Source organism: Shewanella sairae, assembly GCF_023283535.1.
Lineage (GTDB): Bacteria > Pseudomonadota > Gammaproteobacteria > Enterobacterales > Shewanellaceae > Shewanella > Shewanella sairae.
In genome coordinates this window covers 1-44,183 of the sequence record NZ_JAKILT010000047.1, presented here as the reverse complement: position 1 = coordinate 44,183, position 44,183 = coordinate 1, and the positions used below count along the sequence as shown (strand labels likewise).

General features: G+C 43.8%; 29 protein-coding genes. 10 read left to right on the top strand and 19 right to left on the bottom strand.

Going from position 1 to position 44,183, the window contains the following annotated elements:
- The first annotated feature begins 78 nt into the window (after window positions 1–78).
- A complete protein-coding gene (locus L2748_RS17415) occupies window positions 79–618 on the top strand; it encodes a TetR/AcrR family transcriptional regulator (RefSeq protein ID WP_220782227.1) in 540 nt (179 codons plus the stop codon).
- Between the two features lie 141 nt (window positions 619–759).
- On the opposite strand, the gene L2748_RS17410 is transcribed toward L2748_RS17415, so the two are convergent.
- Window positions 760–1,743, bottom strand: a complete 984-nt coding sequence (locus L2748_RS17410) for a zinc-binding dehydrogenase (RefSeq protein ID WP_220782226.1) — start codon at window positions 1,741–1,743, stop codon at window positions 760–762.
- A gap of 207 nt (window positions 1,744–1,950) precedes the next feature.
- Between L2748_RS17410 and L2748_RS17405 the strand changes: the two genes are divergently transcribed.
- Window positions 1,951–2,853: a LysR family transcriptional regulator gene (locus L2748_RS17405; protein WP_220782225.1), complete on the top strand. Its 903-nt coding sequence runs from the start codon at window positions 1,951–1,953 to the stop codon at window positions 2,851–2,853.
- A gap of 84 nt (window positions 2,854–2,937) precedes the next feature.
- On the opposite strand, the gene L2748_RS17400 is transcribed toward L2748_RS17405, so the two are convergent.
- From L2748_RS17400 to L2748_RS17350, 11 genes are all read right to left on the bottom strand, one after another.
- Entirely contained in the window at window positions 2,938–3,396 is a 459-nt protein-coding gene (locus L2748_RS17400; RefSeq protein ID WP_220782224.1) for a YybH family protein, read from the bottom strand.
- A gap of 77 nt (window positions 3,397–3,473) precedes the next feature.
- Window positions 3,474–3,881 carry a DoxX family protein gene (locus tag L2748_RS17395; RefSeq protein ID WP_220782223.1) on the bottom strand — a complete coding sequence of 136 codons (408 nt, stop codon included), beginning with the start codon at window positions 3,879–3,881 and terminating at the stop codon, window positions 3,474–3,476.
- Between the two features lie 93 nt (window positions 3,882–3,974).
- Window positions 3,975–4,355: a YybH family protein gene (locus L2748_RS17390; RefSeq protein WP_220782222.1), complete on the bottom strand. Its 381-nt coding sequence runs from the start codon at window positions 4,353–4,355 to the stop codon at window positions 3,975–3,977.
- Between the two features lie 768 nt (window positions 4,356–5,123).
- The gene (locus L2748_RS17385) at window positions 5,124–5,375 is read right to left on the bottom strand and encodes a hypothetical protein (RefSeq protein ID WP_220782221.1); all 252 of its coding nucleotides are present in this window, start codon (window positions 5,373–5,375) and stop codon (window positions 5,124–5,126) included.
- Window positions 5,376–5,469: 94 nt separating this feature from the next.
- Window positions 5,470–7,047 carry a sensor domain-containing diguanylate cyclase gene (locus L2748_RS17380; protein WP_246616207.1) on the bottom strand — a complete coding sequence of 526 codons (1,578 nt, stop codon included), beginning with the start codon at window positions 7,045–7,047 and terminating at the stop codon, window positions 5,470–5,472.
- 525 nt (window positions 7,048–7,572) lie between these two features.
- Window positions 7,573–9,201 (bottom strand): eicosapentaenoate synthase subunit PfaD, encoded by a 1,629-nt coding sequence (gene pfaD, locus L2748_RS17375; protein WP_220782220.1) that lies wholly within the window; start codon window positions 9,199–9,201, stop codon window positions 7,573–7,575.
- 197 nt (window positions 9,202–9,398) lie between these two features.
- Entirely contained in the window at window positions 9,399–15,308 is a 5,910-nt protein-coding gene (gene pfaC, locus L2748_RS17370; RefSeq protein ID WP_220782219.1) for a hotdog fold thioesterase, read from the bottom strand.
- Window positions 15,308–17,656 (bottom strand): PfaB family protein, encoded by a 2,349-nt coding sequence (locus L2748_RS17365; RefSeq protein WP_220782218.1) that lies wholly within the window; start codon window positions 17,654–17,656, stop codon window positions 15,308–15,310. Before L2748_RS17365 ends, pfaC begins: the two co-directional genes overlap by 1 nt.
- Window positions 17,656–25,944: an eicosapentaenoate synthase subunit PfaA gene (pfaA, locus tag L2748_RS17360; RefSeq protein ID WP_220782217.1), complete on the bottom strand. Its 8,289-nt coding sequence runs from the start codon at window positions 25,942–25,944 to the stop codon at window positions 17,656–17,658. The genes L2748_RS17365 and pfaA overlap by 1 nt, the downstream gene beginning before the upstream one ends.
- Window positions 25,944–26,810, bottom strand: a complete 867-nt coding sequence (locus L2748_RS17355; protein WP_220782216.1) for a helix-turn-helix domain-containing protein — start codon at window positions 26,808–26,810, stop codon at window positions 25,944–25,946. Before L2748_RS17355 ends, pfaA begins: the two co-directional genes overlap by 1 nt.
- A 458-nt stretch (window positions 26,811–27,268) precedes the next feature.
- Window positions 27,269–30,169, bottom strand: a complete 2,901-nt coding sequence (locus L2748_RS17350) for a TonB-dependent receptor domain-containing protein (protein ID WP_220782215.1) — start codon at window positions 30,167–30,169, stop codon at window positions 27,269–27,271.
- A gap of 511 nt (window positions 30,170–30,680) precedes the next feature.
- Between L2748_RS17350 and L2748_RS17345 the strand changes: the two genes are divergently transcribed.
- Entirely contained in the window at window positions 30,681–31,655 is a 975-nt protein-coding gene (locus L2748_RS17345) for a 4'-phosphopantetheinyl transferase family protein (protein ID WP_276516351.1), read from the top strand.
- 62 nt (window positions 31,656–31,717) lie between these two features.
- On the opposite strand, the gene L2748_RS17340 is transcribed toward L2748_RS17345, so the two are convergent.
- Window positions 31,718–33,703 carry an alkyl/aryl-sulfatase gene (locus L2748_RS17340; RefSeq protein WP_220783077.1) on the bottom strand — a complete coding sequence of 662 codons (1,986 nt, stop codon included), beginning with the start codon at window positions 33,701–33,703 and terminating at the stop codon, window positions 31,718–31,720.
- Window positions 33,704–33,953: 250 nt separating this feature from the next.
- Between L2748_RS17340 and L2748_RS17335 the strand changes: the two genes are divergently transcribed.
- The gene (locus tag L2748_RS17335; RefSeq protein ID WP_220783076.1) at window positions 33,954–34,871 is read left to right on the top strand and encodes a LysR family transcriptional regulator; all 918 of its coding nucleotides are present in this window, start codon (window positions 33,954–33,956) and stop codon (window positions 34,869–34,871) included.
- A gap of 104 nt (window positions 34,872–34,975) precedes the next feature.
- On the opposite strand, the gene queF is transcribed toward L2748_RS17335, so the two are convergent.
- On the bottom strand, window positions 34,976–35,833 hold the full coding sequence (queF, locus tag L2748_RS17330; RefSeq protein ID WP_220783078.1) for an NADPH-dependent 7-cyano-7-deazaguanine reductase QueF: 858 nt from the start codon (window positions 35,831–35,833) through the stop codon (window positions 34,976–34,978).
- A gap of 59 nt (window positions 35,834–35,892) precedes the next feature.
- On the opposite strand from queF, the gene syd reads away from it, so the two are divergent.
- Window positions 35,893–36,534, top strand: a complete 642-nt coding sequence (gene syd, locus L2748_RS17325) for a SecY-interacting protein (RefSeq protein WP_220783075.1) — start codon at window positions 35,893–35,895, stop codon at window positions 36,532–36,534.
- Window positions 36,535–36,900: 366 nt separating this feature from the next.
- On the opposite strand, the gene L2748_RS17320 is transcribed toward syd, so the two are convergent.
- Together L2748_RS17320 and L2748_RS17315 are read right to left on the bottom strand one after the other, a co-directional pair.
- Window positions 36,901–37,674, bottom strand: a complete 774-nt coding sequence (locus L2748_RS17320; RefSeq protein ID WP_220783074.1) for a Zn-ribbon-containing protein — start codon at window positions 37,672–37,674, stop codon at window positions 36,901–36,903.
- Window positions 37,674–38,027 carry a DNA-binding protein gene (locus L2748_RS17315; RefSeq protein WP_220783073.1) on the bottom strand — a complete coding sequence of 118 codons (354 nt, stop codon included), beginning with the start codon at window positions 38,025–38,027 and terminating at the stop codon, window positions 37,674–37,676. The genes L2748_RS17320 and L2748_RS17315 overlap by 1 nt, the downstream gene beginning before the upstream one ends.
- Before the next feature lie 158 nt (window positions 38,028–38,185).
- On the opposite strand from L2748_RS17315, the gene L2748_RS17310 reads away from it, so the two are divergent.
- Window positions 38,186–38,557: a DUF3192 domain-containing protein gene (locus L2748_RS17310; RefSeq protein WP_220783072.1), complete on the top strand. Its 372-nt coding sequence runs from the start codon at window positions 38,186–38,188 to the stop codon at window positions 38,555–38,557.
- A 24-nt stretch (window positions 38,558–38,581) separates the two neighbouring features.
- Here L2748_RS17310 and L2748_RS17305 read toward each other — a convergent pair whose 3' ends face one another.
- On the bottom strand, window positions 38,582–38,815 hold the full coding sequence (locus L2748_RS17305; protein ID WP_220783071.1) for a DUF2789 domain-containing protein: 234 nt from the start codon (window positions 38,813–38,815) through the stop codon (window positions 38,582–38,584).
- A gap of 209 nt (window positions 38,816–39,024) precedes the next feature.
- Here L2748_RS17305 and L2748_RS17300 point away from each other — a divergent pair, with 209 nt between their 5' ends.
- Window positions 39,025–39,663, top strand: coding sequence for an N-acetyltransferase (locus L2748_RS17300; protein ID WP_220783070.1), 639 nt, complete (start codon window positions 39,025–39,027; stop codon window positions 39,661–39,663).
- Entirely contained in the window at window positions 39,656–39,955 is a 300-nt protein-coding gene (locus L2748_RS17295; RefSeq protein WP_220783069.1) for an Mpo1-like protein, read from the top strand. The genes L2748_RS17300 and L2748_RS17295 overlap by 8 nt, the downstream gene beginning before the upstream one ends.
- A gap of 1,253 nt (window positions 39,956–41,208) precedes the next feature.
- Here the strand turns inward: L2748_RS17295 and L2748_RS17290 are convergent.
- Complete coding sequence (locus L2748_RS17290) at window positions 41,209–41,604, bottom strand: DUF3301 domain-containing protein (RefSeq protein WP_220783068.1); 396 nt, start codon at window positions 41,602–41,604, stop codon at window positions 41,209–41,211.
- Window positions 41,601–42,614 carry a DUF3549 family protein gene (locus L2748_RS17285; protein ID WP_220783067.1) on the bottom strand — a complete coding sequence of 338 codons (1,014 nt, stop codon included), beginning with the start codon at window positions 42,612–42,614 and terminating at the stop codon, window positions 41,601–41,603. Before L2748_RS17285 ends, L2748_RS17290 begins: the two co-directional genes overlap by 4 nt.
- Window positions 42,615–42,738: 124 nt before the next feature.
- On the opposite strand from L2748_RS17285, the gene L2748_RS17280 reads away from it, so the two are divergent.
- Entirely contained in the window at window positions 42,739–43,056 is a 318-nt protein-coding gene (locus L2748_RS17280) for a YqcC family protein (RefSeq protein WP_220783066.1), read from the top strand.
- Window positions 43,057–43,081: 25 nt separating this feature from the next.
- Window positions 43,082–43,942, top strand: coding sequence for a tRNA pseudouridine(65) synthase TruC (gene truC / locus L2748_RS17275; protein WP_220783065.1), 861 nt, complete (start codon window positions 43,082–43,084; stop codon window positions 43,940–43,942).
- Window positions 43,943–44,183 lie beyond the last annotated feature (241 nt).

Sequence of the window (44,183 nt, the reverse complement as noted above, 5' to 3'; positions counted from 1 at the left end):
TTTTGATTTACGGGTCATTTGTTCACCTTGTGTTTAGATGGGGATTATACCCCTTACATCTTGGTGTCCAAATTCACTATGCCACTACAAAAGTTTGGACCAAAGAAAACGACGGTTATTGATGTTGCACGTGCCCTTAACGTAAGTCACGGAACGGTTTATCGACATTTTTCGACTAAAGCTGAGCTACATGAAGCAATTACTCTTAGGTGGTTAGCGCAGGTAACAGCACCGTTAACCACTATTATAAGTAAACAAGAGAGTGCAGATTTAAAACTGCGTGAATGGTTTCAAATGTTGACGAAAATAAAACGAAGTATTTTCAATGGTGACCCAGAACTTTTTGAATCATATTTACACCTGGCAAGAGAAACTCCTGAGCATGTTAAATCGAAGCATGTTCTTTTTTTATTAAGTCAGATTGAAGGTATTTTGAAGGATGGAGTAGACGAAGGTTGCTTTGAAATTAATGATTGTACAGTCATCGCTCGTTGTCTATTTTTTGGTACAGTTCGTTACCACCATCCTCTTCATGCATTAGATTGGAAGTCTGAATCTATAGAAGAAGAGTTTACTCAGCTTTTTTCTCTATTAGAGAAGTCGATCCGTAAAAAGTAATATAAGTTAATACCGAATGATAAAAGAAGCTGACCTCACTGATTAGAAAATAGCTATTTTTCTTTTGATAGGTAAATTGCTCCTGCAATAAATACAGGAGCTGTAGAGGCTGCATGAACGTCCTCGCATAAGCGAGTGGAGTTATACTTTTACCACAATTTTACCTAATGCAGTATTGCTATCAAGTAAACGATGAGCAGCTTGGATTTCATCGAAGTTAAACACCTTACTAACGATGCTTGGCATTGTGCCACTTTCAACTTGTTCGGCAATCCAATTAATTGGCGATTCATGCAACGGTAGAGCATCACTTCCTAGTAAACCGCTGGCAAAAAAACTAAGTTTAACCGTATTGGGGAGGTCACCCATTAAATTGAAGCTGCTTAATACTGGCGCGCCGCCTAACAAGCCAACAACAACCACTTGGCCCCATAAACGAATGGCTTGCATCGTGTCTGTCACTGTCGCCGCACCGACAATTTCTAGTGCGTTATCGACTCCATCAGGATAAAGTTCACGTACCTGCTTTGCGACCTCACCATCGTCAATAAATACATGTTCGGCCCCCAGTGCTTTAAGCCTATCAACACTGCTAGTTTGCCTCGTTGTTGCTAACACCGTCAGCCCTCTAGCTTTGGCGTAAGTCAATGCTGCCATACCTAGCGCTGATGTTGCACCTCGTATCAATAGGGTTTGTCCTGCTTCGATTTTTAAGTTGCCATCAAGTGCCCCCCAAGCAGTTAAATATAACTCTGGTAATGCGGCTAATGCTTCAAATGAAAGTTGACTTTCTATAGCGACAACATTATCTCGTTGTACCGTCACATATTCAGCGTAACTACCGTGACGTGTAAACATCATGCCGCCCATTGCTGTCACCACTTTTTGGCCGAATTTAAATTCACCACTTGGGTCTTCAACTATCTCGCCCGCGGCTTCAATACCTAACGCTTGATTGGCAACAAAAGTGCCGTAGTTTCCGCTGCGGTAATAACTTTCGGCTTTATTGAGACCAAATGCTTTCACTCTAATTTTTACTTCTCCCTCTTGAACTTGATGTTCCTCAATATCGCGAAGTTCTAATGCATCTGCATTGCCAGGTTGTAACGCTACGATTGCTTTCATGATTATATTCCTAATCGTTAATTGGTAATTGTTGAGAACGGGAAGAATAATAATCGAGTATTAGTGGGCTGATTAGTCCATGAATATGAGAACCATCTTTCCATATTTGGAATAGTGAGTGTAATACTACGAAAACTAACCTATATTCAAAGGATAATATCAATCGCTTATCACCAAATTCTGCGGCTAAATTAGCAGGGGTAACATATGGATTTAAACTCACTACAATTATTTGTTCATGTCGTTCAGCAAGGTAGTTTCTCTGCCGCTTCGAGAAAGGTACACACACCCGTATCAACCATTAGCCGTCGTATCAGTGAGTTAGAGTCGCAATTAGATCAGCGATTACTGGAGCGCTCAACACGCAGTTTAGATCTCACCGATGCAGGTAAAACTCTCTACCTTTTTGCATCTCGTGGTTTTGAGGAGATAGCCGCTGGGCACGTTGCAATGCAAGAGAGCCAAGACAATCTATCAGGAACACTGCGGATCTCCATTCCCCCGAATGTGAATGCTTGGGAGCAGCTCATTGATGAGTTCTATCAAAGGTACCCTAAAGTAAAGTTAGAGGTTATTTGCACCACGCGTAGGATTGATTTTGTAGAAGATGGAATTGATGTGGTATTAAGAGTTGGCGAGCTAAAGCATCAACTCGCAGTAGCCCGTAAATTAGGTAGTTATCGACATGTGCTTGTGGCTAGCCCTGAATTTTTACAGCAGCATTCAACACCAAAGACACCTGATGATCTAACTGATTTACCATTGGCCGCATTCGTAAATCGTCTTGGTGACGATTATTGGCATTTGGGAGATAAAAAAATAACTATTACACCACAGTTTGCCTGTAATGATTATGCTCCTATTTTAGCGATGGTTCGTAAAGGGCGCATGATCAGTGAGTTACCACCGACAATGGTCAATAAATTTATCAAGAGTGGTGAGTTAGTGGAGTTGCTAGCTGAATACCCTTTGCCACCGTTTGATCTGCACCTACTTTATCCGTCTCGTAAATACTTATCGAACATTGCCAAAACTTATATCGATTTCTGTATCGAATTTTGTGCGAAACACAGTCAAGACGATTCGCTTTTCAATCTATTGGATAAGTGAAGCTTAGAAAAAGGCGAGTGACCCTATAGTCAAAATAGCCTCTAAGGGATTACCTTAGAGGCTATTTTGACAGATTGATTAGATTCACTTTACCTCGGCATTAAAGATGTAATAGTAGAACTTCCAATGACCAGCAACCTTCTTGAGTAAAAAGACTTCACGATTACCCTCTTGCTTCGAAGGTGTTACTCCCTTAGGAACGATAGTGCCATGAGATGCAGTGCGTAAAAATCCGTACTCTTCTCCCAATTTCAGCTCTTTTATATCGAACTGAATATTAAAATCTAGTTTTGACAAAAAGTCTGTATATAAAGCGACAATCTCATCACTACCTTGCGCGGTAGGAAAGCCTTGCCCCACAAACGAACCATCGGAAGTATACAACTCTCTTACTACTGCGCCGTTACCATCATTGAGTGCTTGTTGGTACTCTTTAACCAACTGAGTTATCTGTATATAGTCTCCACCAGCCTCATTATTGGCAGTTGCAGCACTCGCACTGCTGATAAAGATCGAGACAAATAACAGCAGTATAAATTTCATAAATGGACTAAACATGGGGAACATAATTTTACCTTTATTTTTAGTAACGTGAACTTAGCTAACAGCGCGATGTATATTTACTTTCTATCGGCTAACCAAGCCTCAAGGCTGTAACGTCCAGGTCCACTCACCCAAAGGAAAATGAATCCTGCAGCGATAGAGATATTTTTCCAAAAGTTAATGGCTTGCATTTGATCATCAAAATTAGCGTGAAATACCAATGCTGATATCACTGAGTAAATCGCAAATAGCAAGGCTAATGGGCGAGTAAAAAATCCCAACAACACGGCAAGTGAGCCTCCAACCTCTAGTGTAATAGCGGGCCATATTAAGCTGGTTGGCATTCCCATTGCAGCCATGTAGCCTTGAGTCGCTTCAACGCCACTAATTTTGCCTAATCCAGAGATCATAAATAGCGCGACTATCCATACTCTGCCAATGAGCAAAGCGGTATTTTGTGGTGTAGTGAATGTTGTCGTTTTCATGTTATTTTCCGATTTGTGAACATCTAGGCTAAGGCTTTGCTTTACGCACCTAGCCAAGATGCTCTCTATAGATTGTTTACAGCGGTAAGCTGTTTATGCGTTGATTTCGGCGTTAAAAATATAACGATGTAGTTTCCAGTTACCGTCTATTTTTTTTACAATGAACATCTCACGATTGCCTTCTTCACCATCAGCTTGCTGCCCTTTGGGCACAATCGAACCATAAGAGCGAGTTTGTAAGTAACCAATGCTTTCCCCTAGTTCTACTTCCGTCACTTCAAACTGCACTTTAAAATTGAGTTGTGAAAGAAAGGCTTTATAGGTAGCCTCTATCGCTTCAATACCTGTCGCTGTAGGAAAGGGCTGGCCAATAAAGACAGCGTCAGTAGTGAAAACCTCGCTCAAAATACTCGTGTCGGCATTATTTAATACTTGTGCGTAACGATTGATAAGTTGTTCAATTTCAGTGTTCATGTTTTTTTCCTAATAAATATTTTCATTAGCTAAAGGCTAGGTTATAAAAATGAGTGTTTAATAAACTTAATCCCGACTGGCAATAAAGATGTTTGCCATGTCGCTCTCAAGTAAGTGAGGCTACTTTAACCAAGAAAGGAGAGCTTGATTAGACCGGCATTTCGAAAATGGTTATTCCATATTTGGAAAGGTGACTTACGTGCTTGTCGTTATTGTGGCGATATTTAAAAGGAGGTAGGTAAGAACGATTTACTAGAAGAATGCCCAACTGCACATTAGTTTAACTATGGAGAAATATTATTTAGCCCGCTTATCATATAGTTTGTATGACTGATTTTGGGGCATTTTCGAGTTAGAAACCAAACTCTACAACCTAATGGTTACTCCTATTATCAAGTGTAGATACGGCCGTGACCGTTCATGACATGGTGAGAGATAACGAAGTTATCAAGCTCTCGAACGAGAGGCATTGATGCCGAACAGGCGTTTAAATAGGGATGTTGTTTGTTTTCGTTGAGCCTACATATACGTACTTGAGGCGTGCTTTAGCAGTGTTTGCACCTAAGGTCGTTCCTTCACATCTGACCCATAGGGATATGGGGAATGTCATTATTATGTAGGGAACATCATTGACCATGTGATCACGACATTCGGATATCCTGTCCAGCACCGGCGGTAGGCGATTAACCACTCTAAAGTGACAATTTAGAATGAGCACTCCTGTAGCAACGATCCAAAAAAATGTAATCAGCCTTCATTGCAAGGCGACTACTTCATTGTTACTTTACCACCAACCATCTTGAACGCAGGCGCACCGCGAATAAGCGTATCACGTGCAAAAATTTGCGCGCAGCTTGGGCATTGGCAGGGTGTTTGCGTGTAATCTTCGACAATACGTTCTTTAAAGCACTTTACCAGTACCCCTTTGCCGCCTTTTCGATATTTAAACAGTTGGGTTTTGCATTTTGCGCAGAAGATCTCAACCGTTTGTGTTGGACCTTTTTTGTTAGGCTTAGCCATAATACTCCTCAAGTGATGCGCAGTTATTTTGACATAACTTTGTCGGTATTACTGTAGAGGATTGAACTAATGAAAGAGGTAAATCAGCTGTAAGCTAAGGTAAGTTGGTTGGGGTATCTTGTTCAAGGTTCTCTATTTGAGTAACAGATACTTCTACCTTGGTATATTGGTTACGTCCCATCGATTTTGCTTTGTATAAGGCTTTATCAGCTAACAAAGCTGCTTGACGGCCAATAATATTGGCATCACTTCGAAACTGAAAATCTTCTACCGCAATGACTTTGCAAACCCCTAGGCTAACGGTAACAACGTCGGCAGTTGCAGAGCTTGGGTGCGGCAGTGCAAGTTCAGTAAAAGAGTGCAGCATAGCATCGAGTTTTCTCTGCAATGGCTCATCAGGGATGTCTCGAAATAACATAATAAACTCTTCACCACCAAAACGGGCACAAATATCTTCTGCGCGGTAAAACTGCTGCGATAGGGTTTGTGCTACTTTGATTAATGCTTCATCTCCTGCGAAGTGGCCAAGGGTATCGTTGTATTCTTTAAAATGGTCAACGTCAGCAATGATTAAAGTGAAGCCGATTTGTTGACGAGCAAGCAGTTGGCAATAGGTTTCGAGTCGTTGCTCAAAGCCTCGTCTATTTGGAATATTGGTCAATTTATCAATAAAGACCTGCTCATTCAGTTGTTTCGTTTGCTCTTTAATCGTGCCCATAAGGGCGTTGAAATGGGTAGCGACTTTGACAAGTTCAGTAATAGGGTAGTGATACTTTAGCTTTTTAATATCACGGCTTTTATCCATTTCTTTAATATCCGCTGCGAGTTTTCTCACTGGATTGATTAATAAATAGGAATATAAGAAGTAAGCAAGAATAAGCAGCAATGACATTTCGGCCAATAGAATAAATACACTGTAATCTAGCATTGGCGGTGGCTGGTTATTGGTATGGTAAAGCACCAACTTTAACAAAGGTTTTCCATCTACATTGGTGATTAGTCGCTCTGATGTGGCGGTCAGTTTATTGAGCTTAGTATTTGCGCCTAAGCGGGTTAGGTTAGCATCGGTTGCATCAGCCATTGCCATTTCAACACCAGCTGCGGTGTATTGTGATAACTCAGTTATAAAGCCCTCATCAATTAGCCTAATAAAGACTAGATAACCAAGTTGGGCGCCGCTTCGATCAGATTTTAAAATACTGGTTGAGCTATAAATTGCCGGACCATATCGAGTGGCAATAACGCCGTGAATCGAAGGCACATCATTGGGCGAGTCTAAAGGGCTACTAATCGGTGGGAAAGCTTGCTTGGTTTGTGGAGACAGAGCAATGTTTTGCGGATGGCGTTTAAAATCCATTAACTCAAAGGTAAGCGGTATATCATTTCTATGATTAAAACCTTTGCTAAACACAGGCAGATTTTGAGTATCAAAGATAAACACACCATCGACTTTTAAACTTTTGAATGTATCGTCAGAGTACTCGTGTTTTTCATAGTACTTTTTGGCGCTGGCGGAGTTTGACTTCATATAGCTGTAGGTTCTGTCCCATACTGCATAGTCGTAATTAATGGTTTGCAGCGGCTTTCTCATTTGCTGAAATGCGTAACTTAATGAGGTGAGTTCTTGCTCTGATAACTTAACTAATGAGTTCTCTATTAATGGCAGTTGCACCCAAAACCGAAAGGCGAATACTGCGCTAGCAAATAAGATAAAAATGGCAGCAGAGAGCCTAAGTTGTAATTGATTAAAGGTTCGAGAGTGTATTTTTACGATAATGAGAAACCTCGGTAAAACAGACCCATATTATGAGTAAAGCTCATTAACTAATCTCTAGCCAATTTTTAGACCTAGATAAAGCAGATACCTTATTGTTTTACTGAGGAACTTGCTCATTTTTAGTTAATACAAATGAGTTGTATTTCCAATAAGTTTGTAGGCAGTGTTAATTACCTTTCGGCAATATAAAAACACACTTGCAAGGCTGGTAGCTGTTCAAGTGGTCTTCGCTTAAATGTGATTAAGCTGCTTTTAGCCTAGATCTTTATTGAAGTTGCTGTTCGGGTACTTTCTATATGTGCTGGAAAACAAAAAGCCACTAATAACATTAGTGGCTTTTAGATAGATTTGCCTTTTTATAAAAGCAGTTCAAGGCTGACTTTCTACTCTCTGCTCCCTACGAGCCGCTCAAGGCTGACTTTAAGCCATTCTTTGAGTTGGCTTCCAGCGCAGTAACTGTGCTGGTACTTTAACGCCCTGAGCTGTGAGCGAGTTAATACGGCTTAGGTACGCAGCACCGTACATTAAGTGCTTAGCTAAATCGACAGCATTGCGGTCTTGATAGTTATCTAAGTAACTGCCTTTTGCCCATTGGTTAAAGGCGCCAAGTGCTGGACCTGCCCAGATTTGATAATCCATTTCACGACCCACTTCGCCAGAATTTGACCAGCGGCTTGAAAGCCCTAGGTACCAACGGAAAATCAGTGCCATTTTACGCTTAGGGTTGCCCTCTGCACGTTCAATTTGCTTAGGGTCACGCTCATTAAAGTGCGCCACAGTGCCTGTCCAAATCTCATCTAGGCTTGAGCGAAATACTTGTTTCTCAAGCTTTTCACGCTCGTCTAATGGAATGGCTTCAATTGAGTCGTAACGGGTGTAGATCTCATACAATTTGTTAGCGCGCATTGGGAATAGGGTGCCACGCTTAACCACTTGCAGTTTTACGCCCATTTCGAACATATCTGCTGCTGGCGCCATAGTCACATCGGCCATCTCAGTTGTAGCAAGTAGCTTACGGGTGTGGTCACTTGCACCGGCTTCAACACAAGCTTGGTTGATAGAGCCGGTAACAATATAGGCCGCGCCCATGTTAAATGTTGCCAGCGCTGCATCAGGTGTACCAACGCCGCCGCCACAACCGACACGAATTGGAGTGTCGTACTGGTACTTGGCTTGAATTTCTTCTTTCAGCGCTAAAATCGTTGGTAGTAGTGTCACTAGCGGGCGGTTATCCGTGTGTCCACCCGAGTCGGCTTCTGCGGTGATGTCGTCCGCCATTGGCACAAGTTGCGCCAGCTCCATCTGCTCTGCGGTTATAGAACCATCATCTACTAGTTTTTGTAGCATTTTAGCAGGCGCTGGCATCATGAACTTTTCAGCCACTTCGGTGCGGCTGACTTTAGCGATAACTTTGTTGGCAACGACGATTTTACCCTGTGCATCGCGGCTTAAGCCTGCTGCGCGGTAATAAACGATTTGCGGCGTTAGGCCTAAGAAAGCTGAGGCTTCAACGGTGCGCACCTTATGTTTTAAAAATAGCTCAACGCTGCCACGCTCTAGTGCCGGCTCGCTTGGGCTATGGATAAGGTTGAACATGTACGGACCATTGGGTAACGCCGCTTGAATACGATTAATCGCCGCTTCAACGCGACTTGGAATAAGACCTGCTGCGCCAAATGAACACAAAATGCCTGCTTGGCCTAATGCGATAACTAGCTCTTCTGATGAAATGCCGTTCGCCATTGCGCCAGCATAGTAAGCGTATTTCACACCGTGAACGCGGCGGAAGTTACTGTCGCCTAGGCTTTCTGTACCTAATGCAGGAGTAAACGCACTCACTGGTAAATCTGTGCTGTTAGCCGCTTGTTCGGTCACGATATCGGCAGTTTGCGCAATACCAAAGCCTTGCTCTGTGTGGTTTACCACGTAGCAGGCACGGCTAAAATCTTTAAGTTGTTGCTCCATCACTTGCACGTCGAAACTGATATTCGACTCTGTCACAGCCCATGGCCACGGAGAAAGCATTTCGTTAGTTGCTGTAGGATTCATTATTTGTAAGACCCTTAATTATTTATATCGAGCTTGCGGCTCTTAGCTGTTGTTCTTTTCTATAAAACCATTGTTATAAATCGAGTTAGGACGCAGATACTTTTGCTCAATTTCCAGAAAAAAGCGCGCAGCCTATGAATATAGGTGAGCACTTTTGACACAGAAATTGAGTAAAATAGCCAGTCACTCACTCCGGTTTATAAAGCCTCTTCGATGCAGATGGCTATATCAAATACTTCATATATGCGCAGACCATCTTTACTTAGGCTGGCATTACCTGTGATGACTTTCTTACCAGCTTCATCTTTAACTGAAGTAATGCTCACATCCATCGACATCTGCTTGTTCAGCGGATTAATTTGACCGCGGTACTTCCACTTAATGTTCGATAAAATCTGACCAAATTTAGGATTTTTGAATCCTGCGCCCAAGTCTTTACTGATAGCGTAAGCTTGCATGGTTTCAATAATCGCTTCAACACCAAGTGAACCTGGCATAACTGGATCTTGGTGGAAGTGGAATTGGAAGAACCAATCACTTGGGTCAATGGTGCGCTCAGCGTATAAGTAACCTAGACCTTCTGTGCCGCCATTATCAACAATTTCAACGCTGTCGATAAAGTTCAGCTGACCACCGGCTAGGCGGTAATACGGCTGATTAGCTGGCGCGTTAAAGTGACGACCGCTCTTATCAAGCAAGTTCACTTTAGTGGTTGCCGCTACGCCATTAGCTACATGCCATGGTTGAGTGACTTTACCGTTATCTAGACCTAGCTGATCTTTAAGCGCGTCACCTTTAAAGTAACCAAATACCGCAGTACCGCGATAGAAAGGCTCGCCGTCAGTGCTTAGCTCGAAGCTAAAGCTTTGGATGATGTTAGTACCCGCCATAACGGTTGATAATAAACGTGAGTCGTTACGGATAGTTTTACCGCGCAGATCAACATCACGTAGCAGCTCACCACTACCGTCTAAGTTACGGAAGAACAGCTCAAGGCCTGGGAAGCCAAGGGTTGTACCCATGTAACCTGAGATAAAGCCGTTAGGCTGTAGTGAGATCTCCATTAGAATCGAGTACGGCATCACCGCGCCATGGCTGTTTTTATCGAAATACCATGCATCAGTAGGTACTTCATATTCAGCGATACACGATGATGGCTTTTTAAAGTCGCCGCGCTTACCGTTGACTTCGATAACACGAGTGGTCACCTGTAAGTCACCACACGGGGTACGTGGCGGGATCATGCCGCGATAGATAGCGAACTCTGGGCCGAAACAGTTTTCGATATTACCCGTGGCAAACTCAAACATGTGATACGGCGTAAACGGTACTGTGTCAGGTACTCGGTTCGGGTAGTCTGGCGTAATTGGCGCTTCAACGTGGGAAATCGGAATAACGCCCTTGTTTGGCTCTTTGGTCAGATCGGGTATTTGCGCCATTAATGGTGCGTTTACTGATGCTGGCTTATATACCTTTTTCGCACTTGCTTGAGCGTTTACTTGTGTAGAGCTAGCCGTTGTTGATTCGGTCAAAAGTGGATAACGAGTACACTCATCTTCCTCTTTAATCATCACCCCTAGGTTTTGGAAATCCACCACAGCTTTGCCGTTGAGCAAAATATCAATGTTAGCTTTAGCATATGGGCGCGGGCTGAAACCGATTTCAGTCACTTCCATACGGTAAGTTAGCATGCCAGATTGTGGTAGCACTTGGCCGCGACAGCGTACTTGCTGTGAGGCGTTCTCAAGTGGTTGGAAACGGCCATTTTGAGTTTGGGTGTGCATGCCTAGGTGGAGCATATAGAACTGCAGCAACTGACCACAACCTTCTGCCATCAAAGAGCCAGCCATCACTTGGTCGCCCTTAAAGTGACAAGGGAAATACCAGTGGTCTGCTTCAAGCTGCTTATGACCTTCGATTAAACCTAGACCCCAAGTACCGCCAGTGCGATCAACCTTGCTGACTTGTTCAATCATTAAGAATTTTTCAGATGCAAAACATAGTGACGGCTGGTGAGCGCCACTGTGGCTTGGGCCAAAACATCCCGCAATGTCGGCCGTTAATAGCTTATGAATATCGCCATAGCTAAACTGAGTTTTAGGGCAATCAAGTAGTGGGTTAAAGCGCTGCTTTTGCACTAAGCTGCGAGCTTTAATCTCTTCTTCAGTGCGAATTACGCCTTTACCGTCGGCAAGTTCTTCATCAGTGAAGAAGCCGGCACAACCGCCATCCATCTTGAGGATCATCTTGTCGCCAACAAAACATTCATACGAGAAGAAGAACAACAAGGTGTCGCCATTGCGGGCATAGTTGTTGATCTTAATGTCATAGCGCAGTGTGTCGCCGCCACGTGGTAAGTCGCCTAAGAAGGTGAGGGTACAATCAAGTAGTCGATAAACGCGATCGCCTTTGTTCTCAAAGTCGATGCCTAAGTAGCTGATAAGCATTAAATCACACTGACCAGACTCAACTGCTACTGCCCAAGGAATTTGCCCATCTACAAGATACGGCGCATCAACAGGGATGTCGTATTCAGTCGTCATTGAGCATGGCTTAAACTGATTCATGGTTGCATCAAGCTTAGTCACGCGCGATACCAACAGATAGTCGGTGGTCGGCAGGCGTACGCGGCGTGAGTAGCTGTCGATAATGGCATAGTCACTGCCAAATACTTTAGCGATATCGCCCTCAGCGTACTCAACTAAATCGGCATAGTTCCAGATACACGGCTTTAACGCTGGTACTGGTGGCGTGTAAAGCGGCACGTTAGCGTGATCAGGCTTTAACTCTACAACACTGCTTTGCACTGGTGCAGCTTGCGTTGGAGTATGAGTTGCAGCAAGTGTTACAGCTTGAGCATCGATGGCTTGAATATCGACGGTCTGATTATCGATAGTTTGCCCTGTTACTTGGGCTAGCTGCTGCTTTAACAGAGCGTCAGCGACCTTCATACCGGCATTGCGGCTTTCTAAAAAGGCTAAATGAGCTTGCTGAGTGAGCTGTTGATTGTGTTGGAAACTAGCGAGATCGCCAGTAGCAGTATCAAGAGTCTTGTCTAAATTATTTGCTGTATTAGCAATGGTATTTGTTGTCATTGGTGGGGTACCTAATTCACGTTTGGGTGCCTGAGCGGTGACGCCAATGTTTGCAGTCTGTTGTGCTGCAATTGTTATTTGTGGTTCTACTGATTCAGCAGTTTTGAATGAGCCAGCTGCCTTAATCGGTTTAACTTGGTTGACCACAGTTGATGCTGTCGCTTGCGCCATCTTTTGCGTAATAGCATCAAGGCTTGCAAGCGGCGTATCAACAATATGTTGGTAGATATCGCGGCCACCTAAGGTGACCTGCTTAACCAACTGGTGCTTAGCATCCGATTTAAGCTCGCTACTTAAACGCGCAGTTAATGCTTGTTGTTCGCTAGCGGTTTGGCTAATCAATAGCTGTGATAATTGGTTTTCACTGATATTGTTGATTAGCGCGCAATTGGCTTTATTGGTTTGGGCTACGGCATTTAAGTTAAGTAAGCCATGTAATAGGCTTGCCATACCTGCTGCGGCAAAGCAGTGACCAATGCGCTGTTCAGCAGCGGTATGAGTAACTTGAGTGCCAGCCATTGGCGCCAATTGAATCTGGCTCGCTGGTGCTGCCATGGTTTCAATCACTTTAACCGTATTAAAGTCGGTGGCAGTTTGGCTCAGTAACTTGTCGGTTGCTAAAGCTGTTTCGGCAGTTTTAGCAAATCCAAGCGCATCAATTTGGCCGTATGAGCAGCCAGATGTCGCTTCATCTTTAACAAGCACTACAGCGCCAGCACCTTCACCTACATTCCATTTATTAGCTTCGAGGTTAGGCTCGATTGCTACCGGTGCGATGGCGTTTTTGAGTATGATCTGCTCAAAGCTACCTGAGAGATCAACCGCTGCAATAACGACTGCATCTAGGTTGTCTTCCATGATGAGGTTTTGCGCCACATCAATACAGCGGCTCACAGATTGCTCTGCAGCAGAAATCGTGAAGGCTGGGCCGTTAAAGTCCCATAATGACGCCACGCGAGACGCCATAATATTGCCAATAAAGCTGGTGTACTGATTCAGTTTGGCAGCATCAAGCACGCTGTCCATGGCGATGGCTTCAAGGGCTTGGTATTCATCAGTTGATAAACTCACGCCGATAGCTGCAAGGCTTTGCGCTAACTGAGTATGCAAGTTGACCCGGCCGCGGAACTGATGCAGTTCAAGCTCGGTTTCCATTGCGACTAATACGGCAACTTTTTGCCCTGGTTCTAGCTTGGCATCACGAATCGCTTCGTCTGTTACTCGCATTAGCATTAACTGCTGAGAGATCAAACGATCATCTTCGTTAGGTGGCAGTTTAAAGCGTAAAAAGTCTAGCTCAAAGTTATCGACATAGGCACCTTTTGGTGCAGATGCTAAGCCAAATTCAGCTAACAGCTCATTGTGCTTTTCAAGGCCTTTCCAGCGCTTTTTCGGCAGTTCGATAAAACCGTTACCGTTTTTAGTCACAGCATTGTTAAGTGCATTGATACTGCTAAGCGGACCAAAGTGTGAGGCAAGGCCAACCACTTTTAGCGGCTCAGCTTGACGCGTGGCTTGAGTGGGTTTTGTCTTTACAGTGCCTTTGCCATTGTATGATTCAAGTAATAGGTGAGCATTACAACCACCAAAGCCAAAAACCGATACGCCAGCGTGACGACTTCTCACACCAAAATGATTATTCGATGGTTTATCTGGCCAGCCTTGAACCATGCTAGGCAGGGTTGGTTTACCAAACAGTTTTTTCGGTGAAGCGATGGCATCACTAATGTTGATACTTGGCGGCAGGTAACCTTCTTTCATGGCGAAGATCATTTTCATGATCCCCGGCATGCCCGCTGCAGTTAATAGGTGGCCTAAGTTCGACTTGGCTGAACCAATTAGCGGTGCATCAGTGCCTTGCAGCTTGTCTTCAAAGAAGGTTTCCATTGAAGTGAGCTCTATCTTATCACCCAGCGGCGTGCCTGTTGCGTGGCACTCAATCACTTCAATGTCTTTTGGCTCAATGTCACTGGCGGCATAAGCACGTTCAAAGGCTTTTACCTGACCTTTAGGGTTCGGGCTTAGTACAAACTGGCCTTTTCCGTCGTTTGATAGCCCAACACCACTGACAACCGCATAGATTTTGTCATTGTCGCGCTCAGCATCTTCAAGACGTTTAAGCACTAATACGCCAGCGCCTTCGCCGGCAAACAAACCTTTACTGCTGGCATCAAACGGCACTGAAATGCCGTGATCTGGGTAGGCGTGAAAAATCGAGAATCCCATATTGATAAAGAAAGGATCCGCGCCAGACACAGCGCCAGCCAACATGATGTCGGCTTTACCAGTGCTTAAGTAATCACAAGCAAGCTTTAGTGAATACACTGAACTTGCACAGGCGGCATCTAGGCTTAGCTGTGCGCCGCCAAGGCCAAGTGCATCGGCAACCACTTTTGAGCTGTTATGGGCAATGGCGCCATTGGCTGCGTTTAGGCTGCTTTCATTTATCGCTCGCGCGGTATGGGCATTAGTTGGGTTTAACTTAAATGCTTTTGCGCCCAGTTTATCCTGCAGCGCTTTTTCAACCGCGCGGTGATAAATCGGCAAAAATAGATCGTTAGAGCGGGTAGTTGGGAACGATAAAGCGCCCATTACTACCCCTGTGCGGCTTAAGTCTGCGCCGTTGATATCAATTCCGGCATCCGTTAACGCATTGCGACTGGTGTCTAGCGCCCAAAGAAAGCTGTCATCTAAACCAGTTAAGCTTTGCTCTGACAGCTTGTAGCCAGCAGGGTTAAATTGAAAGTTTTCAATATAGCCGCCTTTATTACAATAAAAGCGGTCAGATTGGCCTTGTACACCTTGATAATCGCTGCTGTTAGCACCGAGTTTTTCATCGGTTAAGGTGCTGCGAGAATCGCGTTTATCCAGTAAGTTCTGCCAAAACTCTTGCGGGCTTTTTGCATCGGGATAAAGCGTTGCTAAGCCAACAATGGCAATTTTACTTTGCTTGCTGGGATGTGAAGCCTGCTTACTTGAAGTATGCGTAGAAGTGTTGTCTGGTAACGACATTAGACTTCCTCTCTCAGTAAATGATGTTCGTTTGACGATGCGACAGTGTCATGGGCTAGCGCTAATTGGCAGCGAGCCTGTTCGCGCTTGAGTCCATCGATAAATGGTTGCAGTGACATAGGCACGTTATGGCTGATAAGTTGCCCCAGTGCTTTGAGTAAGCTGGTGACATCTGAGCTGCCTTTGGCATTAACGGGCACGGTGCAGCAAGCCTGATGCGCACTCTTGCTATCTTGCTTGGCGATTTTATCGATTAAGGTGCAGTTTTGTCTGTCTGCGCCAACCTCGACAAATAGCTTGGCACCTTGGTTTTGTGCGTGATGTACTAGCGCGGTAAAGTCCAAGGTTTGGCAAAAGGTGTTGGCAATAGACTGAGCAACGACTTGGCTGCTAAGTGCTTGCTCACTCACCGTTTGCTTAGCGGTTAAGTCTGCAGCGCTAATAAAGGTGATATCACTTGGCAGTGCAGATTTAAGTGGCTGCTGGTAAAAGTCTTGCACATTGCAATGCTCTTGCATGGCAGGCTGGGTATGCATAGCTGTGACACGATTAGCGGCGATACCACGTTTACCTAAGGCTGCTAATAGGGCTTTACATTGCTGCTCACAACCGGCAATCACACAAGTATCACCTTGAATAATCGCAAGGTAAGCACGTGGGTAATCATTTAACAGCGCTTGAATCGGCGCGGCTTCGCTTCTCACAACAAAGCTGTTCCATACAATATCGGCATCTTGCTCTGTTAGCTGCCAAGCTTGCCTAACTGCGGTTAACTTGCCGGATATTGCTGAGGTAAATAATGGGTCAGTTTGGGTTTTATTAATGAGCGCATGAGGATTTTCCCACACACCTAAACTTGCCCACATTGACGCTTCGCCCATTGAATAGCCCAGTGCAAAGTCAGGCTGGATATTAAATTCGTTAACTAACAACTGAGTTAATAGATAACTGCTACCCACGCCGGCAATGGCTAAGTCACCTAAACTCATCTTGGCAGCATGTTTAGGGTCAAGATGATAGATATCTTCTGCTTGTAGCATCGACTTTAAATCGCCTTCACGCTCAAGACGTGCATACAGGGCAGGGAAGTACTGGTGTAGTTCGCTGAGCATATCGGCGTAAACCGTGCCGACGCCTGGGTAGACAAAAGCCAAGCCTGCCTGCTTGCTAGCGCTTGCTGCAAGCGGTGTGCTGCTAAAGTAGCTGCCAGCAGGGGTTTTATATTGTATAAGCCCTGCATTACTCGCGTCCGCAAACAGATTAGCTAGGGCATCATTAAACGCATCTAGCTCTTGTTGTAAGTTCTCAATCGAACTTGCCTGCAACACAGCTTGGTAGGCTTGCTGGCTTTGCCCTTGAGGCGCTTGTTGGTTCTGCTGAAAATTATCACTGGCTTGCTGCAAATTATTTTGCATCAAATCTAGTAGCGCAAGTTGGCGAGCATGGCTATTTGGCTCGCTTGCCTCAAGGCTACTAATTTGAGTTAGCGCATTGCTTAGCTTATCTAATGCCGCTTTTAACTCAGCCTGTGTTTGCCCAGCTAAGATAAACATCAGTCTATTGGTATTAAGCAAAGATTTTGGCGCAATAAAGCCAGTACCTTGTGTTAACACATAGCTGGTGGTGACTGCATTCATCGCTGAATCGTTTGCTGACTTTGCTGCGGCGTTGTCAGTAAAGCTGATGGCAGCTACTCGCGCTTGATGAAAGTTGCTAAACCAAAAATGACTCTTTGCTTGCTTAGGGCCTAACGCCACGCCTTGGTTGATTGGGTTACGATGATGGGTGCGAGTGGCCAACTTTTCAATTAGTTGATACACCGCAGAAAATTGCTCAGCGCTACTGAGATCTTGGTAAGACTCAATATGACAGTCGCTATTAAGCTCGCGCTTTGCTTGGGCAAATGCGGCGCTTAATACGTTTTCATGGTTATTGCTGTTTTTTGCTGTTGCACTGTGTTCTACGGAATTGGTTTCTACTGCACTGGTCTGCATAGCGCTGAGAACCGCATGTGGGTGCAAGCGTAATTGCGCCGCTTTAAGAGCGGGTAGCATTAATAAAGCCTGCTGATTATTGGAGAACAATACCAGCTTGCCGTCATTAATGGCGTTAACCGTGGTTTGTAATTGCTGCTCGAAACGATTGTTTGCCTGCTCACTCGCACCATTAGCGTCATCAACAATGATATTAATCAGCTGTTGGTTGCTAGATGGCTCAAAAGAGAGCAAGCCTGACGTGGCAAGCTCAGGCAAGAGTGCTGATAAACTATCAGCACTCATTTGTGGCGCAGGCAGCAAAATCAGTGCGATGCGCAGCGGCATCACACTTGCTTTAGGCGTTTGTTCCACTATTTCGCCTCACTGTTAGTTGCTAACGTTTTTTTTGTTAGCGCAGCAGGTAAAAACGCCGGGTTTAAGCTTTTGCTAATGGTGATTTTAGCGGACTTAAACATGGCACTTAACTCGCCATTGTCACGGTATAGCGCAACGTTTGCTTCAAGTGAGCGTTTGTTATGCTTAATGACTTCAAGCTCAATGGTACCGGTTTCACCAAAGGCCATTGGCTGGTTTGAGATAAACTCACCAATGCTTGATGGCAAACTTGCCGCGCCAGTTTTAAGGCGAGCCCATACGAGCATGGCTTGCAGCAATAGATCTTCTGCAAATGGCTGACTACCACCGACATGAGCTTGCGGTAAAAACTCACCACAATCGCTAAGTTCAACTTTAGGCAAGGCAACCTTGGCGATTAGACCTTGGTCGTCGAAACGCGTTACCGACTCGATGCCTTGTAAGCGCGGCCCGTGGAACAAGGTGCCGTTACTATAAAGTTCCTTCGCTGTGGTGATCACCTTAGCTTTGTTTAAGTTAAACTGCTTGCTAGCGTGCCCAGTGGTTATGTTACCTACAAGTGTTGCTTGATATTGTGGGCGGCCATTACTGCTGATCAACGCATTCAGTGTTGCATCTTCACCTGTTGGCGTTAGCTCAAGCGTTAGCTCTTGTGGCGCATCAGTCTCAAACACAATGCCTTTTAATAGCTTGTAATCAAGTACCTTAACTTGAGCACCAAGCATGTGGCTTGCCGCTTCACGCATCCAGTCGATAGCACATACCGTTGGCAGCACGCTGTTACCGCCAATGCGGTGATCTTCAATGAAGACCATAGCACTAGGGGTTAACAGACGCGTTGTAGTGACAGCTTGTAGTGGTGTTTTTTGTGCACCAGCACGCGGATGCGATGTTGTTAGCACCTCACCCGCATTAAGCTTTTTTACAGAAGCAGTCTCAGTTGCTTTTGTATCGCTTCCACCTTGCATCGAAGTACCAATTAGCAATTGCACGCCGGTTTCAGCTAGTAGCTGAGTGGCAAATAGCTCTGCGCCCGCTTTAAGTGGAATGACGTATACGCCACGGTCAGTAAACATCTTTTTAAGTGCAGGGTTAACCATGCCGCCATCCCAAGGACCCCAGTTAAAGCTCATGACTTTAGCTTGTGGGTTACGTGCAGTGAACTGCAGTGCTGCCTTGTTAAGAATGTCGTTTGACATCGCATAATCGCTTTGACCTGTGTTGCCGTAAAAACCTGCAGCCGATGAGAACATGGCTAGCAGTTTGATGTTACTTGGCTCAAGTGCCGCGAGTAGCGCTTTTAGGCCGTTAACTTTAGTGCTATAAACCCGTGCAAGTTCAGCAAGCGTCTTGTCTTGAATATGCTTGTCGGCTAGTACGCCCGCACCGTGAATAAGGCCGGTGATTTCATTTGAGCGACCATTAAGTGCTGCTGTGATTGCTGCGCTGTCGGTAACATCCATGCTGACGTATTCAGCTGAAGCACCAACTTCGCTAAAGGCGGCTAGGGCTGCATTAATCTCAATGCTGCTTTGTACTGGCCACACAGCGGCTTCAACTTGCTTTGGCGTTGGCTTTTGACCTGTCGAGATAATATAAGCGATTGCCGCTGACTTTAGCTCGCTGGTTTGCTTACCTGCAGCCCAGCTTGGCAAAGCTTGTAATTCACTACGGCCTGCTAAGATAAAGTGCGACTGAGTACGTTTAGCCAGTGCTAGTGCACATTCGAAGGTTACGCCTTTTGCGCCCCCGGTCACCAGTATTTTATCTGTACTGTTAAGCTCAGCTTTTGCTGTTTTGTCTGCAGCTTCTCCGGCAACTAAGGTCGCTCGAGTTAGCTCATCTTTTTTACCGAAAGAGATACCCACTTCAGGAAGTTGAGCATTGCTATCAAATAGTTCGCTAGTGATCGCATCGGCTAAATGAGTTGCATCAACATCTGTTGCAATATCTAGCGCACGACAGAAAACCTGTGGCCATTCATGGCTTAAGGTTTTAGTTAAGCCAGCTAATGCAGCTTGGTTAAGTTCGGCATCTTTTAGTGCATCAGTATTTAAGTAACCAAAGCCACCGTCGATGCGGCTTACTGTCACAAAACAGCGGCGAGCGTCTGCTGCAACGAGCTTTGGTTGTAAAAGCTTCGCCCACAAGAACGCATTGCTCACGTGAGTAAAGCTTTGTACATCTAGGTTGACTGCTGTTTGCTTGGCAGTATTCGCTTCTGGTTGCAGGTGGATAAAGCCAGCAATTTTGCCAACCTGAGTTTCAATCTGCGCGATAACAGCATTGATACTGGCTTCAAGCTCAGACTCTTGGCTTGAGGCAAGCTCAAAGCTAGCAACGTCACTTGAAAGTGGCGATTGTGGCTGACCAGCAGCAAGACGCACAACAGCAACTTTTAGACCTTGTTTAGTCAGTTTCTCGGCAAGCACGCCAGCGTTGTGACCATCATCGTTGATCACAAGCGTACTATCTGCGGCGAAACATTCTGATAGTTTGTCCGCCGCATTAAGCTTTTTTAGCGCTACCTCGCTATGAGGAGGAAGCTCTACTCTTGCTTCTGCCGAGATAGCTGCTGGTTTAGCTGAAAGAGTTGAGCCCTCAGCGGCACTTGTAGAAAGCTTAGAGCCGTCAGCCAGTTTAGAGTTCATATAGGCCACGATTTCGCCAAGGGTGCGACACTCAGCTAGATCTTCAGGGTTAAGCTCAGGTAAGCCCGGTAGCTCATCTTGTACTGTGCCAAGAATTTCTACGCGCTTGATAGAGTCGATACCAAGGTCCGCTTCCATATCCATGCTTAGCTCAAGCATTTCAGTTGGGTAACCGGTCTTTTCAGCAACCACAGACATCATGGTGCTTTGCACTTTTGCAGCGCTCAGACCGTTTGCAGGCGTCTCTGTTGTAGAAACAACAGTCGAAGAGTTCATAGAGCCTTCAGCTGGCAGTTTACTGCCCATATAAGCCACGATTTCACCAAGGGTACGACACTCAGCCAAATCTTCAGGATTAAGCTCAGGTAAACCTGGTAGCTCATCTTGTACTGTGCCAAGAATCTCAACGCGTTTAATTGAGTCGATACCTAAATCGGCTTCCATATCCATGCTAAGTTCTAGCATTTCAGTTGGGTAACCGGTCTTTTCAGCAACCACTGACATCATAGTGCTTTGCACTTTTGCAGCGCTCAAGGCTGTTTCAGCGCTCAGACCGTTTGCAGCTGGTGCAACAGTCGCAGAAACTGTAACAGTAACAGATGAAAGTTTAGAGCCATCAGCCAGTTTAGAGTTCATATAAGCCACGATTTCACCAAGGGTACGACACTCCGCTAAATCTTCTGGATTAAGCTCAGGTAGACCCGGTAACTCATCTTGTACTGTGCCAAGAATTTCAACACGCTTGATAGAGTCGATGCCTAAGTCGGCTTCCATATCCATGCCAAGTTCAAGCATTTCAGTTGGGTAGCCAGTTTTTTCGGCAACCACTGACATCATGGTGCTTTGGACTTTTTGTGCGCTCAGGGCTGTCTCTGCAGAAAGAGTTGAGCCTTCAGCGGCACTAACATTAAGAGCCGCTGCGGCACTTGTATTAGTCAGCTTAGAGTTCATGTACGCCACGATTTCGCCTAGTGTGCGACACTCGGCTAAATCTTCAGGGTTAAGCTCAGGTAGACCCGGTAGCTCATCTTGTACTGTGCCAAGAATTTCAACACGCTTGATTGAATCGATGCCTAAGTCGGCTTCCATATCCATTTCAAGTTCTAGCATTTCAGTTGGGTAGCCAGTCTTTTCGGCAACTACGGACATCATGGTGCTTTGCACTTTTGCAGCGCTCAAGGCTGTTTCAGCGCTCAGACCGTTTGCAGCTGGGGCAACAGTCGCAGATGAAACAGTAGAGCCTTCAGCGGTACCAACATTAAGAGACGCAGCTGTAGTTGTAGACAGCTTAGAGTTCATATAGCTAACGATTTCACCAAGCGTACGACACTCAGCTAGATCTTCAGGGCTAAGCTCAGGTAAACCCGGTAGCTCATCTTGTACTGTGCCAAGAATTTCTACACGCTTGATAGAGTCGATGCCTAAGTCGGCTTCCATATCCATTTCAAGCTCTAGCATTTCAGTTGGGTAGCCAGTCTTTTCAGCAACCACTGACATCATAGTGCTTTGCACTTTTGCTGCGCTCAGGGCTGTTTCAGCGCTCAAACCGTTTACAGCTGGTGCAATAGTCGCAGAAGCAGTAACTGGAACAGATGAAAGTTTGCTGTTCATGTACGCTACGATTTCACCGAGAGTGCGGCACTCAGCTAAATCTTCAGGGCTAAGTTCTGGTAAACCCGGCAGCTCATCTTGTACTGTGCCAAGAATTTCAACGCGCTTGATAGAATCGATGCCTAAGTCAGCTTCCATATCCATTTCAAGCTCTAGCATTTCAGTTGGGTAACCGGTCTTTTCGGCAACCACTTCAAGCATAGTGGCTTGAACCTTTGCAGCGCTCAAGGCTGTTTGCGCGCTCAAGGCTGAAGGCGTTGTAGCTGCAACACTTGTATGGGTCGGAACGATAGACGCTTGAGCAGGCGCAGCTTGACGAGCAACTTGTACTGGAGCCGTTTGAACAGGAGCTGATTGTACTGGAGCTGTTACCGGTGCAGGCTGTGCTTGTGGAGCTTGAGTAGGCTGCACTGGCGTAGTGTTAACCGGAGCTGCAATCGCAGGTTGAGCAACAACTTGGCTTTGAACCACTTGACTCTGAATTACTTCATTGTGAATGACTGGAGCGTAAGTTGCTTGGCTGCCATTTAGCAGGTTCAATGCGGCAATATTGCTGCCCGCTTGCATCTCAAGGAATTGCGTGTGGCTTTGTAGTGTTTGCGCTTGTAGCTGGTGGAACTGCTCCATTGAGCGTTGTAAGCTCTCAGGGATCGCAATTCCAGAACCTGCCAGCTTAGCTTGCTCTGTCATCAATGTGGTGAACGTCTCACCATATTGCTGTGGAATAGCTAAGAATTGCTGATGTAGCTGGGCTGTTTGCTGCTGGGCGGCAAAAAAGTTGCTGAGTGCATCGCTGCTAATATTATGCGCTGCTGGCTTACTATTTTTAGACACTACTTGATTCTCTTGAGCTGAATGGGCTTCAACTGGGGTTGCATTGGTTGAATGATAAGTGGCTTGCTCGTTACCTGATGTAACTGCTGCAACTTCAACAATCTTTTCGACTTCTACGATTTTTTCTACGAGCTTCTCTACTTCAACCAACTTCTCAACTTCAACGATTTTTTCTTCGATCACATGTTCGATTTGTGAAGTGACGATGCCAGTCTCTAAAGACTTAGCCATCTTAGCGCGAGTCGCTTTGCTGATATGGTTAGCAGCGTTTAGCGAAATACTCATAGGTGACTTCTTAGCAGGCTCAGCTATATCGGCTTGGTATGGGTCAATTTCACTTAGCACAACACCGGTAACGGCTAGCTGCATTGCAGCTTGCTTAAGCTGCAGATCACTATCACCTTTAGGATTAGGGTTTATAGAGATTGTGCAAACTTCATTTTCAGTATTGGCCAGCGTGCCTTGAACAAGCTTTTGTAAGATGTTCTTCGGACCAAACTCAACAAATACGCGTGCACCGGCGTCATACATAGCTTCAAGTTGGCTAGTAAAGCGCACTGATTGAAGCATATGTTTCTTAAACGAGGCTTTAATCTTTGCTGCGGTAACATCGTACAGCGCGCCAGTGGCATTTGAATAAAGTGCACGGCTAGCTTTATTGAATTTAGCTGCGTCAATCGCTTTAGCAAATGGTGCTTGAGCATGACCAACCAATTCTGTGTGGAATGCACCCGATACTGGTAGGTTTATTGCTTTGTAACCAAGCTCACTTAGTGCTTTAGCCGCATCAGCGGTAGTTGCTGTTGGGCCTGCAATCACAGATTGAGTTGGCGCGTTATAGTTAGCGATTTTCACCCCATCAAATTTAGCGATAGTGGCTTCAACGGTTTCAAGATCAGCTGCACTCTTGGTGATGATTGCATACATGCTACCATTATCCTGTGAAGAGTCAGCTTCAACGCCGTCTTTAGCCGGTGCTTTAGTCGCCATGGCATCGCCACGGGCAAAGGCCAGCTTGTAGTAATCATCAGAGCTGATAACACCTGCAGCGCACAGTGCGCTTAATTCACCAAAACTATGACCGGCTACCATATCGGCATTAAAGCCTGCTGCGCTGAATAAGGCGTATTGACCCATTGAAATTGCGCCGATAGCACTTTGGGCATTGGCGGTATTGGTCAGAATGGCTTCTTGGGCCTTTAAGTCATCTTTATTAAATACAGGCTTTGGATACAGAGTTTGAGAAAGCGGTGTCTTCTTATTGGCGGCAAAGACTTTATCAGCGGTTACAAATTGCTGACGCATCTCTGGGTAATAACAAGTAAGGTCACGACCCATATTCAGATATTGTGAACCTTGGCCTGTAAACAGTGCGGCAACTTTACCTTCAATCGCAGCGGCGCGATAACTTGTGCCACCTGGTAGCTGCCATGATGCATCATCAGTTGCTGTTAGCTTTGCAATAGCCTGCTTGAGTAGACCTGCTAATTCATCAGCTGTGCTAGCGACTAAACCGATACGTGGCGCTGTTTTATCAAGCTCACGCACGCCATAGCTTGCGGCTGCATCTTTAAGAATAAATTCTGCTTGGCTGGCTGATGCTGCTAGTGTGTTTAGCTCATTTATAAGTGCCGCTTTATCGCTAGCGCTAACAAGGAAGCTTTGCGCGACTTGGCGTTGACGATATTTGGCTTTTTCGCTGTCGTCGCGGCTATGCTCTTGCTTGTACTCTTCAAGTACAAAGTGGAAGTTAGTGCCACCAAAACCAAATGAGCTAATACCCGCGCGGCGCGGCGTACCATCAACACGCGGTAACCACGGACGAGTTTCAGTGTTTAAGTAAAACGGTGAGTTTTCAATATCAAGCTTAGGACTTGGCTGGCTGACGTTAATCGTTGCTGGTAGCACTTTGTGATGCAGTGCAAGGGCCGCTTTGATTAAACCTGCGGTACCTGCCGTTGACTTAGTATGACCAATTTGTGATTTCACTGAACCTAGCGCGATGTGCTGTTTGCTATCGTTGCCTTCAGCAAACACTGAGCAAAGGCCGGCGAATTCTGCTGCGTCACCTGCTGCAGTACCTGTTCCGTGAGCTTCAATCAGACCTAAAGTGTGCGGCGCAAAACCAGCGTCATCATAGGCGCGGTTTAGTGCTTTAGCTTGACCCGATGGGCGAGGGGCGTAGATAGATTTAAACTTACCATCAGATGATGCACCCACACCTTTAATTACAGAGTAAATGCGGTCGCCATCGCGCTCAGCATCTTCAAGGCGTTTAAGGGCTACCATGCCAATACCTTCACCAATCATCATGCCTTTTGAGTCGATATCAAATGGTTGAATGGTTTCGTTAGTGGTAAAGGCTGGTGTTTTTGAGAAGCTCATGTACATAGACGGTGAGTTATCGGTACATACACCACCGGTGATCATCATTTCAGAGCGACCTTCGGTTAGCTCTGTAAGCGCCATGCGCATAGCGGCAAGTGAGCCTGCACAGGCTGCATCGACCACACAGTTCATGCCACCAAAGTCAAAACGGTTAGCGATACGACCAGCAATCACGTTACCTAAAGACCCCGGGAATGAGTTTTCTTCCCAGTGCACATATTGGTCTTGGAATTTCTTGATCAGCATTTCGCTGTCGGTGTCGCTAATGCCGCTGTTAGCAAATACTTTCTTTAATACAGGGTATTGCAGACGTGCTGTTAGGCTGTGGCTGATTTTTTGACCACCGCCGACACCTAAAGTAATACCGATTTTATCTCGGTCGTAACCTTCAGGCAGGTTGGCATCGGCCAAGACTTCTTTAGCAACGATCAGCGACAATAGCTGTGATGAATCGGTAAGCTCCAAAATGTTTGGCGGCAGGCCAAATTCCATTGGGTTGAAGTCCACATCTGGCAAGAAACCACCACGCTTACAGTAGCTCTTATCGGCTACGGTTTTATCAGCGTCGTAATACTCTTCTGGTTGCCAGTGAGTCGATGGTAATTCAGTAATCGCATCAATTTTCTCGCTGATTAAGTCCCAAAACTTATTCAAATAGCGAGAGTTGGCAAAGATGCTTGCCATGCCAACGATAGCGATTGGCATATCTTTAAGGCGTTTATTTAGGCGTGAATCAGCTTGTGAGTCTTGTGCTTGCTCAGTCGCGTTTGCTGATTTTGTAGGTTTAGAGGTCTGGCTCATTATGAGTCTCCGCTGGGTGCCTGAGTGTCAGGCGTCTTGTTGTTTGTTGTATGCGTTTCTTTTGAGGTGTGGCGATTTGGCGTCGCACCAGGAAAGCGCTGCAAAAAGGTGTGATAGTTACGCACGAGTAACTTTCGTAAATGGAATGGCCCATGTTTAAGTACATAGGTCATATATCGATTTGTGGCTTGAGTATTGCCATCTTGATAGATGTCGAGATAGATCCAGTCGCTGTGAGGATCGATGCCGAGCAAAATTGAACTGGGTGTTTCTTCGGTCAATTGCGGTGGAATAGTCAGTGAAACCACTTGCACTACATTGTTACCGTCGGTACTTGGCAGTGCCAAGGTTTTAGCCAGCGTTTCATAGTGCAAGGTATAGGTTTGTACGTCGCTGCCTTGAGTCACTGGGATTTGATTAAAGTAACGCATCGGCACATTCGGGCTTTGTATGTCACTGACGCGAGATACACCGTAACGCTTTAAACACCTTGCTAACCCAGAGCGTGAAACATTTGGGTTAATAAACTTTTGTGTTGCTTTTAATAAGGTGTCTAGCGGCATCTTCAATTGGTAACGCAAACCGACCACCACATATTCTTGTAGCTGGGTCAACGTGGTATTGAGGTGATGCGGAGTATTGGGGCAGTTTTTGACAGAGTCGCGTTTGCGCCACTTACGTACGGTGGCTTCACTGATATTTAATATTTTAGAAAGTTGACTGACACTGAGATCCGACTCTTGTATGAATCGACGCATCTCGGGTGTAGTCGTGGCATTGCGATGCCTAGCTTCATTTTCTATTTGCGTACACTTATTCGAAGTAATATTGGCTTCTTCTAAGTGTTCACTATTTATTTTTGCCATCAGTTTAGCGGGTATCCGTTAATAATCTGTTGGGACTTAATAACGATGCAAGTAAAGGTGAACTTAGCGCTAAGCCACATTTTATCGTTATCTAGTCAATATTGTTTAGCTAATGGCACAGCAGACTACCTGAGCTGATGGGGCAATACAATCACCTGGGACTGAATAATTACAGATACGACCAGATTGAGTGAACACTTGTTAGCTAAAACGCTATTTTTAGTTGATAAATCAAGGCTGAAGAAAAAGTGTGAAACTTGTCACGTGTTATGGAGTGTGTCTGATTTTGTGCGTATTTAAATTAAGTGGTAACTAAGATGTTAATTTGAATAGCGTGCAACTTAGCTTGTTGAAGTCAAACTAGGTGGGAGTATTTTTAATCGATTAAAGATTAAAATAAAAAAATGCAACCTCTATCAAGAGATTGCATTTTTATTAATTGAAGGTGTAATAACTAATTACATCATTACCTTAATACCTAAGAATGCACGGCGACCAACTAGGTCATATAGTGCATCGTTAGTGTATCCTGGTGGAAGCGCATCAAACAGGTTACGTACACCACCATTAATCATGAAGTTTTCATTGATATAGTAAGTTGCACTTAGATCATGAGTCGTCAATGACGGAATATGCCCTGGAGATAGATCTTCAGGTGAACCACCATTTTCAGATACATCGTATGTGACAACTCTATCGATATAACGTGTGTTCCAGCTAACGCTTAAATCATCTAAGCGGTAGTCAATACCTAGGCGGAACTGCAGCTCTGGATCGCCAACTTCACCTTTTTCGTCGTTGATTTCATCTGGACGGTTCTGGAACTCAAGTTTCTCTAATTCGAGTAACTGGTTACCTAATAAGTTAAAGCGAACTTCACCTGGAGTATCAAATGATGCAAGATCTAACGTGTAAGCAGCTTGGAACTCGATACCTTTGGTATTCATTGCTGCAGCGTTCAAATAACCAGAACGAACAAGTTCGATATCATAGGTTGTCGGATTACGGTCAACTTGACTACAGAAATCACTATCTGGGCTGCCTGTTGAATCTACACAGTTATCGGCAACTGTTTGCGTTGCTACATCGATAATTGCGTCTTCAATTTCGATGTCGTAGTAATCGATAGTGAATGATAGGCTATCGGTAAATGTTGGTGTCCAAACAATACCAGCTGTTAATGAGGTAGAGGTTTCAGGAGTTAAATCAGGGTTACCACCTGACAGTGTATCAACACTCACGTTATCGTTAGCCTGGAACCCAGGTGGAATACCTAGTGCTGCACAGTTTGATACACGATCTGGATCGTCATAGATATTATCTGCGTCACAAGGGTCTGACACTCTGCCGAAACCTGGTGAACGTGGGCTAAAGGCTTCTGCAATGTTTGGTGCACGTACTGCTTCACCAAAGGTACCACGTACAGAGACTTCTTCTAGTGGAGCATAAAACATACCCACTTTCCACGCTTCAGTTTTACCAGCGTGTGAGTAATCCGCATTACGGTATGCACCATCTAGACTGAATTCATGTGCAAAAGGAAGATCTTTTAACACTGGAACATTAACTTCAACAAAGTATTCGCTTACATCATACTCGCCATAAGAATCTGGCGTTGCAGCACTTGTTAAGAACCCTGCTTTGGTAAACTCGTCCGTTGTTGTACCTGAGGTTTCTTCTCGGTACTCGAAACCAACAACCATAGCTACTGGACCACCTTGAAGCTCAAATAGCTCTTCAGAATCGGCACCAACTGTACCACCGATGACTTGCTGAGTAATTTTATCTTCACGGGTTACATCTGCTGATACCCAATCACGGGCTTCAGCAGAAGCTTGACCGAAACCAAATGGGTTATAAGCAACACAATCACCACCATTTACAGATGCTGGATCTGTATAGTCATCGCCTTGAGCGCTTGTCACTTGTGAGCGACACGCCGCTAGGCCTGTTTCTGGATCAATAACAGAGTCGACAGCTGCCACGAAGTTGTCTGGAATCAGATCATTAAGCGTTTTACGGCGGTTATTTGTTTCGCCATAAACGTAGTAAAGATCATAATCAAACATGGTTTCGCTGATATCGAAACCACCTTTAAAGCCACCAACATAGCGGAATAGTTCACGACGGTTTTCTGCTGAACGGTTACCTAATTCATCAAAGAACTTAGCGAATGATGCATTAGTTTGACCGCCATCAAGTAGTTCCTGACGTAAGTCTTCATTTAAGAAGGCATTATCTTCTACATTGATATTAATGTTACCAAAACGGAATGAAGGCTGGTATTGCTGCTGAATATCTGATTTTACGTATCTGAAATCAGTGTAAAATTGGATATTGTCTGTTAAATCAAAATTAAATGATGAGCCAACGTTAATTTTATCTACAGCAGGGATATAGTTTTCGTAGGATTCAGTGTTAAAACAAGTGTCACAACCGTTAGGGAATGAACCAAATGCAAAGCTATTGGTTCCGTCACGCTCTTGCTGTGCAATAGGGTTGCCATTGCGGTCGAAGGTTGAGCGGTTGCTGCCAAATGGATTGATAACACCTGCAGCATTAATCATCTCTGAGTAGACGCGTGGTACGCGAAGTCTATCTGCAATACCGTCATCTTCGCCGCCATCGGCTTCGTTCTTAATTGTTCCCCAAGAGTCAAATTGGCGGATATCAGTAGCCATCACTTCTTTAGTACGTTCATAACCAGCATAGAAGGTTACATTACCGCGACCATCTGCGACATCTGCACCACCTAGGACGTCAAATGAATACTCTTGAGTCCCAACACCTTCTAGTGAGCCACTAGTTCGTGCATTAAATTCGAAGCCTTCAAAATCTTCTTTTAAGATAACGTTAATAACACCCGATACAGCGTCAGAACCATAAATTGCTGAAGCTCCACCTGTTACAATTTCAACGCGAGAAATCATGCTAGTAGGAATTGTTGATAAATCAACCTGTGCAGAACCTGGCTGACCAGCAACATAACGTTTACCATTGACTAGAACAAGTGTTCTGTTTGCGCCCAGACGACGTAAATCTGCAGAGCTAGTACCAGCATCTCTGTTACTGTTATTATTACCAATAATAGTATCTGTTGCGCCGATAGCAGGCAATTCAGATAGAATACTACCTAAATCTTGATTGCCAAATTTTACCAGTTCCTCTGCTGAAAGGCTGATGATTGGAGCGGGTTGAGTTAACTCAGCTTTAGCGATTCGAGAGCCGGTAACTGCTACTCGTTCGATTTGTTCATCTTCTGAGTTTTCCTCAGCGAATACAGGCATGGCCAGCGAAGCCGTTAAACCGACTGACATCGCTAATTTTACAGAGCGCGCAAGTTTCGAGTTTGAAAACATATCATTCCCTTAATGTTTTAATTATAAATTTCCACTTCAGGATAACCTCATTTACGCGCGCAAAAGATACCTTTGTTGTTAATTTGTGAATAGATGTGAATTATTTTGTTTTTACCCTGTAGTTTATTTTACTGGGGGAAGGTGCGTTGGTTGGGGTTTTATTTTTATACTTGACATCTTTGTAGTTTATTGTGCCTTTGTTGTTTTCTTGTTTTTGATGCTGGGTATAATTTCTATCTTTTAATTTGGATATCTTATTTAATATTCAATAATGTAAGTTTATGTTTTTATTTTATTATTATAGGTTGTTATGCTTTTTTTGAGGCTGTTTATTCGCTATTTGAAGTAAATCCAATGAGTTTGTAAATATTTTATTACAAATGGGCTGGTTTTCGTTTGTGTTGTAGTCATTTGGCTTAAATTTATATTAATAAACAATATATTTAGTCTTTTTTTTAAGAGTAAATCGAGTGACAATGGCAACAAAGATTACTGATTTTTTTGGATTATTTTGCCTGAATCTTATTCGATCTCGCTATACTTTTGCCCTTTAACCATAGAAGAGTGTGATGACCAAGCCTCTGAATTGCTAAAGTCGTGGTTACCTGAAGACGAGTTAGTTAAGGTTGATCGCTACATTAAACAAGAGGTTAAAATTCAAGGCTTGCTGGTCAGAGGTTATCTGCGTGCCTTGCTGTCGCAGCACAGTGATTTATTGCCCAATGAGTGGTGCTTTGAATACGGTGACAAAGGTAAGCCTAGATTAACTGATACTCAGTTCAAGCAAACTGGCATTCATTTTAATTTGAGTCACAGCGGCGATTGGCTATTGGTTGGGATCTGTGTGCCTAACGCTGAAAAGCGTAATAACCTAGATGCTGTAGAATTTGGCGTCGACATTGAGCGTTGCCGTAGCAGTACCAATATTCATGCAATTTTGAGCCATTACTTTTCTGAACCTGAAAAAGCAGCGTTACTTGCACTGCCGGCAGAATTGCAGCGGGAGCGCTTTTTTGATCTTTGGGCGCTTAAGGAATCTTATATTAAAGCCAAAGGGCTAGGCCTTGCATTATCACTTAAGTCTTTTGCTTTTGATTTCTCGCCAGCGCTTGAGGCTAGCCTTACTGTTAATTCTTGGCAAGGTGATCACAGTATCAATAGTGTTGATGTCAGGGCGAATAACAACATCGACAGCTCTGTCGGTTTAAAAGAGTTATTATTTCTGCAAAATATCGGTCTGGCATTGCAAAGCAGGTTAAATGAAGATGTTGCAGAAGGCATCATTGATAGCAAAGGCTCAGGTGAGCAAGCTGCGGAACAACAAGATACTTTAAGTACAATGATAACCGCTAAGGATTGGCATTGCTGGCTGGGACACTTAGATGAAAGTTATCGTTTTGCATTGAGCATTGGCCCATGTGAAAAAGTCAGGGTTAATGCGTTTGCTGTGGATCTTAGGAGCTTACTTGCTGGTTTTGAACTATAAAAAATGGGGCTTGAATAGCCCCATTTTCATTTCTAACTTTTAGTTATGCAAGCTTAGACAGTTTATTTAACTGGAGTCGGTACAATCTCAAAGGCCGGATTAAACTCCACCATACTATCGGCAATTTTGCTAAAGGCTGATTTATCACCTGTGAGTTTGGCATCACCACTTGCTAGCAACTCTTTTAGGGTGACTTGCCCAAGTAAAATGCGGTTTACATCGGCTTTATTGACGATAAGGTTGGCATCTGCGGCTTGCTCCTTGTCGACCACTGCATTGCTTAAGTTGCCGTTGCTTAGCTCAATATAGAGAATGTCTTTGGTATCAGGTGTAATCACATTCATCTTAACTAAACCGTGCTTAGCCGCCAGTTGACTATCAATTTTAACTGCAAGGAAGTCAAATAGAGTCGGCATGTCCATTTCACTTATCACATCAGCCGATGCAGTTTTAGGTGCGCCCGCTTGAATACCAACGCGAAGTTCTTGAGCGCCAGTTAAGTAGATGTTTCTCCAGCCTGCACCTTCTGCTTGATAGCCTAGTTGCTCATAAGTATCGGCTAGCAATTGACGAGCGGAATCATTTTCTGGCTCGGCCATCACCACCTTATTTAATGCCGTTGCAACAAAACGATATTCACCTTGAGCGTAATCATCTTTAGCACGCTTAATTGCGGCATCAGCGCCGCCCATGTACTCGACAAATTTGGCAGATTCTTGCTTGGTTGGCAGTGGATTAAGGTTGGCTGGGTTCATATCAAAGTAACCTAGATACTTATTGTAAACCGCCTTAGCGTTATGACTATAAGTGCCGTGGTAACCATTGGTATGCCATGTCTTGTAGATAGACTCTGGAATCGTGTCTTCAATTGCATCGCCAATATCTTGTATACCGACACCGTCGTTAGCTAGTCTCAAGGTTTGATTGTGCACTAGGCCGTAGTTATCACGCTGTAGGCGTAAGAACTCGTTGATCTCTTGGTTACCCCAAACCGGCGCTGAGTGCGAGGCAAACAGGACTTCAACATTTTGACCAAAGGCATTAATCATTTCGTTGATATCTTTTGACCACTTGAGCGCATCACGTACTTTAGCGCCGCGCAGCGTGTAGATATTATGCATACCTTGATAAGTTAGCTCACCGGTCCAAAGGGCTTGTTTAGATGGAATATAAGTGATCATTTCTGATTCTGCTTCGGTGCCTGAGGCGTCCATAAACACCATCTCTAGACCATCAATTGTTAGTGTTTCCCATTTGCCTTTGCTGTTTAGGGTGTAGTCTGGTGCGACGTAAGTGATTTCACCTTTTGATAGGCCTTTACCTAGCGCAGCATCAACAATACCGTGGTCATGTTTGCCGAGTGTTGCGCCGTATTGATAAGCAGCGCGGCGGCTCATGGCGTTACCGGCAAGTACGTTCTCATCGACAATCTCTTTAGTGATGTTATCTGAGCCGTAGACTTTGACATCAGGGAACATCTCTTGAATGCCGCGAGAACCGCCGAAGTGATCGGCATGACTATGGGAGTAAATCATGGCGACAACAGGTAAGTCGCCATCTTTAGGTAGGTTCTTTAACGCAAACTCAAGTGATGCTTTTGCAGCTTCTTTGGTTAATAGCACATCGTAAGCTATCCAGCCATTATCACTGCGGATAAGTGTGAGGTTAGATAAGTCGGTACCGCGGACCTGGTAAATACCGTCGCTGACTTTATATAAGCCATTGGGCACCATATTGAGCTGCGCCTGGCGATACAGTGATGGATTGACTGAATCTGGAGTTTTGTCGCTGATAAAAGCAAATTCAGCGCGCAGAATATCGGCGGTCGCTTTATCAAACTTAGCCACTAAGTTTTTAGATGACTGCTCAAATGCACGAGTATCGGCAAAGTTTAAGGTCTCTGCTACCGCTTTATTATGAGCAATAGTATGCGCTGTTGCTTCTTTACCTTGGTAATGCACTGTAATGTGGTCATGCTCATGTTGAGCTGCAGTTACATTAAATGAGAAAATTGACACGATTGAGATAGCAAGTAGAGTCTTTTTCATAAGTCACCCTTATAAGATTGAATTCGTTCAAAGCCTTATGTCTCAATGTTGCAATTAGTTTGTAGGGCACTAATGAGACATCTGCTTAATTGAGGCCAGTATAGGTAACTTGAATTGATTAATAATTAGGGCTAACTTAGAGTTTACTATTTATAATATAAATATATTGAGTGGCAATAGCTGCAAGATTACAGCTGTAGCTTTCGCTTGATTTAGTCACTTGGTTTTGGCATCGAGGCCTGTAATATTTATGTCGCAGCAAAAAGCATTTGATTTGAATTTATTTCGAATCTTTACCGCGGTTTATCGTACTTCATCTTTTAGCCGGGCGGCGGAAGAGTTGGATTTAACTCAGTCGTCGGTCAGTAATGCAATCACGAGATTAAAAAGCACGGTTGGACAGGAGCTGTTTATTCGAGTGGGCAGGGGAGTCAAACCCACAGCAAGTGCGATGGATCTTTATCAGCAATTAGCGCCCGCTATGTCAACGATTGAACAGGTGACTAGCAGTTTTGCTGCGTTTGATGCCGCTTCGAGTGAGCGGACTTTCTATGTATATGCTAGTGAGTCTGCCATACAACTGTTGCAAGGCACAGTAGAGCAAGTGCTACAAGATCTGGCGATCAATATCGTATTTCGCGAACCACCATTAATAGAAGAAGAGTTGCAGATGGAGCTGCAGCTGGAAAAAGTTGATTTAGCCTTAGATATTTGGCTGCCGGAGTCGGCTGCATTTAAGAGCCAAAAAGTCATGCAGGATCAATTAGTCTGTGTGGCGAGAAAGGCTCATCCGAGGATTCAAGGTGCCTTAACACAAGATCAATACTTTAATGAAAAGCACATTATTTTTAAAATGCGTCGCTACAACTTAAGCGTTGCCGACTTGCTTACCAAGCAGGTACTACCTGCACGGCAGATGCACAGCGAGCAATCATCAATTTTGAGTATGATGTCGGTTGCCTCAAAAAGTGATGCTTTGGCTATCGCCTCGAAATCCTATGCTGATGAATACGCAGAGTTGTTTGGATTACAGGTATTTGACCTGCCGTTTGCCGCAGAGCCGATTGAGTATTACATGGTGTGGAGCCATAAGTTACAGCAAAACCCTGCCAATATCTGGCTGAGACAGCAATTACAGTTAGCGATTAAATTACGAGGGCTTGGATAATTCTTAGTTTGTGCGTTTGATTGTATTATTGCTGATTGCAATAAACAAAAATGCCTGTAAGCGGTGCTTACAGGCATTTTTTCAAAGCTGGCTTTTAGCAGCTATTACTGTCTTGCAAGACGTTGGTTGTCTGCTGGATGCTCAAAGTCACTGCGATACGGATTAATGTCTAAACCACCACGGCGAGTATAACGCGCATAAACCGTTAGCTTTGCACACTGGCAGAAACGTTTTAAATCCACAAAAATACGCTCTACACATTGCTCGTGAAACTCATTGTGCTGTCTAAATGAGATTAAATATCTCAGCAGTTTTTCACGATCAATCTTAGGCCCTTGATAGCGGATCATCACTGTGCCCCAGTCTGGCTGAGAAGTGATCAAGCAGTTTGATTTCAATAAATTTGAAGTCAGTGTTTCTGCTACCATGACTTTGTCATCAACACTATCGGTTAAGTAGTCAGGGTTAAAGCTATAGTCATCGACTTCAATGTCTAAATCGTCAATGCAGGTACCCGGCATATCAACTACACGTAGGTGGTTAAACTGCTTAGGTTCAATCACTTTTACGGTAACAGTACCGTCGGCACAGGCACTAAGATCTTCAGTTAAGCGATCTTGTACAGCTTGCACGCTATCGAATCGTGTTTGGTTATAACTGTTTAAGTACAGCTTAAACGATTTAGACTCAATCAGGTTTTTGCTATCAAAACTGAGGTGAAAGTCGGCAATTGCAATCATTGGCTTGCCTTTAGCATTTAGCCAAGATAGTTCGTAGCCAGTCCAAATATCACAGCCATGAAACGGTAATTCATGCGTCAGACCAATGGCATCACGGTTTAATTTACGCGGCACGCCTTGAAGTAAAGATGCATCATACTGCTCTTGATAACCTGTCGACTTTCCTAATGTTAATTCAGAAAGTTCGGGGGCGTTACTATAGGGATCATGATGTTGTGTCATCAATACGGTTTCCATGTCAAAATAGACCCCTATTATAACTGATTTTGGAACTGGCTTAAGTGTCTTCTTTACCTGCTTTAGATCTTTTTTTATCTAAATATCAACAAGCCTACATGGATAAATTGGGTGAACAGCCTAGATATTATGCTGAAGGGCAAGAGTCTGACTGTATTGTTGGCGAGTTAGATAACGATGGTGCTGCTTTTTGGCAAGCCGTTCAGCGTCAACAACCAGGTCAGTTCGACAACGTTGAAACGGCTCTTGAATTGACTCTGCAAGCAGATATAAATCCCTTTTTTGGTGGTTATTTTTCAGCGCCGTTATTCTTTGATTCTCCTTGGGGAGCGGGTGAGCTGATTCAAGTATGGAATCAAACGGATTTTGAGTACCTGCAGCAAAATATCATCGGTCATTTAATGATGAAGAAAAAGCTTAAGCAGGAGCCAACCTGGTTTATTGGGGTGCTAGATGAAGAAGATAAAATGCTTACCGTCAATAATAGCGACGGCAGTGTATGGATTGAGATCCCAGGTGAAGTGCAAAGTACCCAGTTGGCGGGTTCTTTAAATGAGTTTATTGGTTTTGTTACACCACGAGTGACTCCAGCGGTTAAGCCTGTTGAAGAATCAATGCCTGCGCTTGACCATCCTGGTATTTGGCAAAGAATGAAGCTAATGTGGGCTAATTTACGCGGAAAATAGTCTGCTGATATCTAACATCGATGAAAATGGCGCTTATATTTTCTTTTACTAGAAATGTATCAGCGCCATTTTTACAGCTATAAATAGTTATTTGGTGGCTTATACCAATCAGTATAAGAATTTGATCAGCTCAGAACGATTTTTGGCAAACTAATTCAAGGCGAATAGCTGTAATAATGGTTATTCCCTTATAAAGCTATTTAACGCAGAAGTAGGCAGCCAAAAACGTTCCAGACTGGCGAGTTTTAGCGATTCTGATGCTGTGTTAACGAACTTGAACGTAGAACAACTATGCTCTTCATTCGTTGCCTTGCCTCAAAACCGCTAAACTCTCGCTGAGTGACTAAATGTTTATACTGATTGGTATTATAAGTGATCCCAAGAGATATTGGACACAATGCGACAGGTATCGCAGCGGAAATGGAACATATCCAATAAAGGTTCATCGAGTAACCACTCTTTACTGCCACATTTTGGGCACGGACGTTGCTTTTCAACTGCTAAGCTTTCGCCGCCAACGCGGTACAAATAGTAATAGGTCGGTATTTTCGTTAAGTATTCGACTCTGCCACGCAAGTCCCAGCCACGCCTAAATAGGTCGCTTTGGTGGCTAGTTAACTCTTCCAGTGCGGCAAATTCAGCTTTTGTTGCTGCCGCCATCTGTAATTCATCACAGGCTTGCCATTCTGTTTGCCAGCGGATCATCCGTTTATGGTCGCCATTGGCTGTCGCTGGAATTTGGTAAAGTGGAATAGGCTGTAAAGTATCACCGTTTCTTAAAGGTGAGCACATATGTACATAACTGGTATAAAGCAGCTGCCAACTTGGTGTGTCTTGGCTAGAAACCTCAGAATTAATATCTTGGCCGATATATTTTTCACGTGGCGCCAGCAGTTTTGCTTCCGTTAATTCTTCTAGTGCGCTATTGACCCAAGGGCTATTAAAACGCTTAGAAAGGCTGCTTTTTTCTGGTGTTAGCATGCGCGCTTTAAATTCACCATCGTTAAAAGCTACGGCAAATTCGCGCCCTAAAACCTGACCATTGGCTCGATAAGCTTCGAGTAATCCATTAATGGCTTTTTCTGCTGCAGTAATTGTGGTGTTATCAAAGCATTCGAATCTTAATTCTACAACATGCATTATTTTTCGGACCTTTCAGAGGTTATGTGAGTCTGTTTAAACTGATCAAACTGCTGTTTGAGTGTACTAAGTTCAGCTTTTAATTCACTAAGCTCATTTTCAAGCTGTACCAGTTTATCAGCATGAGCTGTAGAGGTGCTATTTGCTTGGCTTAGCGTTGCTGGGCTCGATATTGTACTTGATATAGCTTGCTTATCTTGTTCGCTTAACGATTTAAATTGCTGCAAACCTTGAATTAATACCCGCATAGGAATGCTATTACCTAATTTGGTTTTAATGAGCGCTAAACTCGGCTCTTTGCCGTCGTCATATAGCTTTTTGGCCGCAGCTAGCACTTGTTCTAATGGGCTCATGATTAGTTAAATTCCTTACTCATTGGTGTTTTTCATTATTGTAATCCAAACAGAACATAAGATAATAAAAATAAACCTATTAAAACAATGGCTTACTGTCTGGTATGTTATTTGCTTTTCAATTGAAACTAAAAACAAAATGATTACAGGGCGTTAAAATGAAAAATAAATTATTAGGTTTAGCATTTTTCGGGATTGCAAGCTTAGGGCTAACGGGGTGTGTGGTCAATGTTGGTGATGGAGAATCTGATTGGGATAATAATGGGGCTTGGGAAAAAGTTCAGGATAAAAATCGTGACAATTTGGCAAGGATCGCCTTAGGCATGTCAAAAGATCAGGTGGTTACTTTAATGGGAACGGCTGATTTTAATGAAGCTTATATCCAACAAGATAAAGAAGTTTACGTGCTTTTCTACCGCACTCAGCGTACCCATGGTGATGGTAAGACCACAAAGGATGAATGTACTCCTGTGGTGATAAGCAATAACTCAGTTGTTGGTTGGGGTGAGATGGCTTACAGCAAAATCTAGTTCTGCTAGATATAAAGCATAAGATTATGCTCTTCTTAATAAGGTGTCCAGCTGGTCAATAACTTCGGTCCACTGGGCATCTTCACTCAACGACTCCGCTAAAAAATGTTTTTGCGACGCCGTCCAGAACGGCGCTTGTTGTAGCAATATATTACTGGGTAACTGATGCCCGCTAATAAACCTTTCGATAGCCTCATCGTCATTCGCGAGTCCCAGTTGTAAAAACAGGTGTGATAGATCTTGGGGAGTTGTATCCATAATAGCGCTCTACATAATGACGTTATTTAAGTATGGCTGATAAATGCTGTTTTCATCAGACAAACTTAGCTTGCTAACTTGGTGACAGCTAAATACCGGATTCTAACATATGGCTGATTGTTTCTGATTATTTAATATTGGTTATTAATTGCACTTTCTAACATTCTTGTTACATTGGTGTTGTGTGATCTTGGTTAAGGATAATAACAATGCAAAAACAAGCCATGGAAGATTGTCGTGCGGTATACCTAACTGCTGAAGATTTACGTATTGCGGCCTCGATTTTATATAACGCTTATCATGATGATCCGTTCTTTAGAGAAACACTGTTTACTGGGGATCAAGCACAGTACGAACAAAAGTTACGTGGTGCAATTCGAGAGGAACTTAATGAGCTTTGGCAGCAAGAGCAGGCGCTTATTGGCGTTTTCGCTGAAAAACGCATGGTGGGTGTAGCTTGTATTGTCACCCAGCAAGTGCCATTGGGCGAAGCGCGGTATTGGCATTGGCGATTAAAGATGTTGTTAAGTGCCGGTTGGCACTCTACTCAAGCCCTGATTAAAAAAGAACATCAAATTATTGAAAACTTACCTAGCAGCCAGTGTGGCATATTACAATTTATTGCTATTGCGAATGTAGAGCAGCGAAAAGGTTATGGCGGACAACTCATTACCGCGGTACAGAGTTGGTGTGACGAGCAACCACATCTTGATGGTGTTGGTGTTTTTGTCAATTTACCTGCTCATATTGGATTATTTCGTCGGCATCACTTTGAAATAGTAGAATCGCTGAAAATTGGTAATGTAGACGGGGAACTATTGTTTTATCGGGGGATTGTCAATGAATAAGCGTTATGCCTCTTTTACCGAATTCTATCCGTTCTACTTGTCCCAACATCAAGATAAAACCTGTAGAGGTCTACACTATATAGGCAGTACATTAGTCTTGGTGATAGGCATCGCAATTTTGTTTACCCAGCAATGGATCATGCTGTTGTTATTACCTGTTATTGGTTATGGCTTTGCTTGGGTTGGCCACTTCCTTTTTGAGAAAAATCGTCCAGCCACATTTCAATACCCACTATATAGCTTTATGGCTGATTGGGTAATGCTATTTAAGGCGTTAACTAACAGAGATTAATGGCAAATTGGTTTTCGGATACTTTCTTTGTAAGAGATCTCTCACGTTACTGTGAGATATGAATATTCACAAGTTGCAGACTTTATTGCATTACCTCTTTAAGTCTATATTTATCAGCTGTTTGTGGTGTTGCTACATTGTTTCTCTTTGGTTTGCTTTATGTGTCCTTACTCTTTTGGGCAGTATTTTCTCCATCGTAGGGATAAAATGGCTACCAGAAACTGAAGAGCGCTGAAAGGATCTGGTTTAAATCAGTTTTTTATTACTGACTATGATTATCTTGAGTTAAATGCTTTATGGATAAAGCGAATGTTAGCTGAAAATATTCAAGTGGTAATAATTTGCAGGATGCAAATAGGACAACCTCAGGATGGGGATTTTAGCTTAGGATAAGCTAATGAAAGGATTCAGTATGTTTACATACAAGGACATAAAAGGATTTACAAGGAAGAAGCAGGAAGCAAGTTAACCAAGGATGATGCAGGGATCGCATATATATAGCGGGAAAGCTAAAATAAAGCTGTACTGAGGCGCACCAATAGGTGCGCCTCTTCCGTATTGGCACTTTTTAGATTATTAGCTTATAACTTTGTGAGAGATCTCTTACAAGCGCGTAAGATATTTATCCAAAAAATACAGAAATAATCTGCTTTTTTATTATTTTTCAATAAAAACCAGCTAGTTGGGTGAACATTGGTGCGAATCGCTTTATAAGTGGTATGTTAAATAAATGTTTGGTGCCACCTTTGGGTGAGATTTTAGATTATTATTTAATTGTGCAAGGAAGCATGGTTAAAGGAAGATTTAGGGACAAAGATGATTGTCGATGGAGCGACGATTAAAGGGACGACTATCAAGGAAGAGGCAATCAAGGATTGATTGTCAATACGACTAGGGACTAGCCGGATAATCCAGGATGGACGTTTTGTTACCTAGGAAGGTGGCATACTATGGATAGTATATGAATGGATGCTCAAGGAAGACGCTGGACACACTCAGGATAGAGTAAGCTTGATAAATGGATTATCAAGAGAATGGATTCGTATCGTAAGGTACAGGGATTAAAAGGACAAGGACGAAGCAAGGAGCTAAGTTACGCATGGATGGTGCAGGGAGCACTCGCATAGCAGGATGAGCTTACACAATGACAGAAAAGGCACGACCCCTAGTGGGCCGTGCCTTTACTTCTTTAAGGGCTGCTTATTTTATGCTTTAGTTTGGTATGCCGACTATCGCCGGCACACTTTTAATACCTACTTACAGCTCCCCGAGCTACAGTTACCGCGAGAACGGCCACCACAACCTCCACCAACAGAACCTTTAGCTTCAGGTGCTTCATGCCACTCAGGTTCGGGGAAGATTGGCCATTGAATCTTTTGGATCTTTTTACCGTGCATCCATAGGCTTCCGCGATATTGATTGATACCGTCGGTACTGAATTCAAACAGGTACTTTACTTTCCAAGTTAAACCACTGCTGCCACCTAAGCTAGGTTTTGCCGACTCTTGAGCAATAGCGAGCAGTTGTACTTTTTGCTTTTTGCATTCTTTATTGGTGAATATTCGGCTTAGTTCTGCCATTTGTCTTAATTGCCAGAAAAAAGCAGCGATCATTATCACTAAGGCAATTATTAAAAAATCTGTCATCATCCTTTCGTTACCTTGAATAATCCACCAATAGCAGCTGCTAATTCTGCACTGCGATCAGGGTTTCGCAATTGGCTAAGTAGCTGGGTGCGAATTAATGGAATAGCCACAATATCAGCAAAAATCTGGTTAAAGAAGTGCTGCGGTTGTTTTGCTAAGGCTTCTAAGTAGATAGTGAGAGTTTGCTCATCTTTTAAGACTGACCAGTTACGGGCCGCAATGGTAATTAGCATTTCAGCTGATAATTGGCCTGCAACGTCTAATTCAGCAACCGCTTGTTGGCCTAGTTTTGGTTGAGATGCGATTCCACGAAGAAAATAAGGTTTGTGGGTCAGTTGTGCAATTTGCAGTTGCTGGAGTACTTTTTCTGCTAGCGAGTCTTCAATATTTAAGTGCTCTAAACACTGACACACGGCTATTTTGACTTCTAATGCCCAATTATTAAAACCATCAACTAAAATGCTTTGGTGATCTAGCTCCTGACTTCTTACACAAACATCGGCAATTCCCTGTAAGCCAATATTTTGCCATTGTTCACTTGGGTGCTGACCAGATAAGTATTGATAAGCGAACTCATATTGCGGCGATGCTTTTTCACCAAGCTGCTTTCTCACTAAGGCATTAAAGACCGCGAGTTTCTCTTGCGTAGGTTTGAAATTAAATGGGTGATTAGCCATCTGTTCTTGTTGTTGCTCAGTGAGTGGCTGAGTTGGATCGCGACCAAGGGCTTCAACAATCATCTTAATAAACTGGGTACGTGGGGCTGGCGATAATAGTCCCCGTTCATCGAGGGGGAGTTTTATAAACCAAATATAGTGCTGCTGGCTGGCATCCCAAAATACAATTGCAAACTGTGCATGACCTTGAATAGGTGAAGGATAAGGGCAATGCAGTTCTTCTATCTGATGAAAAGCCATCATATCGATATGTTGTACTCGACGCCCCATGTCATAAACTTGGAATTGAGTATTAGCAGTTTTTAAAAAGTCGCTTAGGGTCGTTATCTGTGTCATATCGTTATCGAGTGTAGGAAAATTAGCGCATATTATAGGGATAAGTCTGCTGAGATGGTATCATCGCGCGTTAATTTTCCAGCGCCAATAATAGTCGCTGTAAGCCGCAGCAAGAGAGGGCAGTTTGATAACAGTAAAAGCAAAAGACAAGTTGCTGGCTTTAGAGGTTGAGCTGGGTAAGCAAGGTTTATTAAGTGATACGCCGCCAAGCGAGCGAGCACTCGCAAGTACAACGCCATTTGCCTGTGATGTTATGCCGTTTGAGCAGTGGTTACAGTTTATATTTTTACCCAGACTGCATCAGATTTTAGATAATAATATGCCATTACCTACTGCAATGAATATTGCACCAATGGCCGAACATGTTTGGGCAAAGCAAACTGATTATCGTCATATTATTTCTATTCTTACAGAGCTAGATAGACTAGTTAGTAAGGCGTAATAACAGGCTTACAAGAGAGTTTTCAATGAGTGATACAACCCAAAAAATAAGCGAACAATCAGAAGAGCCCTTATTTGAACAAGCGCCTTTAGATGAGTCTGTTGCCGAAGAAGAGCAAGAGATTGCACCGCATATAGAAGTACTGTTTGAAGATGACGACATTGTGGTGATCCACAAGCCTGCAGGTCTTTTAGTGCACCGCAGTTATCTTGCTCGCCGAGAGCGTTTTTTTGCCATGCAATTAACCCGTGATCTTGTTGGTTGTCATGTGTTTCCGGTGCATCGTTTAGATCGCCCTACATCGGGTATTTTGTTGTTTGCTAAAAGCAGTGAGATGGCTAATGCACTGTGTGAGCAGTTTGCTGCACACTCGGTTGACAAAGAGTATCTTGCACTGGTTCGTGGCAATATGCATGAAGCTGCCACACTTGATTACCCGCTTAAAGAAGAGCTCGACGATTTAGGTGATAAAGATGTTGATCCTAACAAAGCGGCTCAAGACGCTGTAACGTCATACAAGCCATTACTAAACAGTGAGATCCCATTTCCATCTGGGCGCTATGCTACGAGCCGTTACGGTTTAGTTCACCTCTCTCCGCATACCGGTCGCAAACACCAACTTAGGCGTCATATGGCGCATTTACGTCACCCAATTCTTGGTGATACGACCCATGGTGACGGTAAGCAAAATAAGTTTTTCCGCACTCATTTTGGCGTTAACCGTTTGTGGCTCATCGCTAAAAAGTTGTCTTTTAATCATCCTCGTACTGGCGAGCGTATGAGTGTTGAGACAGAGCTTGAACAAGAATGGTTAGATTTATTTGCCGGGCTTGGCTGGCATGATGAACAATTAGCCAACGATAAATTATCCTTGGATATTGCTTGAATAAAGCCTAATACCGTTAAAACAAAAAAGCCGTAGCATTGATTGTGTTACGGCTTTTTTGTTTTATTAAAATTTATATAAACGATGGATTATGACTTTTTGGGTTTGGCTGACGCAGTGCCACTAAAGTTGTTGGTAAGTGCGCTAGTATTTGTAGTGGTCAAGTAAAACTGGACACGGACTTGTACGTATTCCAAAATCTTCGTTCAGATTCATTTGGGGTCAAGCCGCCATTATAACT

What these genes read in the sequence shown, in the direction of transcription:
- L2748_RS17415 (WP_220782227.1), top strand. Translation starts at nt 79, where the DNA reads ATGCCACTACAAAAGTTTGGACCAAAGAAAACGACGGTTATTGATGTT.
- L2748_RS17410 (WP_220782226.1), bottom strand. Translation starts at nt 1,743, where the DNA reads ATGAAAGCAATCGTAGCGTTACAACCTGGCAATGCAGATGCATTAGAA.
- L2748_RS17405 (WP_220782225.1), top strand. Translation starts at nt 1,951, where the DNA reads ATGGATTTAAACTCACTACAATTATTTGTTCATGTCGTTCAGCAAGGT.
- L2748_RS17400 (WP_220782224.1), bottom strand. Translation starts at nt 3,396, where the DNA reads ATGAAATTTATACTGCTGTTATTTGTCTCGATCTTTATCAGCAGTGCG.
- L2748_RS17395 (WP_220782223.1), bottom strand. Translation starts at nt 3,881, where the DNA reads ATGAAAACGACAACATTCACTACACCACAAAATACCGCTTTGCTCATT.
- L2748_RS17390 (WP_220782222.1), bottom strand. Translation starts at nt 4,355, where the DNA reads ATGAACACTGAAATTGAACAACTTATCAATCGTTACGCACAAGTATTA.
- L2748_RS17385 (WP_220782221.1), bottom strand. Translation starts at nt 5,375, where the DNA reads ATGGCTAAGCCTAACAAAAAAGGTCCAACACAAACGGTTGAGATCTTC.
- pfaD (WP_220782220.1), bottom strand. Translation starts at nt 9,201, where the DNA reads ATGAATCCTACAGCAACTAACGAAATGCTTTCTCCGTGGCCATGGGCT.
- pfaC (WP_220782219.1), bottom strand. Translation starts at nt 15,308, where the DNA reads ATGTCGTTACCAGACAACACTTCTACGCATACTTCAAGTAAGCAGGCT.
- pfaA (WP_220782217.1), bottom strand. Translation starts at nt 25,944, where the DNA reads ATGAGCCAGACCTCTAAACCTACAAAATCAGCAAACGCGACTGAGCAA.
- L2748_RS17355 (WP_220782216.1), bottom strand. Translation starts at nt 26,810, where the DNA reads ATGGCAAAAATAAATAGTGAACACTTAGAAGAAGCCAATATTACTTCG.
- L2748_RS17350 (WP_220782215.1), bottom strand. Translation starts at nt 30,169, where the DNA reads ATGTTTTCAAACTCGAAACTTGCGCGCTCTGTAAAATTAGCGATGTCA.
- L2748_RS17340 (WP_220783077.1), bottom strand. Translation starts at nt 33,703, where the DNA reads ATGAAAAAGACTCTACTTGCTATCTCAATCGTGTCAATTTTCTCATTT.
- L2748_RS17335 (WP_220783076.1), top strand. Translation starts at nt 33,954, where the DNA reads ATGTCGCAGCAAAAAGCATTTGATTTGAATTTATTTCGAATCTTTACC.
- queF (WP_220783078.1), bottom strand. Translation starts at nt 35,833, where the DNA reads ATGACACAACATCATGATCCCTATAGTAACGCCCCCGAACTTTCTGAA.
- L2748_RS17320 (WP_220783074.1), bottom strand. Translation starts at nt 37,674, where the DNA reads ATGCATGTTGTAGAATTAAGATTCGAATGCTTTGATAACACCACAATT.
- L2748_RS17315 (WP_220783073.1), bottom strand. Translation starts at nt 38,027, where the DNA reads ATGAGCCCATTAGAACAAGTGCTAGCTGCGGCCAAAAAGCTATATGAC.
- L2748_RS17310 (WP_220783072.1), top strand. Translation starts at nt 38,186, where the DNA reads ATGAAAAATAAATTATTAGGTTTAGCATTTTTCGGGATTGCAAGCTTA.
- L2748_RS17305 (WP_220783071.1), bottom strand. Translation starts at nt 38,815, where the DNA reads ATGGATACAACTCCCCAAGATCTATCACACCTGTTTTTACAACTGGGA.
- L2748_RS17300 (WP_220783070.1), top strand. Translation starts at nt 39,025, where the DNA reads ATGCAAAAACAAGCCATGGAAGATTGTCGTGCGGTATACCTAACTGCT.
- L2748_RS17295 (WP_220783069.1), top strand. Translation starts at nt 39,656, where the DNA reads ATGAATAAGCGTTATGCCTCTTTTACCGAATTCTATCCGTTCTACTTG.
- L2748_RS17290 (WP_220783068.1), bottom strand. Translation starts at nt 41,604, where the DNA reads ATGATGACAGATTTTTTAATAATTGCCTTAGTGATAATGATCGCTGCT.
- L2748_RS17285 (WP_220783067.1), bottom strand. Translation starts at nt 42,614, where the DNA reads ATGACACAGATAACGACCCTAAGCGACTTTTTAAAAACTGCTAATACT.
- truC (WP_220783065.1), top strand. Translation starts at nt 43,082, where the DNA reads ATGAGTGATACAACCCAAAAAATAAGCGAACAATCAGAAGAGCCCTTA.